Source organism: Myxacorys sp. (genome assembly GCF_059501405.1).
In genome coordinates this window covers 1-56,444 of the sequence record NZ_JCACCM010000040.1, presented here as the reverse complement: position 1 = coordinate 56,444, position 56,444 = coordinate 1, and the positions used below count along the sequence as shown (strand labels likewise).

At 48.6% G+C, this 56,444-nt stretch carries 40 protein-coding genes and 2 pseudogenes; 13 read left to right on the top strand and 29 right to left on the bottom strand.

Going from position 1 to position 56,444, the window contains the following annotated elements; all coding sequences use genetic code 11:
- The coding region (locus AC5I6P_RS03570; RefSeq protein ID WP_495692384.1) for a hypothetical protein at positions 1-496 on the bottom strand (496 nt) is incomplete at its 3' end.
- A 277-nt stretch (positions 497-773) separates the two neighbouring features.
- On the opposite strand from AC5I6P_RS03570, the gene AC5I6P_RS03565 reads away from it, so the two are divergent.
- Positions 774-1,097, top strand: coding sequence for a hypothetical protein (locus AC5I6P_RS03565; protein WP_495692383.1), 324 nt, complete (start codon positions 774-776; stop codon positions 1,095-1,097).
- 124 nt (positions 1,098-1,221) lie between these two features.
- On the opposite strand, the pseudogene AC5I6P_RS03560 reads toward AC5I6P_RS03565, so the two are convergent.
- The 14 genes and pseudogenes from AC5I6P_RS03560 to AC5I6P_RS03495 all read right to left on the bottom strand — a co-directional run.
- Positions 1,222-1,447, bottom strand: a pseudogene (locus AC5I6P_RS03560) (transposase); the annotation flags it as partial.
- Positions 1,448-1,876: 429 nt separating this feature from the next.
- The gene (locus AC5I6P_RS03555; RefSeq protein WP_495692382.1) at positions 1,877-3,883 is read right to left on the bottom strand and encodes an McrB family protein; all 2,007 of its coding nucleotides are present in this window, start codon (positions 3,881-3,883) and stop codon (positions 1,877-1,879) included.
- Positions 3,876-5,189, bottom strand: a complete 1,314-nt coding sequence (locus AC5I6P_RS03550; RefSeq protein WP_495692381.1) for an McrC family protein — start codon at positions 5,187-5,189, stop codon at positions 3,876-3,878. The genes AC5I6P_RS03555 and AC5I6P_RS03550 overlap by 8 nt, the downstream gene beginning before the upstream one ends.
- A gap of 8 nt (positions 5,190-5,197) precedes the next feature.
- Positions 5,198-7,264, bottom strand: a complete 2,067-nt coding sequence (locus tag AC5I6P_RS03545) for a 3'-5' exonuclease (RefSeq protein WP_495692380.1) — start codon at positions 7,262-7,264, stop codon at positions 5,198-5,200.
- Positions 7,264-13,062: a DEAD/DEAH box helicase gene (locus AC5I6P_RS03540; RefSeq protein WP_495692379.1), complete on the bottom strand. Its 5,799-nt coding sequence runs from the start codon at positions 13,060-13,062 to the stop codon at positions 7,264-7,266. The genes AC5I6P_RS03545 and AC5I6P_RS03540 overlap by 1 nt, the downstream gene beginning before the upstream one ends.
- Before the next feature lie 111 nt (positions 13,063-13,173).
- Positions 13,174-14,697: a phospholipase D-like domain-containing protein gene (locus AC5I6P_RS03535; RefSeq protein WP_495692378.1), complete on the bottom strand. Its 1,524-nt coding sequence runs from the start codon at positions 14,695-14,697 to the stop codon at positions 13,174-13,176.
- Complete coding sequence (locus tag AC5I6P_RS03530; RefSeq protein ID WP_495692377.1) at positions 14,694-18,146, bottom strand: AAA domain-containing protein; 3,453 nt, start codon at positions 18,144-18,146, stop codon at positions 14,694-14,696. The genes AC5I6P_RS03535 and AC5I6P_RS03530 overlap by 4 nt, the downstream gene beginning before the upstream one ends.
- Positions 18,147-18,291: 145 nt before the next feature.
- Positions 18,292-23,421 carry an Eco57I restriction-modification methylase domain-containing protein gene (locus tag AC5I6P_RS03525; protein ID WP_495692376.1) on the bottom strand — a complete coding sequence of 1,710 codons (5,130 nt, stop codon included), beginning with the start codon at positions 23,419-23,421 and terminating at the stop codon, positions 18,292-18,294.
- Positions 23,418-26,693: a DISARM system SNF2-like helicase DrmD gene (gene drmD / locus AC5I6P_RS03520; RefSeq protein ID WP_495692375.1), complete on the bottom strand. Its 3,276-nt coding sequence runs from the start codon at positions 26,691-26,693 to the stop codon at positions 23,418-23,420. Before drmD ends, AC5I6P_RS03525 begins: the two co-directional genes overlap by 4 nt.
- Before the next feature lie 186 nt (positions 26,694-26,879).
- Positions 26,880-27,404: a TniQ family protein gene (locus AC5I6P_RS03515; RefSeq protein ID WP_495692374.1), complete on the bottom strand. Its 525-nt coding sequence runs from the start codon at positions 27,402-27,404 to the stop codon at positions 26,880-26,882.
- Between the two features lie 161 nt (positions 27,405-27,565).
- Positions 27,566-28,747 carry an ATP-binding protein gene (locus AC5I6P_RS03510; protein WP_495692373.1) on the bottom strand — a complete coding sequence of 394 codons (1,182 nt, stop codon included), beginning with the start codon at positions 28,745-28,747 and terminating at the stop codon, positions 27,566-27,568.
- Positions 28,748-28,806: 59 nt separating this feature from the next.
- Positions 28,807-31,023: a transposase gene (locus AC5I6P_RS03505; protein WP_495692372.1), complete on the bottom strand. Its 2,217-nt coding sequence runs from the start codon at positions 31,021-31,023 to the stop codon at positions 28,807-28,809.
- A 172-nt stretch (positions 31,024-31,195) separates the two neighbouring features.
- On the bottom strand, positions 31,196-31,438 hold the full coding sequence (locus AC5I6P_RS03500; protein WP_495692371.1) for an HNH endonuclease: 243 nt from the start codon (positions 31,436-31,438) through the stop codon (positions 31,196-31,198).
- Positions 31,439-31,522: 84 nt separating this feature from the next.
- Entirely contained in the window at positions 31,523-31,729 is a 207-nt protein-coding gene (locus tag AC5I6P_RS03495) for a hypothetical protein (RefSeq protein WP_495692370.1), read from the bottom strand.
- Between the two features lie 81 nt (positions 31,730-31,810).
- On the opposite strand from AC5I6P_RS03495, the gene AC5I6P_RS03490 reads away from it, so the two are divergent.
- Positions 31,811-32,707, top strand: a complete 897-nt coding sequence (locus AC5I6P_RS03490) for an ABC transporter substrate-binding protein (protein ID WP_495692369.1) — start codon at positions 31,811-31,813, stop codon at positions 32,705-32,707.
- Positions 32,708-32,972: 265 nt separating this feature from the next.
- Here AC5I6P_RS03490 and AC5I6P_RS03485 read toward each other — a convergent pair whose 3' ends face one another.
- The 8 genes from AC5I6P_RS03485 to AC5I6P_RS03450 form a co-directional block, all read right to left on the bottom strand.
- Positions 32,973-33,260, bottom strand: coding sequence for a nucleotidyltransferase domain-containing protein (locus AC5I6P_RS03485; RefSeq protein ID WP_495692368.1), 288 nt, complete (start codon positions 33,258-33,260; stop codon positions 32,973-32,975).
- Entirely contained in the window at positions 33,257-34,495 is a 1,239-nt protein-coding gene (locus tag AC5I6P_RS03480) for a saccharopine dehydrogenase family protein (protein WP_495692367.1), read from the bottom strand. Before AC5I6P_RS03480 ends, AC5I6P_RS03485 begins: the two co-directional genes overlap by 4 nt.
- Before the next feature lie 23 nt (positions 34,496-34,518).
- Positions 34,519-34,977 carry a DUF4174 domain-containing protein gene (locus AC5I6P_RS03475; protein WP_495692366.1) on the bottom strand — a complete coding sequence of 153 codons (459 nt, stop codon included), beginning with the start codon at positions 34,975-34,977 and terminating at the stop codon, positions 34,519-34,521.
- Entirely contained in the window at positions 34,970-35,974 is a 1,005-nt protein-coding gene (locus tag AC5I6P_RS03470; RefSeq protein ID WP_495692365.1) for a hypothetical protein, read from the bottom strand. The genes AC5I6P_RS03475 and AC5I6P_RS03470 overlap by 8 nt, the downstream gene beginning before the upstream one ends.
- The gene (locus AC5I6P_RS03465) at positions 35,946-36,611 is read right to left on the bottom strand and encodes an alpha/beta fold hydrolase (protein WP_495692364.1); all 666 of its coding nucleotides are present in this window, start codon (positions 36,609-36,611) and stop codon (positions 35,946-35,948) included. The genes AC5I6P_RS03470 and AC5I6P_RS03465 overlap by 29 nt, the downstream gene beginning before the upstream one ends.
- A 440-nt stretch (positions 36,612-37,051) precedes the next feature.
- Positions 37,052-37,480: an HNH endonuclease gene (locus tag AC5I6P_RS03460; protein WP_495692363.1), complete on the bottom strand. Its 429-nt coding sequence runs from the start codon at positions 37,478-37,480 to the stop codon at positions 37,052-37,054.
- Positions 37,481-37,486: 6 nt separating this feature from the next.
- On the bottom strand, positions 37,487-37,888 hold the full coding sequence (locus AC5I6P_RS03455) for a hypothetical protein (RefSeq protein WP_495692362.1): 402 nt from the start codon (positions 37,886-37,888) through the stop codon (positions 37,487-37,489).
- 470 nt (positions 37,889-38,358) lie between these two features.
- Positions 38,359-39,783, bottom strand: coding sequence for a cytochrome P450 (locus tag AC5I6P_RS03450; RefSeq protein WP_495692361.1), 1,425 nt, complete (start codon positions 39,781-39,783; stop codon positions 38,359-38,361).
- Between the two features lie 304 nt (positions 39,784-40,087).
- On the opposite strand from AC5I6P_RS03450, the gene AC5I6P_RS03445 reads away from it, so the two are divergent.
- The 4 genes and pseudogenes from AC5I6P_RS03445 to AC5I6P_RS03430 all read left to right on the top strand — a co-directional run bounded on the left by AC5I6P_RS03445 (position 40,088) and on the right by AC5I6P_RS03430 (position 42,895).
- A complete protein-coding gene (locus tag AC5I6P_RS03445) occupies positions 40,088-41,023 on the top strand; it encodes an ABC transporter ATP-binding protein (RefSeq protein ID WP_495692360.1) in 936 nt (311 codons plus the stop codon).
- Entirely contained in the window at positions 41,020-41,799 is a 780-nt protein-coding gene (locus AC5I6P_RS03440; RefSeq protein WP_495692359.1) for an ABC transporter permease, read from the top strand. Before AC5I6P_RS03445 ends, AC5I6P_RS03440 begins: the two co-directional genes overlap by 4 nt.
- A 121-nt stretch (positions 41,800-41,920) precedes the next feature.
- A pseudogene (locus tag AC5I6P_RS03435) lies at positions 41,921-42,692 on the top strand (aldo/keto reductase).
- Positions 42,680-42,895, top strand: coding sequence for an aldo/keto reductase (locus AC5I6P_RS03430; protein WP_495692358.1), 216 nt, complete (start codon positions 42,680-42,682; stop codon positions 42,893-42,895). Before AC5I6P_RS03435 ends, AC5I6P_RS03430 begins: the two are co-directional and overlap by 13 nt.
- 195 nt (positions 42,896-43,090) lie before the next feature.
- Here the strand turns inward: AC5I6P_RS03430 and AC5I6P_RS03425 are convergent, their stop codons facing one another.
- Together AC5I6P_RS03425 and AC5I6P_RS03420 are read right to left on the bottom strand one after the other, a co-directional pair.
- Positions 43,091-43,375 (bottom strand): HNH endonuclease, encoded by a 285-nt coding sequence (locus AC5I6P_RS03425; RefSeq protein WP_495692357.1) that lies wholly within the window; start codon positions 43,373-43,375, stop codon positions 43,091-43,093.
- Between the two features lie 352 nt (positions 43,376-43,727).
- Positions 43,728-43,877, bottom strand: coding sequence for a hypothetical protein (locus AC5I6P_RS03420; RefSeq protein WP_495692356.1), 150 nt, complete (start codon positions 43,875-43,877; stop codon positions 43,728-43,730).
- Between the two features lie 279 nt (positions 43,878-44,156).
- Between AC5I6P_RS03420 and AC5I6P_RS03415 the strand changes: the two genes are divergently transcribed.
- The 6 genes from AC5I6P_RS03415 to AC5I6P_RS03390 all read left to right on the top strand — a co-directional run bounded on the left by AC5I6P_RS03415 (position 44,157) and on the right by AC5I6P_RS03390 (position 52,904).
- Positions 44,157-45,491 carry an SWIM zinc finger family protein gene (locus AC5I6P_RS03415; RefSeq protein WP_495692355.1) on the top strand — a complete coding sequence of 445 codons (1,335 nt, stop codon included), beginning with the start codon at positions 44,157-44,159 and terminating at the stop codon, positions 45,489-45,491.
- Complete coding sequence (locus AC5I6P_RS03410) at positions 45,475-47,070, top strand: DUF5691 domain-containing protein (protein WP_495692354.1); 1,596 nt, start codon at positions 45,475-45,477, stop codon at positions 47,068-47,070. The genes AC5I6P_RS03415 and AC5I6P_RS03410 overlap by 17 nt, the downstream gene beginning before the upstream one ends.
- Positions 47,071-47,109: 39 nt before the next feature.
- Complete coding sequence (locus AC5I6P_RS03405) at positions 47,110-48,243, top strand: ATP-binding protein (protein WP_495692353.1); 1,134 nt, start codon at positions 47,110-47,112, stop codon at positions 48,241-48,243.
- 11 nt (positions 48,244-48,254) lie between these two features.
- Positions 48,255-50,609, top strand: coding sequence for a DUF5682 family protein (locus AC5I6P_RS03400; protein WP_495692352.1), 2,355 nt, complete (start codon positions 48,255-48,257; stop codon positions 50,607-50,609).
- Positions 50,606-51,778, top strand: coding sequence for a VWA domain-containing protein (locus tag AC5I6P_RS03395; RefSeq protein ID WP_495692351.1), 1,173 nt, complete (start codon positions 50,606-50,608; stop codon positions 51,776-51,778). Before AC5I6P_RS03400 ends, AC5I6P_RS03395 begins: the two co-directional genes overlap by 4 nt.
- A 982-nt stretch (positions 51,779-52,760) precedes the next feature.
- Entirely contained in the window at positions 52,761-52,904 is a 144-nt protein-coding gene (locus tag AC5I6P_RS03390; RefSeq protein WP_495692350.1) for a hypothetical protein, read from the top strand.
- A 55-nt stretch (positions 52,905-52,959) separates the two neighbouring features.
- On the opposite strand, the gene AC5I6P_RS03385 is transcribed toward AC5I6P_RS03390, so the two are convergent.
- From AC5I6P_RS03385 to AC5I6P_RS03375, 3 genes are all read right to left on the bottom strand, one after another.
- Positions 52,960-53,730 (bottom strand): DUF3102 domain-containing protein, encoded by a 771-nt coding sequence (locus AC5I6P_RS03385; RefSeq protein WP_495692349.1) that lies wholly within the window; start codon positions 53,728-53,730, stop codon positions 52,960-52,962.
- A gap of 3 nt (positions 53,731-53,733) precedes the next feature.
- Positions 53,734-54,459, bottom strand: coding sequence for a sigma-70 family RNA polymerase sigma factor (locus AC5I6P_RS03380; protein WP_495692348.1), 726 nt, complete (start codon positions 54,457-54,459; stop codon positions 53,734-53,736).
- Positions 54,460-54,811: 352 nt separating this feature from the next.
- Positions 54,812-55,132 carry a hypothetical protein gene (locus tag AC5I6P_RS03375; RefSeq protein WP_495692347.1) on the bottom strand — a complete coding sequence of 107 codons (321 nt, stop codon included), beginning with the start codon at positions 55,130-55,132 and terminating at the stop codon, positions 54,812-54,814.
- Between the two features lie 179 nt (positions 55,133-55,311).
- On the opposite strand from AC5I6P_RS03375, the gene AC5I6P_RS03370 reads away from it, so the two are divergent.
- Positions 55,312-55,485, top strand: coding sequence for a hypothetical protein (locus AC5I6P_RS03370; protein ID WP_495692346.1), 174 nt, complete (start codon positions 55,312-55,314; stop codon positions 55,483-55,485).
- Positions 55,486-55,657: 172 nt separating this feature from the next.
- On the opposite strand, the gene AC5I6P_RS03365 is transcribed toward AC5I6P_RS03370, so the two are convergent.
- Positions 55,658-55,903: a hypothetical protein gene (locus AC5I6P_RS03365; RefSeq protein ID WP_495692345.1), complete on the bottom strand. Its 246-nt coding sequence runs from the start codon at positions 55,901-55,903 to the stop codon at positions 55,658-55,660.
- Positions 55,904-56,444 lie beyond the last annotated feature (541 nt).

Below are 56,444 nucleotides of genomic sequence, written 5' to 3'. Positions count from 1 at the left end.
CCTTTTTACTCTTTTTCTTCTTGCTATTGCTATCAATTTGGACATTCACTTGGCTCAAAGCTTCTTTTGCCTTGCTACGCAGCGTATCCAAACTGCAACCCGCGATCTCCACTAACTTAATATCACTTTTGAGGACTTCAAGGGAATAAGAGAGTTTATCCACTTCTTCTTGTCGCTTTCCTTGCAAAGCCAACCAGGAGTCATACGTGTCGTTAACGACTAATCTTGTTGAGACAAAGGCCCGCTCAGGCATTGCTTTAAATTGTGGATGCTTTTCAAACGATCGCCATAGGCTTTTCAATTCATTAGCATCCACCACTTCATTACTCTGCCAAATGTTGAAGTGGGAGTGTTGAGCTACTTTGAGATTTAACTGATTGATCAGTGGAGTGTGCTGCTGCGTCATCAGTTCCCAGTAGTATTGCCGAACTTCCTCCTTGGTTTTAGGTGTTTCCCCTAACGCATCTAAACGGAAAAGAAATGTGATTTCACTCATAATGCGTGCCTCGTTTCCCCTAAATCGGTCTGAAATCTAATGGTCAGGCTCTTTCTGGTCAAAGAGAAATTTGGCATTTCTAGTGATCCAGGACGCTAAAATCTCATTAAAGTATTTATAGTACAATAATACTAATTTGTGTATTTCTTTTAGCTTGATTTGCTAAATGCCAGCACTGCTGAATCAGCGGAAATTAACAACCTCGCTAAAAGTCACTGCTATATTTTTTGCCAACATATAATAATTTCAGTTTGTCAAAGTGACAAGCAGATTGACAATGGCTATTGCTCCCCAGACCCCGGCTCATAGACACTGGACAGCGTTAGAAGCGTACCTCCAGCCGCTAGAAGATGACAAAATGGAACTCGATGAGTTTCTGAAACACTGGGATGTGACAAGAGAAGAGATAGCCTACATCTGCGACTGTTCACTCACAACAGTCAATCACTGGTTCTCCCAGGGAGAACATCGTAGGTTTCCTTCTGAAAAGCACAAGCAGAAGCTTGCGCTAGCCCACCATATCTGGGCAACGATCGAGACAGAGCCAAAATACCTTCAGACACTTCGGGAGATGTACATCAAAAAACATCGACAAAGGTAAAAAAATATACTTGCCAAATGACAAGATTTTCTTGCCAGGCTAAATTTTTCTTCCTACTGTACAGTGCTAAATAAAAGGGGCTCTTCCCAGGTTTTGATACTGGTGGCGAAACATTGCTTAAATTGCCAACGGACACTATCAGCTTCACGAATTGAGGCATGCGGGTTGCGGTTGTGTGACTCCAGATAGCCAGCTGAAGATTCGCTTAAAGCAGATTGCTGTCACCGTCATCAGATGTTGCAGGTGGGTTTTGGCTAAACCGATATGGAGCACGCTGTAACTACATGAGTACGGATGCCTTGGGAGAGCGTTCCTTCAATCCCAACACAACGAGCACACTCCGCTTTATATCCAACAACATAACGAGTACACTCCGCTTTATATCCAATCGCGCCAAGTGAGTCAGTGTGAAGTTCGTCTGACTACTCAGCAGACATTGGCAGTAGTTCAGTTTGGTGAACGTCATTGAAGATAACTATGTTTATGCGCAATCTACGTGCGGATCACTAAACTGTACCAATGATTTCCCTGCTTGACCAGACTCTATCGCTAGTGCCTCTGCGTAAGTTCTGCGTCATTTATAGTTGTCTTTTGCGATCGCTGATTTGAGAGCAGGATTTATAGCTGTCGTCCCGCCGAGATGCCTGTCATTTGACACTCAAGAATGGCTAAACATCAAAAATCGTTAGCATCTTCTCAAGAGCCTTTAAAGCATTATTTCTTTGATTAATACGATTCAACTTATGATCAGTCATTGTTGTTAGTGACAGGCGTAGTCCTCATGTAGTAGCCAGCTGTTGAAGTGCTTGCAAAAACTCTTGCTCTGGCTCAAAGATCTGGATGGTGAACCGGTTGTCAAGGTCACACAGGTCTCTCAGAGCTTTTTGGGTATTATCATCAAATTCTGTGGGTTGAACAAAGCGATCACCCAAAACTGCTCGTAATCGTTCCGCATCATTGTAGAAGTACTCCTGCAACAGTGGGACAACACGGCGGTACCAGGCAAAATGTAATTCCGTTACATTCTTGACGTTAATAAAATAGCTGTGCCCAATCTGATAATCACGCCCTAGAAGGGCAGTAATACATTGGTTAAGACGAGCCAGTAACGCACTCAAACTAATGCCCTCAACTGTACCTAATAGAGATGGGTCAGGCAGTAATTCAACAAATGTGAAACGTCGTCTTAACGCGATATCTAACAGCGAGATCGAACGATCTGCCGTGTTCATCGTACCTAGAATGTACAGATTTTCTGGAACACTGAACTCTTCTTGGGAGTAAGGCAATCGAACTGTAATTTCACTGTCTTCACCCAGTCGTTTGTCGTCTTCGATTAAGGTGATCAGTTCCCCAAACACTTTGGCAATATTGGCACGGTTAATTTCGTCAATGATGATCAGATAACGATGTTCCGGGTCATTCTGAGCTTGACGGCAAATTCCCTTGAAAACACCATCAACAACCTGGTACTGAATCTGCCCGTCCACGATTACTGGTTTCAATCCTTCCACAAACTCCTCATAAGCGAAAGATTGGTGAAACGTGACAAACCTCAAGTAGTCCGAAATGACGCGCTTTCGGGCATCAGGTTGCCGCAAGTCATCCAATTCATCTGCCAGATTGACCTCAATGTACCCTTCCCCTTCTTCTGTCAGGCACCATTCACCCTGTTGATTCTTCTCAAACAAGTAAGGCGGCTGACGATTTTTATATTTAACTGTTTCCACATTGGGATGAGTATGAATCTGAAGCATCGCCCAAATCTGGTTATTGAGCTTTTGAGTTTTAGTTAATGTCCAGTACTCTTGAATTAACGAGTTATCAGCCAGTTCAGGAACTTTGAAATATTTCTGTGGGCGCTTTAGGTACATGGCAAGCGCGATCACATCATGCCATCTGAGAGGTTGCAGAATTTCCCGGCGTTGCTGCTCTGGTGCTAGGGGAGTGCTCAATTGCTCACCTAAGAAGAAGGAGGCAAATTTATTGACAGCATAGGTCTTGCCTGTACCGGGAGGACCATACAAAATCAAATTCCGTGTTTCCTCTGCAAGGGTTGCGAGTTGAACAATTTCCTCAGGCAATTGAACAAGGTCTGAATTTTCGGCTTCAGGCTGCGGTTTGAGCGAGCGATCTCCTGGGGGAATGGCTGAATAAAGAAAAGCCATCATCTGCAAAGTATCCATCCCCTCAAATTCTGGCTGGTTTTTTAGGAAATCTAGGAGTTGTTGGTTTTTGGTATGCAAGCCACCTGCTGGCTGCTGTCCAAAAAAATTCAGGAAATGAGCGAGATGATAGGGGTTTGAGATAGGCAAGAATTTGTCGGGGAAGTATAGATAGAGTGGTTTGGCTCGTAATCCATTCCGGTTAGGTCCAAGTTGGCTACTACCAATTGGCTCCAACTGGTCAAACTGTTCTGAGGCTGCTACCTCAATCAGTGACACAAGACCTGCTCTAATGCGGGTGAACGCTTCATTCGGGTCACTGCACTGAAATGCTTTGTTCCATTTCCATTGCTGATCGCCTTTGCTCCACCAAATTCCCCACTTGCTTGAACTTCCACCAGCCACGCTACCCAAGCGGTGTGTTTTAAATTCTACCCAATAGCAAAAACTGTCAGGCTTGCCGACCGCGTATTCTTCTAGGGTCAGGCTTGGTAGTTGCTCTCTAGGAAATCGCTGCACGAAGGCTTGGCGTAGCTGTTGGAGGTCAGATGATGCCTGTTTGGGATTCCTGCTTAACCATGAGGTTAGTTCAGCACGCCAATTTTGGGTTGGGCTATTCATACGCTCCTTCCAGTATTTCTCGTAACTCCGCCTGCAAGGCTCCTCTAGTCTCAGATTTTGATAGATCCTGTAACAGGTTTACTGTCACGGCCCAAATCTCCTGGTTACTTCCCTCCAGCTTAAAGTGTGCCCTCTGAGGTGCTGATAACTCCATGGTTTGGGGATAAAGTAGAATGACTCGTGGACAAGTGTACTGATGAGCATAGGCATACATCTGGTAGAAATCAGATTCAGCAACACCCAACTTGCGGTCTCCCTCGTTGAGGTGCTTGTATTTAATATCCATTACTATCGGGAACTGGTCGTTGACTTGAAAAACCAGGTCAGGCTTTAATCGGAACACTCGCTGTCCTTCACGGTTTGCCAGGTACTGTACTGCCCTCTGACCTTGTGGGAGCAATTCACAATGGTTGAGCAATGGCGGCAGAACCTCATGGCGATGACGTTGAATAAAACTAACAATAAATCGCTCAAATAGTTGGTTCATATCGAATACGAACGAAAATGTTGTAATGTCGCTAGCAGACAGTTGCAATCCAAGACGCTCCAAAAACAACTGGGCTAAATTGAGCAATGGTTCATATTGTTTGTTCAGACGCGATAGCTGAACCTGTTTTGCCATATCAGCTGTAACGACGGGTAGAAGCGTTACCTCATCCATCCAATATCTCAATTCCGTCAAGTTTTGACGATTACTGCTGTCACGGGTCAGTTGCCACAATCTTTCAACGACATACCGGAAAATGCGATTAAGCGGATTGTCTATCGTAAATTCGTCATAGGTGACCGTAAATAAGTGCTTTTGCTCAGGTCGCCTTAACTGTGTCGCAATCTGCCATTTGCCTTTCAGTACTGGAAGTACCGCATCAATGGGCTGATAACTACGATGGGTAGCTTTCTGCCACTCATGTTTTAGATGAGAAGCAAATAGGTAGATAAGTACTTCAAACCAGTTCTGCGAGCGCTGAAGTGCAGCGAGGTTAGCTTCTCGAATTCCTAAGTATCTTGCATAATCCAGCATCAATAGCAGGTTGCGCGCTGCTTCCTGCTGGCTCTGCTCACGGTTTTGAGATCGATAAACTTTGGGAAGAATTTGAATCGTCCGTCGTCCCAAGCGCACTACTCCGACATATTGTCTTGCCTGAAATTGAAGTTGCCCCTTCCTAACGACTGGTTTGAGAATTTCAATTCCAGTCACCCTAGACAGTTGCTCAAGGCATTTCAGCTCGTATCCATCTGAAATTTCTGTTGATTCGTGCTCAAAAAGAGTGACGAGTTCAGTTTGGGGCGTTCCTTGCCAAAGCATATAGAACCTCAGGAGACTACTGCGTTGGGGGATTCACCACCTTTGATGCCTTTCAGAAAGCGGCTAGGTTGTCCATTCCAGCATAGGTACACAACATCTCGTGCACGAGTGATACTGACATAGAGTAAATGCTGTTCTTGCTCTAGCGCCTCTTTACGAGCCTGAAGGTCATTTTCCTCCGCAATATGAGGAGAGGGAATTACATCATCAGAGAGGTGAACGACGAAAATGATCTTGAATTCAAGCCCTTTTGCTCGATGCATACTTCCGGTATTCACTGCATCAGCTACTGCATCAGGTTCTTGATCATCAAGCCGGATGCAGGCAATCTTCTGTTTTTTCAAAGATTTCTCAATTGATTTGAGGAGATTTTTAGTCCGGCTAAAAACTCCAATTTCATTTGGCAGTATTCCTTGTTGAATTAACCGAAAAATCTCTTCAGCCACAAATTCTGCCTGCTGATTTGCATTGGCAAAAGGTTTCAAAACTGGTTCCGGACCGTTCAGTAAACTGATTGTATCTGAACGCTGCTCAGTGCCACCGTCAAGATCATCTTGCTCCCCGTCCAGTAGTTGGTCAGCAAACTGGCGAATCTGTTCAGTAGTCCGATAATTGATTTTCAAGACATGAGAGCGTCCTTGAACATTGATCCCTAATGATTTGAGGCTGAGCCGCCCTTGATAGATGCGCTGTCCACCGTCCCCAACTAACATTAAACTGCCAAGGCGCTTGCCTGCTAAGGCAGCCAAAAACTTGAGCTCTTGTGGTTTGAGATCCTGAGTCTCGTCCACAATTACCGTGTCAAAGGGACTTCTGACTTGTCCAGATGTTATCAAGTCACCAGCATGTCGGTACAGCCCAGACCAATCTGTTTTGTTCTGAGATTGTAATTGGAAGAGAACCGATTCAAAAATTTGCCAAACTTGCTTGCGCCCTTTAGCACTTAGGGGTTGTCCACGCCCTACACGATTAGCCGATCGGTATGCTTCCCAAGTTGCGATTCCCTGAGTTTGGATTACAAACTTCCATTCCAGCCAAACAGCAGAGACATTAAGAGGACAAGCAGGAGAAAAGTTTTGTGCGATTAGCAATTGAATCTCTTCATCACTAGTGATGGAGAGGGACTTGTTTCCTTCTTTCAGGATACGTCCTGCTTGGCTGGCAACGGTGCCAACTGTGATGTTTGTCAACTCGTCAGAACTACACAGCAACTTCAGGTTACGGTTGATATTGTCGCAAAGGGTTTTGACGAAGCTCGTCACAAGTACTTTTTTGCCCTGCTGCGCCAGATGTTTGGCTCGATGCATCGCAACTACGGTTTTCCCTGTACCTGCGGAACCTGTCACCTTAACGGGACCCTTGTAGGAACTGGTAACCAATTTGCGTTGTGACGGATGTAGAAAGCCAATCCAGGTTGCCAGGGGAGCTGCCAAAATTTTGGCAATATCATCACTGCTCTTGACGACAATAAAACGCCGTTGAGTGTCTTCATTTTCAAAGATTGGTTTCTCAGGAGATGGTGGCAGTGGAGGAGTGACAAGTTCACCACCTGCTAATCGTAAGAACCGTTCTGCGACCTCTTCTGGTAGTTTTTCGAGGATACTCAATAAGTCATCCTCAGTGACCAGCTTACGAATAACTGCTACCCAGGTTGGGGGTAAGCCTAAGCTCAAAAGGTAGTCGTCATTATGGGTATCAAACAGACCGAATTGGTTTTGAGGTTTCTCAGCAAATTGCTGCTCGATCGTTTCCGTAAACTCAATAATTTGGAGGGCACCTGTTTTAGCATTTTGCTCAACTCGGCGCACTTGTGCCCAAGCATAGGCATTGTCATGCTGCCCGGCATAGAGCAGCGCCCAAGTATCACTTTCTTTGTAGATGATAGCGCGTAGGCCTTGAGTAATACGGGCAGACCAGAGGTTGTCATCCTTTACTTTCGTGACCCTTTCCAGGCTAATGCTGGGGTGAGCCGGATTGCTATAGAACTTGTCGATAAAATCGGTTACTCGCTTGGTGTCATTTGCATTTAGCTTTGACAGGGAACTCATCAAGGATTTTCCGAGTAAAACGATCATCAGATTCCCTCCTGTAATGCGCTTAGAATCTGATCGACAACATCTGGATGATTCGGATCTACAGCAATCGAAGAACGGTTTTGCTTTTGCAGCGCTTGCTGGAGTTGGAAAGCATCACTTCGGGTTTGATCAATAATCAAGAGAATACGATTCTCTTGCGGAGACGCTTCGCGATCGCCTCGGAACACTTGAGCAATACAGGTTCCTATCACCTGCCCCTCGTCGTCAATATCAAGACCTTCATCAATCTCAATCCCTTCTGCAGCAGCCAGTGTTTTTAGAATCGATAACCAGATTGGTTCAAACAAACTCCAGTCGACTTCAACAGGTGATTCATCAAACTTGTTAGTTTGAGCAAGGGTAGTTGGTGTTTCAAGCCAGGTTGGGTTGTCTCGAATATCTTTCGCTTTCGCTTTACCGACCAGTATCTTGCCAATACGGTAGAAGTACTTTGCCATCGCCTGAGGATCATCCAGATTCCCAACTGGAATCTCAATCACCTCGTAATCAGAATTACGCAGTTCTTCCCGAATCGCGCGATCGCGCTGCGCTGTGTCTGGGTTGCCGTGTAAGTGCTTGCTCATCCCGTCCAAATAAACGCAAATACCTTCCAGATCTTCATTTGGATCTTCAAAGAAGAAATCAGGTTTAGTCGTGCCTAATGGCTTACCCAAATCAATCGGTTTTTGGGGTGTTGGTTCTGAAAACCCAGCTCGTTTGAGCATTTCATAGAGCCGAGATTCAGCCTGATTAACGGGCTGTGCTCCTGCCTTGGACCCTGCTTTCGGGAGTTTGGCAGGAACCGCATGACTTTGGGACAGAATGTCGCCCCAATTCTGCAACTTCTCCAACGCTGTATGGCGATTGAGATAGCGGTGATAGTAGGCATTGCGGAAGGTGAATAAGCAGTCGATACACGCGGTATTGCACTGTGAAGGACAATGCCAAACGACTTCTAGAGCGGCTGAGATCACCGTTGTCCAACGGACTAATAACTGTTCCAGTAAGCCAGAACCACCTGGCATAGGATCGTAGAGCAGAACATCTGCTCTCTCGGTGCCAGGCTGGGCGATCGTCAGAATCTGGAGGTCTTCTAACTCCATATCCAACACATTGGCGGCACCGTGCCGAATAGCTTCCATGGCGCTGTAAGCAACTTGGCGATTCTCGCAATCCTGAATCGACAGGGCATCGGCAACAATATTGGCGTAGAAGCCCACAGGTTCGACGGGTTTACCGCAGCGCTGAATATGGTCTGTCACAAATAGGTCTCGATCGCGTTGGGAGGTGAAAGGCGATCGGCTTTGCCCACAGACCGAGCAAACGGTGTAGCCAAGGATACCGCCTCGAACGAGACTGGTAGTCCCAATATTGACCATTCTTAGATGGACGTTACGGCGCAGTGCAACAGTGTGACTGCCCCAGGTGTATGCCAGTCCTCCATCGTGACGGTCTTGTTCGTAGCCTAACAACGTCACGGGCATCTGAAAACGGTTGTCTTCCTCATCAGAAATGTTGGATTGGTGGGGTAAGTCTACATCACAAATTGCTAAGGCTTTCAGGCTTGAAGCCAATAGCCCCGTACTGGTGCCCGCAGTTCCCATTTCTCGAATGGCTTCATTAGCAATATCCACCTGAAAGCGGAGGGGTTCTTCCGGTTCTAGATGGAAGAATCGAGGGACAAAGCGGTGCCCGTTGGCGTAGATCAGGTTACCGGGAACGTACTCGCGTAGTGCCATGCCAGCTGGACGTGGTAAGTCAAAATCGGGCAACCAACCTGCACTTCGAGGGGTTTGAGCTGTGCCTTTGATCGAGCCAACGTCTAATCCGTAACCTGGAAGAAAACCCTCAGCCGCTAAGGCACTGTAGGTATTTGTGTCATCAAACCCTTCTGTATCCTGCCTTCTCTTGTGCTGAATCCCTTTGAGTCGCTTGATCAGGCGATCGCACCGTTGAAAGAGGGCATCTTCATCCGGGTCAAGTGTTCCTTTCTGAACCCGCAACTCATTCAGCCGACGCATTTGGTCTAGTGCCCATTGCAGTCTGCGCCAGAGCCGCTGGATCACCATAGCCAGTTGGTCGCCCATTTGTTCGATATGAGAGCGCAATTCCTTCTCACTCACAGCAATTCGGTCTTCTTTGGGCCAGCTTTCTGCAAATGTGGTTTTTACATGACCTAGAATTATGGCTTCATGCTTCTGAATTAAGTTGGTTAGGCTACTGACATCCAACGGGGCAGTTCGTAGAACGCCTGAGTCGCTGAACAGATAGTGTTTGACTTGGCTGGAGAAGCAGCTTTCCAGAACTTTGGAAATTTCCTGCTGTTCGCCAAGGGTTAAAGAACTGGTAGGACGAGCAAGCTGATAGAGAACTGTAAGAATGGCTGCATGGACGTGCTTACCAACCATTAAGGTGTTGCGCAGATTTAATCGAGGAGGGGAGATCTGCCCCTGTAAAAGCCGCATGGGGTCATTGAAGTAGGCGCGATCGTGGCTGGCGGGTCGGGCGTAGGCAAAGTTGACAGCCATGCGATGTCGCCGCCCAGCACGTCCTGCCCGTTGCCAGTAGTTAGCAGGAAGGGGTGGAATGTTCCGCATCAGCACAGCATCGAGAGAGCCAATGTCAACGCCCATCTCTAAAGTCGGAGTACAGACGAGGGTATTGAGCAGTTTGCTGTTGCCTTTGAAGAGCCGTTCAATCACTTCGCGATCATTCGTCGGCACCTGAGCCGAATGTTCTCTAGGACGCAACATCTCGAATTGCTCATCCAGCACCCGCAGGTCGTAATCATCGGCACTCTCCGGTTCATATTGAATAGTGCCTTGGCACCGCCAGGTCATACAGGCGGCGTGAGGTGTGAGGCGAGGATGGGGACGACGACAAATAGTGCAGCGGTGCACGCCTTGATGGGGAGCAATCTTCAGCTTGTCAGAGTCAATTTGATAAGCTCCATCACAGCCTGTAAGCGGCTTATTGGCACTATTCTGCAGAGTAACGGGGAGGAGAATCTTGAGGTCTTCCGTCAGACACTGCCACAGTTCGTCGAAGAATTCATCCATTTGCTCTTTGGGTATACCCCATCGTCGAGCCGCCTGACGAGCGGTGGTGTCTCCCTTATCGCTTAACCATTGCTGTATCCAACTGGTTGAGTTGCCGCCTTCTCTTGTTTTCTTGAGCCCTTTCGGCACCCCCTTCAAGATTGGCAGATAGCCACGTTGCACTTCGCGATCGCCTTCCCGCCAAATTTTGGAAAAAATCCTGCCTTGGGAGTCCAGCACAATGTTGTTGCGACGGGCAATATCCATGAGGGAAGCAACCCCATTCACCAACTCCTCAGCAGAGATCCCCAGCATTGGTGCCCAGTGCTGAATAAAGGGTAGGTCAGACGCAAGACCAGCATAGTTTAGTTGGATGCGTCCCCAGGGTTCCAGACCAATCCGCTGTTTTACGCCTGTTGTGATTTCGCGCAAAATCTGGATTCGCAGGAAATAGCGGCGTTCGTCTCCATGCTTTACCCCTTCTGCTTCCTTCGGGAAAGCGCGCCAGACCTCAGGAATCAGAGCACGGCTGAGTTCCTCGTCGGCATCCAGGAGATCATCCATGTGGGCAGCCAAGTCCCCGATCGAGATGGAGCCTTGCTTAATGCGGTCGTCCATCAATGCGCGGAGGCGGTAACGACGAGCATGATCTTGCATCCAGCCTGCCTGGAACGCAGCATCCTGGCGATTGTCAGCAAAGACCAAAAGCCGTCTGCGCTCGGCATAATGAAGCATGTTCTGTGCCAGCACATGCACGTCAGAAACCGTGGTGGCTCGAATTGGACGAGCAGGGTCACGGAAACGACCGAAGCTATATCGTCCTAATGATTGGCAGGCAATGCAGGAACTGAGAGCGCCAGGGTGATCTGCCTTCTGCCGAATAGCAAGTAGCGTGATGGGTTCTCCGTCTCGCCCACAGTGGGCACAGCGTTGTGTGGGAGTGGCATGGAGAGTGCCACAAGCACGGCAGAAGTAAATCGGAACAGTGGAGCGGGGATGAGTGCGGGGGGTCGCCGTTAGGGGCTGGGATTGTGAGCTATCGTCATCGTCATCGTCATCGTCATCGGTAATGAGGCGATCGCACAGCAGTAATCGTTTGCCCCGCAACTCTTCCGAAAGCGGTCGCCAGATGGTTTGCTTGCCCTGTGCCTGTCCTCCTTCAGGAGTTTTGCTTGTAAAGGTGAAGTCTTCGACAAAGTGTTCAAAGTAGTGCTGCCCGCAGGTTGTGCAGGTCAGGACAGGTAATCGGAACAAGTCGTCACTGGCTGCATCACTGCTGGCATCTTCAGCCGAGAGCCATAACCGGGGCCGAGGTTTGCCGTCAGGGAAGGTGACAACGGCTCCGCCTACTCCTCGCACAAAGGCATGAATGATTGGGCGCAGGAGGGGCCTTCCCTCTTTGCGGGAAGCAGCCCCTAAAGCCAGCCAGATCAGTAGTTCTTCTTCAGAGATGGGGCGACCAATCTGTTGTTTAAGTTGATGGATCAGATCGCTGAGATGACGGGGAGCATGGAGGGCGATCGCTAACTGAAAGATCAGTTCGTTGGCGGCGAGAGAATCGTAGAGGCTATCCTGCCAGCGATCAGGTTCAAGAGATTGACCCATCAATTGCTCGAATACCGTACAAACGGCAACCCCAGTTTCATCTTCAACGGCATTGAGAACCGCTTGTAGGTTGCTTGCTGTGTTTCCATTAAGGGCTGGTGGTAATTGGCGATCGCGGGGGGGGGCCCAGACTTCCTCCTCATACTTCTCTCCAACCAGTTCTACATTCGTCTTATCCACTCCAAAGAAGCGGGCAGCAAAGTCTCGTCCTGCTTCTCGCCCTTTATCAGGGTCGGCGATCGTGGCGGAGGTGGCAATGCATACTGTTTCGTCTGGCTTTTTGCCGCAGAAAGTGCGTAATCTGCGGATCAGGCAAGCTGTTTCTGCCCCGGTTGCTCCTGTGAAGGTATGGGCTTCGTCAAAAACCAAGAAGTTCAACTGCGCCTGGTTGAACATTTCCACGTCTTCTTGACGGGTCAGCAGCAGTTCCAGTTGTTTGACATTAGTGAGAAGAATTCGGGGTGGATGCTTCTGCATTTCCTCCCGAGAAACCCGTTCTTCGTGCGGATGGACGGCTTCAGGTCGTTTTTCCTGCTGCAGCTTCTCAACCGCTTTGAGGTAATCTGCCTTAGACGCTCCAGCTTTAAGCCGTTTACCGACAACCTGTCCAGTTTTTCTGGGAGTTTTGCCGACATACATGCCAAAGGAAATCCCTGTGCCTGCCAGCAATTCTCGGAGTCGCCCCAGTTGGTCTTCTGCCAGAGCATTCATCGGGTAAACGATGACGGCAACAATACCTTCAGGTGCGCCTTGGTCACGCAGCTTGAAGCATTGGCTGATGATGGGATAGAGAAAACATTCGGTTTTACCGGAGCCTGTACCTGTAGAGACTAGGGTGGTCTTGCCTGAATGGATGTGGCGGATGGCATCTTCCTGGTGCCCATACACGGTTGGGTGCTCTTTGGGAATTACTGCCTTCATCCCAGGATGAAAAATTCCCTCGGTAATGAGATCGTCTACTCTTGCGCCCTGTTTGAAGATGCGGCTGAGACTGATGTAGGGACCTTTGAGCAGAGGAGTGGCGCGGGTTTTCTCCAAGTTGAGGAGTGTCCGCATCTGCTCATAAAGGTTGCCATCCGCGAAGGGGTAGGCAGTGAGCTGGTATTTGAGGAAGTCGTCAACGACTTTCTCGGTGTAGACGATCGGGTTGAGCATGAGCAGGGGAAAGTTTAGGGCAAGATATACCTGTTACAGTTTTAACCGACAAATTTTTCATCTGTTTTGTCTAGCTAGGTTGGGGAACTTGTCAACCAAGCGAAAAACTAACTAGGTGTCATCAAAGCTTTCCATATAGCTATCGAAGAGTTCATCGATTTTGCGGGCATCATAGGCGATTGCTCCACGCTCGTCTCTAAAAGTGCGATTTGGGTCACCTTTGAAGGACAACCAGTTAAAGCTACCATTGGCTGCAAAATGGCTATCCGATATGAGAACTTTTGCGTGGGTATTACCTAATCGCTTAAACGTGAAATTCTTATATTTCTGAGCCAGCTTCTGAAGGTTTTTCTCTGCTTGAACATCCCATTCCCTTTTTTCAAGCTGGGTTTCACCTAGGCCATATCCAATATAAGTTCTGACGTTTCTTTGAAGGAGCTTCTCAAATTGCTGAAGGAATGACCTATTTACAACGGTAGCTCTAATCCAGGGAGAGACAATTAACAAACGCTCTTGACTTTCTTCAAGTGCTCGCTTCAGTAGGGGAGGATAATCATAAACCTCCAACCAATCCATCGGCACCTTTGCCAGCTTCTGTTCTAGTTCCTCAATTTTCTTCAATGCCTGATCAAGTTGTTCCTGCAGTTTGCTCTTTTGAGCATCAACTTCAGCAATCTCAAGTTGTTCTTGAAATGTGACTGCCTGAATACGTGCGGAAGAAACTTCCCTTTTCAGAGATTCGATCGCTTCCAGTGGTACTTCTTTTACATACTCTCTACCGAGCCATTCTTCGGCAAACTTCCTCGGCTCACTACCCTTAAGGGCTTCTAAGATACGAAGTTTTTTGACACCATTAACACGTGCAAATGCAGCTTCATAACCGCTGTCCAGACGACCATCCACAACAAATGCAACTTGTGGGTCATCTCCTGTTCTAGATTTATAGACAAGAGCTTGAGCTAAGAGGAAAAAACTGTCTCGCCTTTCGATCGCTTTAAGTGCTAATAAATCCCGTTCTTGCTCACGTTTAACTTTGCTTGCAATTTCAATTTTTCGAATTACCTCGTCTACATCGGTAATTTTAAGATCACCGAGTTCTGGCGGCTTGTATTTTGATGGTGGGATTTCTAAAATCCCTCGATCACGCAGGTCTCGTTTACGTAACAAACGAGATTCAAAACGCCCATACCATTTGACGTGCAGTAAAAGTCCGTCAAAGTTGACAGTGAATGTTCTTTCTTCAGGAACAATGTTTTTTGCTTCGCGTAGCGTGCTTTGGCCTCTTTTACTGAGAGTCCATTCCTGTAGTTGGCCTCCTTCAGGAACAATTAAGTCAATGTCCTCACTCATACGGAGGTTAATCATTGCGTCCCTAGTAATTAGAGGTTCCAGTCCAAGAAATTGTCCTATCTCAAGCTCAGATGCTAAACCTGAATTGATTGCCTTAAGAACAAATTCCTCAATCGGTGGTATCTTTTTCTTAACTTGTGTAATTGCTTGAACAGTAACTCGATAGATAGGTAAACCAACCTCACGGCAGCTTACCAGGTCGAAGCCCTCACGATTGTTGTACTGACGAGCTGTTTCATATAACTTCTCATCCAATTCGCTTAAGGAAAAATCCTCTAAAGTCATACTTCAGTCTCCTTAAGGCAGCAGCCATTTGAATGATGCTCAATATGATCGAGAACTCTGGCTAGGGGATTGCTAGGTGCTGTTAAGCAAAAATGATGATCTCCTACTATGACTAAGCCAATTTTGCCTCTCGATAAAGCGACATTAAGGCGTTCCTTTTTATTTAGAAAGCCTAATTCTCCTTTGGGATTAGAACGAGTTATGGAGTAGATGGCAATGTCAGCTTCTCGTCCCTGAAAGGCATCCACTGTATTGCATTCAATGTCTAATGACTGTAAATTTTCTAGTTCTGAATCAAGTCTTCGGTTAAGGAGCTTACGTTGAGCTGTATAACCTGTCAGAATAGCAACTTTACATTTTTCTACATTGTCTGATACTTCAATTGCAATCTGGTTTAGTTTCTTGAGAAATTGAAGGATGATTGAGACTTCACAAGCATTGTTATAGCTGGGACGAGTGTTTTGCTCAGTGCGGTTCGGCAAGGATGCTGTTGTCAACCAAGTGACGGACTTCGGCAAGATGCGACTCAGATTTTGGCTAATAGCTGGACCGCTGCTCTGAAGCCTGCCGTCGTAGAAGCACTGGCTAATCAGGTTGCCAATTGGCTCGACCATCCGATGTTGTATAGCCAAACTCTTACGTGAGGTTTCTGGTAGCGTACGCAAGAGCAAATCAAATAACGTTTCTTGCACATCATCTGGCTTTAAGTCATACTTGCTGAGAAATTGAGCACTGCTACTGGCTTCGTCTTGAAAGGGTGGAAGCTGATTAGAGTCGCCCACTAGTATCCATCTACGAGAACGAGAGATTGGAACCAGTACCTCGGTAGCTGTCGCTTTGGAAGCCTCATCAACAATGCATAGATCAAACTCAATATCCTGAACATCTTTAGGCATCCCGATACATGTTCCAGCAACAACTTGAACCCTCTTTAGGAGGGATGCGTTGAATTCACTGCTGCGACCAAACTGATCAAACCATTCAGCTTGAAGTTCCAGTAATTGTTGTAGTTTTTTAGCTTCTGGATTTCGTAGATCAATGAGTTGTTCTAGTCGAGTGTCTAACTCCTTGACAGTTAGTTTTAGAAATTTCTTGATATTTTTCCCACTTAAATTTTGTAACCGTTCTGCAACCAGTTCTTTTTCATCACGAACTTGTTTCAATTTTCTTTTGAAATCAGCAATTTCCTCATCGAGTTGACGAATTTGCTCTTCTAGCTCTTCTGGAAGCTCATATTTCGCTCGTTTCTGAGGATGTTCAGAACTGAAGGGAAAGAGGTTGTCTCGCTCTTGTTGACGGTGATTGAGTTCTTCCCTCAATAAATCCAATTTAAGTGTTATGCTTTTCAACTCCTGAAGCTGGGTAGCGAGTTGAACATCTTCAGCGGAGATACTATGTTGTGCAGCCCATGCTTCTAAAAAGGTTTGACTATTGGAGATCGCTTCCTGCCGCCACTGGTGCATTTGCTCCTCTACAAGTAGGGGCTTGACTACATCAGCAACTTTCTCGTGGCTGCCAATTCTTACAAGTTTTAGATGAGGATTTTGAGACCGGATTCTCTCTAAAGCATTGTCTAATGCAACGTGGGTTTGGGAGCTAAGGAGAATTCGAGCGTGAGGATTTTCTTCGAGGGTTTGCAGAATCACTTCTGTGATAAACCTTGTTTTACCAGTGCCTGGAGGTCCTTCAACGATCAGGAAATCTTCAGTTCCAAGAGCGGCTTGAACTGCCTCTGCTTGTGAAGGGTTGAGTTTTTGAAAGAAATGGGTAATTTCCTTTGATTTGGGAGGCTGAGTCTCGCTTGGGTTGATGAGCAGCGATCGCAAATTTGTTCTAACAGCACGATCGAAGCGAATGGCATCTAAAGCTGACTTTTGGCGATATAAAGCAATCTCTGCTGCGCGGGTATCGAAACGGAGTTCACCCTCGTCTGGAATTTGCTCAGGATTGCCATATTGAATGTAGAGAACTAGCTGTTCATCTGTGACCTCTTCAACATCTCCTCTAAGAATGCTAGAACCGTTCTCGCGAGTGATATGACGAGGCTGCCCAGTAATGTCTTCATCGGGCAGGGATGCTAATCGAAAATAGGCTCGGCTGCCGTCATACTCGACAGAGGTGTAGCGTAATGGAGTTTCTCGCTCTTTTTCCCAATCTGCTTTTGCCCTTAAAATATCGCTCCAAACTCTGAACAACCGCTGTTTTGCGGCTTCAGCCTTAACCTGTTTTTGGGTTGCCTCATAGTCTGCAACAGCAAACTTTAGATCTTGAATTACTTCAATGGCATCCGGCAGGTTGAGGGGCTTACTGAATTCAAACTGATAGTCTGGATTCCATGAACTTTCTCGTTTCCCTTCCAGTGCAGAATTCGGTAATGACTTCGCATTAATGATCAGCAGATGGGATTGATCCGTTGCAGCATGGTAAGAATATGCGGCTCCGAAGATGGAATAGTGCCCCTCTGAAAACTCTTCTTCTGGATTCGTTGCTTTTCTATTTTGGAAGGGAGTGATTCCACAAATTGTATTGAGGTCTTCTTGCAGAATCTTCTCAATCTCCGCCTGTGAAAGGTTCAGCTCATTCTGAAAATTGGTAATTGCTCTTTGAGAAAGCTTGAGATAACAGACACGCTTCTTGCTGGAATAAGCTTGCTGTCTCTGGTCTTGAACTGCCTGAAGCTGTGCCAGTAAGACTTCAGCGTTGCGTGGACGTTCCGCCGGATCCGTAGCGACTGCGGCTTCAATAATCTCTGAAATTTTCGGTGGAATATCTAATTGATCGAGTGCTTTGGGGATGCTGCTGTAGTCAGCCAAATCCACATTGGTCAGGCATCTTAAAACAATGACTCCGAAACCAAAAACATCACGAGTATAGGTATATGACCCATCATCGTATTCTGGTGGCGTGTAGGGACGGGAAGTAAATTCTGCCAGAGTAATGCTGGGCTGAAAGTAACTTTTAATTTTTGAGATACCGAAGTCAGCGAGTTTAATTTGATTGTTGCTGTCTACCAGGATGTTGCTGGGTTTAAGGTCTCGATGTATGTATCCTCGCTCGTGGGAAAATTCGAGGGCTTCTAGAATGGGTTTGCCAATGATTTCCCAAAAGTCGTCCCAGCCTTGAGGTGGGGATTCCTGAAGTAGCGCGGTCAGATTGCGCTCTACCCAGGGCATAACAAGGAAATAGTGCCCTATCCCTGGATCAATTCCTGAATCTAAAAGCTCCACAATTTTGGGATGAGTCAGTTCTTTCAATGCTTGCGTCTCGCGCTTGAATGACTCAGCTAAAATTTCTTCCTCAATGCAGCCGTGACGAAAGACCTTTACAGCAACCTTGCTACCGCCAGCTTGTAGGTCTACAGCCTGATACACATCAGCCATGCCACCGGAGTAGGGCGAACCCAATAAGGCATAGCGACTATTGATTATCAGAACGGATTGACCATTCATTCTTGTCTCTCTGGTTTACGAGGTTTAGGCTGATCGGCTTGCCGAGGGAGCAGGTAGCAATCGGATTATGGACCAACAGCGAGTCGGGGAATCATCAAGGTTATTATTCCCACAAGTTTTGGTAGATATACCTAAGAGGTTCTGGTTAGCTTCGACGTCTTCTTTTTGGCGTGTCTACGACATTTCCAAATAAATCGACTTGTAAGGGGTTCCCAAACAAATCAGTGGGCTGCTGAAAGTTTGGATCAGCAGGGGGTACAGGCTCTATAGCGGTTTCAATAGATTCTGTAGAGTGCGAGACGGAAGGTGCTGTCTGTTGGGGATATTTCAATAACTGCCGCAAATTTTCGGCGTGTCGTTCGCACTCTGCCCAGGATTCTTCTGGAGTGCCGTCCAGTTGCCAAGGGAGGAACCTGTCCCCCAATCTTGCAGCTACAGGTTGATGTTCTTTTGCTCTGTCGTCGTGTCCTAACTCGTAGTCTGCTAACCGCAAGGTTTCGGGAAGCATCCAACCTTCACCGTCATTGAGGTTGAGGAAGGCTTCGAGTCCGATTTTTTTGAGTTCGTGAAAAGCGATGAGGGAGAGAATAGTATGACGTAGTTCGGGATCTTTCTCTTTATCTACACGCCAGAAACCTTTAGGATCAAGGTTTTCATTAGAATCAACTTTACCTGCTGGATAATCACAATTAGCAAGAATACATTCCATATGCTCTATTTCTAATCCATACATATAAGCAACTACTGCATCAACATTACATTTCAAACGAAGACGCTCGTGATATGTAAAGGCTGTGGATGAAGAGTATGGAATTACTGAAACTTCAGAATCTAACTCCTCTCTAAGCTGAAGAGCATACGATGAAAAAATAGGTGAGAGAAAAGATAGACGGGCAGCGGAACGAATTAAAAACCTGATATTTGGAAGGGATAGGTTAGGTAGTTGTAGAATGGGACATTCGCTTAACAAATAAGCACTAATATTAACGCCACCAAATCTGCTACGTAGGAGGAAATCGAAGGACAAGGTACTAAAAACTGATTGTAGTAATAGTAAACGGCTGATTGTGTTAGGACTAGTTTGAAGTGTATACACAGATTCTCCACAAGGAAATCCAGGTATTAGAGCACACTTCATCGAACGTGCATTAGTCGCGGAACTAACTTTCACGATTCCTAGTTTTGGTCCTAGTTTTGCTTTTCCGGAGTTATAGAAAGTTTCTCTGCTCATCAGATATTGAGGTTTAAATCTTTTCTGAGCCATTTCAATCTCTTGCCATACAGCTCTTCTTCCTCTTCCTGAGATCCACCCTTGATTACAATAGTCAAAGTTCTGAATCATACGTCCCTCGTATAAGGGAAAAGCTATTTCACCGTCAGCACTTTCCCAATAAAAGCCTTCATTGTTGGGACTAAACTGCTTTGCCTCCCATTTCTCCAATAATGGGAATAACTTAGCATCATCTGTCATATGGAACTCACGTCCATATTCAATTGACCAACCTTTGTTCCTGGACTCATAGAACGTTGGATTACGGCTATGCGCAGTCTTGATAACTTCCAACTGATTGATAGAAGTTACTTCAAGTATAGATAGGCTCTGTGGACTAAACTGCTTAACCCACTTCACAGGATAAGGAAGAATGAATTGTTCTGCATTTTCCCAATCTTCTATTGCGTATCTTGAAAATGCCGTTTTGATTTCTGAAGTTTTTCCACTCTTCTGAATAATCAGAATACAGAATTTAAATCGATAGTAGATTGACGTGAATATCTTGTTCCAATTAATGATGCCAAACAGCCACTCCCACTTACATTTCGAGATAAACTGGTTGCGCAAGTCAAGAGTTCCTTTATCTGTGTAAACTCCTGACGGCATAATCATACCTAGATAACCTTTAGGCTGAAGAATTGCAAGAGATAATTCAAGAAACATCTTGTAAGTATTGATGTCAGCAGACCCTTGATAACGGAATGGATGATCTGGATCGGCATAACCCGATCGCTTTTGCTGTTGAGCCAGCCAGTCCTGATGAAGAATGGCATTTTCCTTACCGCGAGACAAGCTGAAATGAAACTCGCCTGCTTCTTTGACACCAAAGGGATACCCTGCATACTTTGTCCAGTTTGAAAGAGCTTTGAGTTTGGCGCAATAGGCTAACCACTCCTGCTCAACCTGGGGAGACTTCTTAAAATACTCCAACTGTTTCTCTAACGCCTCCTGCTTTCCATAGGTGCGATAGAGCGGATCAATATTCGAGAAAAATTCTTTTGAATTGGGCTTCTGAATTTCCCACGGTGGATTTCCGACAATGCCGCTAAATCCAGCATTTTCGCCCACAAATACATCAGGAAATTCTAACTCCCAATGAAAGAAGCGATATTCTTGCGCCAGTTGATTCACGATCGCAGCGGTTTCTGGCGGTTGGTTAAAAAATTTCCCAGGCGTTGGGGCGTGTTCGGTCGCATCGCCTGACCAAAACCAGATCGCACACCAGCTATCAAATGCCTGTCGCAACTGGCGCAGTTCTTGACTCTGTTCAATCTTTTCTCGATAGCGACGCTCTTGCTCTTGGGTATCGGCAATGGCTAGTTGATGTAACTCCTCAAAGATATTGACCGCATCTTGGTGAATTTCTTCTGGGGGTTTAGGCAGATCAAAGTCAGGAGCAGATAACTGCTGTTGCTGTCTCCACTCTGGATCAAATGCCTTAATTAAATTAACTAACTCTGCTTTGACAGTTTCTTTCGTATCTTTAATTGCTTGTGTCCAGCTATCTCCCGATTGAAGACGTTGCCCTTTGCTTTTGCCTCGTGTTGCCACATGCTCCCGAAAATGATGCACAAAGTGATCGTGGTTCGCATCACCCCCTTCCCGTTCCCATGCCATCGCTGGATAGTCTTGAAAGCGATCGAACCAGCACCCAACCAGGGCATTCCCACACTTGATCTTGTGATCCAAAAAACCGAAGGGTAGATACTTATCCATCGTCTCCACCCACAGCGCCAACCGCGCCAACTCCACCGCCAGTGGATTAATATCCACTCCATAAAGACAGCGTTCAACAATAAAACGCTTAAGCCGAGGTTTCGATCGCTCCTCTGCCTTCTCCACCGTAACAGGCAGTTCCTTTACACATTCTGCAAACCATTCAGGCTGAGCATCCAGCGGAATCGACACCACAATTTCCTCACCCCGCTCCACCAACCATCCGTGATAGAACAAGCTCCGCCACAACGCCTCCAGCAAAAACCGCAGCGCAGCTAATAAGAACGAAGCCGAACCACAAGCCGGATCACAAATTTTCAGATTGAGGATTTCGATCGGAGTCTTGGGTGTCCAGGCAGAAGCAGGTGCTTTCTCATCCGGTTGCCCCGCCTCATCTAATGGTGGATTGTACGCCAGCGGTAACAACGTCCGCTGCACCGTTGGAATAGCTAACTGTGGGCGCGTATAAAACGTCCCCGATCCTTTGCGGGTGCCACCCCAGCGCACCAAAAACCATTCCCCTGGTAACACCACACGGGCAATTAATGCACCGGCAGCTTTCCCAACTGCCCGTTCGTAAGCCACCTGGGCATCTGCTTTCTTGCTGCGAGGCTTAGGCACTAAATTCCCTGCCTTGACTGCCCGGACTGCCCACTGTTGAGCGCGATCGCGTAGTTGTTGCAGTTGATCGACATCCTCTGCGATCGCAACATCCAGTTCTGCCTCTGGCTCAGTATCCGCTTCAGCGTCTAGCTCCTCACTTTCTTCTGGCTCCGCTTCGTCACCCTCAGCATCCTCGCCTTCCTCGCCTTCACCCTCCACCTCTGCTTTTGCTTTTTGCTTCAGCTTCTCGACCAGTGCCGACAGAGTTTTATCATCCATCCCCTCCAAACGAGCCAGAGGTAGAACTGGCTGATCACCAAGATTGAGAAAAACCATCGGTTCATCGGCTGTCGCCTGTCGCAGCTCAAAATCCAGCAAGCCTTCATACAAGATGCCGATATACTCTGATGACAAATCCGAAAAATCGACGGGAGCCTCCACCCAGGTACTCCGCCGCCCCTGTCGTACCTTGACCTTACTGCGACACAGCAACTCTAGAATGCGATAGACTACCGCATCTGACGGGGTATGACTCGGATTTTCAAACGCCGAGAGTGCCCGCAAAATTGGATCATTGGCAGCAGAATTACCTGGTTCAAACAACCCACCGCCATACTGGGGCACAGGCAGAGCTTCGTGAGCGCATCCCTCATATACCAACTTAAACAGTGCCAGCAACCGTGACCAGGAACTTACACCCTGCCGTAACCGCTCTGCTGCCCGTCCTCCAGCACGGCGATCGAGCTGTTCTCGTAAACCCTGTAATCCGTAAGCACTGTGATAAATCGGGTTGTCGCGCGGCAGCAGATCTCGCGCCTCTGCAAACAAAATCACCACACAGCGCATCACAATTCGAGTTGCTGCAATATAAACGTGGCGAGGCTCAATCCCATCCGACTTTGCCATCAGGGGGGCTAACGCCTCCGCCGATTCTCGAATCAGCAACTCAACCGCCTGCCGAACTCGCTCCCCCAAAACCTCCGACAGTTCTGCCTGTCCCTGCCGGGAAGCGGCGATCGCTACCAGTAACGGACTGGGTACATCGGTGCGATCGGTCTGAAGGGCTTGCTGCCCTAGCAACAACCGTAGTGCCGTTACCTGTGAACCGGGTTGTCCTTCCTCAAACCAGAAAGTAACATCCCACTCACACCAGGCATCGTAGTCTGCCCCCGCATGAATCAACCGCCACTGATAGCCATTGGTCAGCAGCGCAATTTTCTGATTGGCTTTTCGTAGCCATTCCACCACGCGAGAGACAGACCGCTTGCCGCGCCCAATCCCCAGCCGTGTCACCTTGCCCCCCGATTCCTGCCCATCGGCAACAAAGACGGGCAGCACCTCCCCATGTACCCCCTGCCACACCCGCCGAGGACGAATCATCTCACGGGTAATCGCTGGATATGACCAGGTGCGATCGACCTGACTTCCCTTCTGCCAATCGCCTGCCAGCCCCAGCACCTCTTCCAGCACTGTATCTAGAAAGGTACTCAGATGATCGTCTTCCCCATTCTGGAGGCGGGTCACATCTCGACGCAGCCGATCCTCAATAAATCGAGGCAACGGCGACAAAGACTCTGCAACAAAGAACTCGCTGAGCTTGGAAGATGCAATGAGTAAGCCACCATGCTTCAGCGATGCCCACCAATCTTGCAAAGAGACGTTTGACTGAAGTGCGATCGTCATGGCTTCACCTCCGGCAAGCGAATCTCAACGGTAACTGGGAAGACCTGAGCCTTTCCCCGGAGGCTATACCGTTTCGGTAAAGTGCCCTCCAGCACCCGCGCCTGTTCCCGTTTAAGCTGATCGAGCAAGTCTTGATAATGGCTCTTACGGCGACGCAGTTCATCGTCTAGATCCCGCAATCGCTCTTCCTGCGCTCTCCGCTCATCTGGAATCAGGGAAAGCTGCTGCATATCCCCCACTAACGCATCCCGCTCCTTCTCAATCTTCTGGATGGTGGTCTCCCGCATCGCTCGTTCCACCTCTTGAAGCCGATGACGGAAGCGTTCCTTCTCTTCCTTTTGTGCCTCCTCACCGATCGCTTTCAGTCGTGCCGTCAACTGGGCAGTCAAATCATCCGCCATTTTGGACAAAACCGCGCGTACCTCTTGCGAAACCTCATCCCACAAATCTTGAGCCTGAGCGATCGCCGCTTCACTCACCATTTGGACAGTCGGTCGATCTTCCGCTACCGGAACATGGGGTAAGCGATCACCCAACTCTTCATTCTTAATGGGAAAGCGAATTGTCTGCACCCAATGATGAAAGGGTTCTCGCAATTCGTTAACGCCCAATTCTTCCACCGTCAGTAGCAGCAACGCATCGGCACCAGCGGGTACAGTTCCATATCGCACCGTCCAACGGCTACAAGGGTAGTCATCCAATCCACCTCCCGGAAACCGAGCACGGGCAAACAGATTTAACGCCTGATGGAAGAGGGGATGCCCCAGGTGCAGCAAGGTCGTATCCTTAGCAGGGCGGTACACCGGGCGACCGTTGCGGGTTTGAATAAAGTGTTGTGGGTCAAATACGATCGCGGGCAAAGCTCCCCGCTGTCCAGAATCCGTTTCTAGCCGGAGATAGTCATCAATCACAGGCTCCCAGCGTTGAGGCACTGGCATTCGTAGTCGCAGTCGTCCTTCTGAGTCAGGCACTTCAAACCGGGGTAGTCCAATCCCTGCTCCCAAAGCAATTTCTAACGTACTTTTGAGCGTTTTAGGCGTCAGGTCTAGCTCCTGTTCTAACTGTCGTAAGGTTTCTGCGGCTTCACTGCCTGCTTCCAAGTCAGGCGATCGCGGAATCTGGCTGCGACCTCGACGGTAATTCACCGCAGCATCTAGACCTTTGACAACGCTACTCGTGTCTTCCAAATCAATAAAACGCCGCTGAAATGCCGCATCAAATACTTCACCCATCGACCCCAGTTCTTCTCGAATCGTATTCACTTTGTCCACGACATGACCAAGAAACTGAAGATCCGCATCATCTTCGCTGGTGAAGTGCAGCACAATCACATCCTGCGCCTGTCCGTGGCGATCGAGCCGCCCATTCCGCTGATCCAATCTCGACGGATTCCAGGGGATGTCGTAATGAAGGACGATGTAAGCTGTTTCTTGCAGGTTCAACCCCTCAGAAGCCGCATCCGTTGCAATCATCACTCGGACTGGATCGGTTGGGTCGTTAAACGCCTGCTTGATCTCATCGCGCTGTCGGTCGTCCATCCCCCCGTACAGCACCCGCACAATTTCCGGCTCTTTTTTGAAATGGATCTTGAGTCGTTGTTCCAGGTAATCCAGCGTCGTTTTGTATTCAGTAAAGACGACGATGCGATCGCTGCCTCGCCACTGATTCCCCAACCGTAAATATTGCTCGATCGTATCGATTAATCGCTCCCATCGCTCATCCTCCGCTGGTTGAGGCAATTCCCCATTCGCACTCGGAACCAACCCCAACTGTTGCAGAGCGGCATCGACCGCCCCAATCTCGTCTTGTAAGTGTGGAATCAAGGGCTTGAACCAAGCACCCGTTGTTTTAGACGCATACTGGAGCCGACCTTCGGTTTCCTGGTCATCGTCGAGGTCTTCAGAAAGCGATCGCCGCGCCGCCTGAACGGCTGCTAATTCCGCTGATTCATCCTGAGTTGTCCCTTCCCGAAAGCGATACCAGGAACTCGCAAACGCATACGGGCAAGACAGCAACCGCTTGTTCAATACCTCCACTGCGAATGCTCCAGCAAGCTGTTCAGTCCGGCTAGCATGGGCAATCAACTGCTTGACCCCACTCCGAAACTCACCGAAGGCAATCGAGAGCTTACGTTCAGTCGAGCTAAAGTACAAAGGCACCGGACGGGGACGACGCTCACAGAATCGGGGGATTTGCCCTGCCTGCTCATCTACAGCATTAATCTCTCGCTTCAATCGGCGCACTACAACCTGCTCAATCCGCTGCTTCATCACATCAGTGAACTCGCTAGATTGTGTAAAGCGAACGGGGTCAAGCTGCTCCAACAACCCAGAAAAACAGCGAGTATGACCGTTGTGTGGAGTAGCCGTGAGAAATAGCTTGTGTTCAAACCAGGGAGCGATCGCCCGCAACATCTTGGAAAGGTCACTATCCTCCCCGAAATTGGACGGCATTAGATTATGCGCCTCATCCACAATCAGCAGATCCCATGGCAACTGTGCTGATCCATCTGGCTGAGCACAGGCAGCCCGAAACTGCTCTAGCACATCTGGTTGCCGCAGGTAATGGTAAGAGGTGATGATCCGAGGGTAAGTCCGCCACGGATTGGCATCAAGTCCTAACCGCTTTTGCAGAGCATGGGTCTCTGCCCGATCTACCACATCAAAGCCCAATGAGAACTTGACCTTCATCTCCTGCTGCCACTGCTTCCGTAAAGCCGCAGGACAAAGGATTAATACCCGCCGAATTCGCCGCCGTAAGAGCAATTCAGTTAGGATTAGCCCTGCCTCGACCGTCTTACCCAACCCTACATCATCCGCCAAGAGCAGGGAGATTCGAGGCATCCGTAACGCTTTCAGCAAGGGAACCAACTGAAAATCTTCGACCTGAACTGCCCCGAAGAAAGGAGAAGCGACTGGGGGAGTCCAATCGGTAACTGAGCGATCGGGTGGCAAAAATGGAGACAGTGCTGTCCATCGGGTCGATCGCTGCATGGCATCAAAATCAGCCGCAAGCATGGGTGGCTCAGTCGCAACCTGAGGCAGTGCAGTTGGCTCCAGCACTGAGGGACTGATCTCACGTTCCCAAATGATCATCTCCTCTGGAATACCATCAGGATCGGTATACTCCAGCGTCACCAAATGCAACCGCCCTGCCAAACTGCCATCAAATGGCTCAACCGAAGAAATTAATGCCCGACGGTTCCGAACCGTGGCAAGCATCCCGACTCTTGGATTAGCAGTAGCAGAACTGGTAGTTGGGCGGTCGGACATAAATAAAACCAAGCCATGAACTCAACAGCTTTCCTTTTCAAGGTTGCCTTATCCTACTCCGAACTGCCAAAAGACAAACAGGATTCCTGCTCCTAGAGCCTTGAAGGCTACCTATCCATTTACAAACAGTCTCTAATGGATAGGTAGCTTTTCTGTCAAAAACTGCCCCGACATTGATGTAAGTTATTAAGACTTCTTCGCTTTTCCTTGATATACAACCATCTCAGCAAATGATGCACAACAGCTTGATTTTGTGCAGCTTTCGCTATCCCAGTCTGCCGGAGTGTCAAAAGGCGTCTTACACTTTGGGCATTTTTTCAATAAGTACAGTCCATGGAGATCACAAGCTGTGACCTCTTTATATTGCCACTTAATCAAATGACAGGGAGTTTTTGCGTAACATGCTGCACATAGACAGATTGATTTAGGAGGCTTCATCGCTTGAGTAGGAGGAGGGAGCATCTCAGCTAGTCGATCAGCATTGACCTCAACAATTTCTGCTAAGACTTCTAACTCCTGCCTAGTAGGAAACAACGGACTTAAATACAGTTTTTTCCAACGCGAAACTCCAGCTTTGATACCAGTTACTCGTCCGATCTGATAAGTTGTCCAAACATTGGCTCTTTCAAAACGACCTAGAAAGTGGCTAATACTTTCTCCTGGAAAGGGTTCGACTCGTTCCAGTTCAATTTGGTGAGCTTCAAATTGCATATATCTCTACCTTGATTACTAGAAATTATGCCTCTCCGGTTCCACGAGGTAAGGCGAATTTATACGCTCTGATTCATTTTGTTTGAACCTTCATTACTTAATACTATGAAGCTCTGAATACATTCACGGTTCTGGAAGAAATGGAATTACCTGGTGTATTACTATGCGCTTCTCCCTCGTATATACTCTCCTCTCATGCTTTGGAGGAAGGGTTTATCTATTTTTGTTTCTCTCAAAATCTTTTTGGCATCAAAATTCAACACTCTACTGTCAGTCTTCAATGCTTGAAGTACTAAATCATAAATTTCGCTAAGCTTTTTCTCGAGCAGTTTAACAGCAGCATCCCTCAAAATATCATCTAACAGTCTAAGCTCTCCTGAAGTCATTTCTTCCAAGTTAGAAGCCAGTTCCTTGTTAATTCCTTCTCTGCCAGTCTTTAAAAGAGGAATAATTCTCTTTTTACCACCTGATTTTGAATAGTTCTTGGAGTCAAGAGGATCATTCATTTTGATAATCTTTTCCGCCCAGATTTTAACGACTTCTCTAAATCTATCGCCGACTAATTCTTCAAAAACAAAAGTATTTGTAAAGCGGTCTCCCACTTGCTCATCCTTCTCTAGTAAAGTATCTAAGCGGTTGCTTGTTCCAATCAAAATAGGAACAACCCTTAAATCTTTATCGTCATAGAAGCTCCTCACGGTCTTGAGTGCATCAAAGTGTAAACAATGAGCTTCATCGACGAGCAAGATCTGAACTTTGTACTGCTTGAAAAACTTTTTAACGCGCTGTTTTAATTGATGAATACTTCCACTTGTAGGTTTTCCAAGTGCAATCAGAATTAACTGAAGAAACTTTCCAGGAGCGCACCTATTTTCGTCTATCTGAACATACACAAAGGGACGTTCAGAGGGTTGATTTGGGTGTTGGATTGGTTTAAACTCCTCTAAACAAGCGTGACAAGCACAAGTTTTGCCAAGACCTGTTTCTCCAATGGCTTTACCAAGTTTCTTCAGCTTTAACCTTCCTCGTATCCAATCAATAAATCTTGAGACCTGATCGAGTCTCAAAACACTCGGTTCAGGTTCGGCAATACATGCAATTGCTGCAAACATTTCTTTTGCAATCGCGCTCAAATCATCCAACTGCTCCTGCGGATTTGAAAGGGCAGCAATTACCGATAGTAATAGATCTTGTGACAGCACTTTAGGCTTAGAAAGAGCATCAAGTGCTGATAGTAATTTTTCCTGTGGCACTGATTCTTTTGGCTGGGAGAGCGTTGCGATCGCATCCAATAGTTGATTCTGCATTAGCATCTCTTGCTGTAGCGCTTTCTCTTTTGGCATGAATAACCGCTAAAAGTTCAAGCCGTATCCATCAAGACATTTTAGTTCATTTGTTCTATCTAGTCATCTACTTCGATCGCGTAATCCTCATCCTCGTCATCGCTGTTAATAACTGACTCAAATTGAGGTATCAGTATCTCAACTGGACGAGATTGCTCCTCCACTGGTGGTTTCGACACACGCTTATGCTGATCTTCCTCGTAACGCTTTGGGGGCGGATTGACCTTCACTTCCTCAGCATTACGACGATCTTTCTTCGTTATATTCTTCTTGCTTGCAAAGCGTTTTCTACGACGAATGATTTCTTCCCGGATCGCTACGTTATTGATACTTTTACTCTCTTTTCTAAGTTTTTTGGCAGAATGTGTGACTTCTTCAAGCGAAAACTGATCTGCTTCCAGTCCCACGGCATACCCACGAGCAATAAACTTTTCCCGACCATCTCGGCGGCTATACACCAACAACATGGTGATGTCTCTGGGATCAAATTTTAGAAACACAGTATCTCCAGTGTGCCGCCCTAAGTTTTCTCCCTTGTAGAGGAGGTTCTCAAACTTTACATAGCCGCCATCGTAAACAACTCGCTCATCTGTCTGCATGAGACAAACATCGAGTTCTCGCGGTTTGATTACGGTAGGTGGCGTTTTCAACCCAGCTTCCCACCGTGCTATACGGCTTTGTTCTTTCACGAAAGGGTTAGCACGAGTACGCGGATCAGGATTCTGATTGTAGTTGTCAGCCAAGTAACCCGCCAGCATCATGTCTAATTCTCGCAGCGTCATTTTGACGACTTTCGCAACATCTTTAGGGCGCTTTTGTACGTTGGGACCGGTGTAACCCGGAGCCTCACTCAAAAGCTCACTTAGGGTGCGGAAAGGACGCTCTACGATTCCACCCTGAGATGGCTGTTCTCGGCGTTTTGCCTTAAAACCGAGTTGATCCCCCACATATTCCAGGAAATTGAAGTCGGCAGCACCATCGGTGTAGATATATCGAGGAGAACCATGCGTAATCCATTGGCATCCTATCTCGTACTCTGGACCGTATTGCTTAGGTAGCATGGCGTGTCGCAGCGCTAATGCGACCACCAAAGAACTAGGTGCTTTTAGTCCCAGTCGATACCCCACAATGCAACGTGCGTAGCAGTCAATCACTGTAGTGAGGACAGGACGACCAATCTCCACCCCATCTTCGTCAACCAGCAAAACATCTGCTTTCGTATGGTCGATCTGCCAAACCTGGTTGCTGCGCGTCACTGAGATACTCTCACCATCACGGGTGCGGAGAATTAAAGTATCACCGTGCCATCCAGGACTACGGCTAGTCTTGGCTTTGTGGTTCTTTTCTTCTATAGGTTTTAACCAGATTTCCACAGTCCTGGTGCTAGGAGGTTGTCCGTATTCTCGCCAGAACTCGAACGCCACGATCGCTTGCTTTTGCTCTTCAAGACGTTTGATGCGATCATGAACTGCTCCTGTATCCAACTTTCGTTTTCGTAGCTCAGAAATCTTAGTTTTTAGGGCTGAAATTTCTTGCTGAATCTCACGCTTTTCCTGATTGCAACTTTTCTGGCGTTGTTCGATCACCCTTGACAGTTCCAGATCCAGTTTCTCTCCAGAAAATCCAGCCGCTTCCAACCTAGCAGCTTCAGACGGCAACTCTAGCTTCATGTACTCATAAATCTGGTCTTCAACACGACTCGCAGCCTGCGTACGAGTCATTGAACGGTCACCCTTGTTTCCATCTTCGTAGATTTTGCGGCTCAGGTCATACCAGTATTCGCTGCGACGAGGTTTACCATCGTCCTTGCGTGCTGCTCTCTGGAGGGAAGCAGTTCCCAGAGCAATCCAGTCTTTAAAGATGCGTCTCACTTGGCGTGTGGAAAGGTTTAGCTTTTCTGCTCCTTCTTTGAGACGTTCGCTGAACAGGGTACGGTTATGGCGTGCTTCTAACAAATTGCGAATGACTTCGCGTTTGAGCTTCTGCTCGTCTGTTAGTTGGAGCTTGACCTTCTCTCCGTTCTGAAGGGTGATTTCGTCTTCCAACGCATAGCGCCGATCCAAAAACTCGGCTGCTACATCATTTACAGGCGCACCATAGCAAGCGATCGATTGTTCAGAGGGTTGAAATATGGTCTTCGACTTATCTGACGCCAATTCTTCTATCTCACTAGCAACGGAAGGTTCCTCAGTACCAAGATCCTCTTCCTCATAGATTAAAGAGAAATCTCCATCATCCTGCTGATCAGAATACTCGTTGGCTTCAGGCGGGTTCATGACTCCTTCCGTCCTCAATTAGCTAGTAAGTTTGTATTAATCATAATAGAGCTTGAAAAAATCTGAGTAAATTTTTTGGGAACAATTTTATTGGATTGTAGGCGGATGCCATCCGCTGATTACCCAACGGGAACGAGCAGATGTAATTACTGGGTTGTTCATCATCTGCAATCTAGCGATCGAATGAGCCATGATCGCTGTTTGCCCTTCCACTCGTGTCGTATCCAGGCTCTAGGTAAAATGCTCTGACCGTTGCTGCATTCGCAGGTTGATATAGTGGCAGGATTTCACTCGTCAGTGAGTCTTCTTCCGTTAAGTCGGATTTGTTTTCATTGCAAGATCGACAAGCCAAACAGACATTTTCAAATGAAGGGGTTCTGCCTTTGGATTGGGGATGAGTATCGTCAAAGCTCATCGAAAGACCACTGTTGACTTCGCTGGCCAAGCAATAGCAACACCATTGGCGCAAAGCGAAGCTGATCCGTTCCGGATCACTTGCTCAAATCGGAGTCTTTAGTGATTCACAAATAGGCTGATGCAGGCAATCAAGCATTGGGGGCACGATATCCACACCAATGCAGCATTGTAGCCTCAGTGAAAAACAAAAATAGGGCAACAGCAACTTACTAATCTGAATCAACCTGAAAATGCTGGGGACATCAACTTGCTGCTGGAGGGCCGGAGGGCGAGTTACTGGCTTGGTCATAGGTTCTACGAGGTGAGGGGTTTGGAAGACGGTAAGCTTTAGAAATACAATTTCGATCTTATAAATTTAAGTTGGCGGCTAATGGCTAAGTTACGCTTGGGATTGGAATGGTTTTTGAATCCAGACCATGTGCCTCTGCTGGTGGGGTTGAAGCAGGGATGGTTTGCAGCTCTAGATATCGAGTTGGAATTAGTTGAACCATCCGAACACATTGATGCGATCTCCCAGATCCAGGACGGAACGCTCGATATTGCCATTACGGAACCAGTGCATCTGGTTGAAGATTGCAGTAACGGTCATCCGGTCATTGGTTGGGCACGGTTTTTACACACCAATGGTGGGGTCATGTACTTTGCAGGGCAAGGGATTGAGCACCCCAAAGATATGTCGGGCAAGCGATTGCAATACCCCGGCGCACCCTCAGCTTTAGGAAAGGCGATCGCTAAAACGATGATCGAGGCGGATGGCGGTCAGTTCACCGATGATGCGATCACCTCCGTAGACAATGGTTTCTTCCACACAGACGCACTCATTAACAACAAAGCAGACTGTGCAACGCTAGCGTTCTACAACTTTGAAGTTATTGAAGCTCGGCTTCGGGGCTATGATGCTCAGTTTTTTGCCCTTAAGGATTGGGGCATTCCAGATTTCTGTCAACTCATTTTCATCACGACTCCAGAGTTATTGCAACAGCGACGGCAAGAACTCCAGGCTTTCCTAAAAGTCTTCCGACGAGGCATTGACTTCATCCATCAGCAGCCCGAAGCGGCACAGGCAATTTATAACCAGCACACAGGAGCCTACGCTGACGATGCGATCGGGCAAGCCATCTATCAGGCAACCGTTCCCTGTTTCACTTATGACTTGACGATGACTACTGACTACTACGACCAACTACAGACCTGGATGCACCATACCGGGCAGATTGCCAATTGCTTACCCGTCACCACCTACTGGACTAACTCACTCGCCCTATAGAAGGGCAATTTTCAGAGACATCTGCTTTTATGCTGCTGACTTGCGATTGCGAATTCAAGGAAGCCTAAAACCCTTTTGCATCAATGGCTTCAGTGACCAAAATTCTGCGCAACTCATTTGCAAGCGTCTAAAAAGGGCAATTTTCGCCTGAGGAATTATTTTACTCCCTAGAGAATAATCTGCACAACTCATTTGCTCTTAGGGTTGATGGGGGTGTGCAAGTTCTAAAAAATTTGAAGCTGTTGCTGGGTAACGGTTTCAGCCTTTAGGAGAAAGCGCAAGTCGTTTGGAAATTGCGCAATATAATGTGCTCAGTCACAACTGGAGTGATCAGGTTTGTACGATGGCTGTTGTCCAGTTCAGAGGCGAGGCGATTCAGAGCAATGAGATCCGGAGGGTTCTCTGGCTGGTAGTAAAACCCTAGATCTACATCTGACTTGGGGGTATGGTTGCCTCTTGCCCTTGAGCCTCCCAAAGCGATCGCCACAATCCCTTCAACCGACTGCAAGCAATCGACAATGTGATGAGTGAACTGGGGCAATTGCTCATTCATGACGACGAGTTTACCTCTAGCGTCATCCCAGCCCGACGCAATCGTTCTGCCAAAACATCTCCCAACCCGGTTGCTGGTGTAAGAATGCCTCCCCGTGTTTGACCACCAGGCAACGCATTTGTTTGCAGAGCCAGACTCAAGGCAGCTTCACACACAAATTTGACCGTTGCTCGGTTGCCCGGATCGCCCTGATCTCGAACGAGTCCTCGAACGTGACGCCCGTCTACTGCAGTGCCAACCAATTCACAGGCAAACCAACCTTCGTTCATCGTTTGCTCAGACGGTCCTTCGCCCGGTTTCGGTAGGAGGGGTTGTAGCAGCGATCGCGTTTGGGGCTGTTGTAAAATCCTCATAAATAGTCCCAGTCCAGTCGTGACGCCAGTTGCCTTCAACCATGCCAGTGGCTCATCAAACTTAAGATACTCCTGATAGGTGAAGTCGGGTCCATAGGGTTCCTGACAGGCTTGGTACAAGGCACTACTGCGACGGACGATGCGAGTGTTGACAACTCCCATGAAAAAGGGTGCAACCCAGGTATTGAGGTTCGCATCAAAGGATGGCGTTTGTGGATCACGGTTGCGATCAACTTCGGCTTGAGAGTGAGAGGCAGAGGGATTGAGGAAAAAGGGATGATTCATTTGGGCTGCCCCCGGCGAGTCGTAGAGATTGATTGCTGATGCCAGAGTGCCACCGTTGAAACCGCCAAACGCTTGAAAATAAGCCTTGACCGCCTGGCAGGGCATACCCAATTCTCGTTGTAGGTGACGAACGACCAGGTAAGTGCCCAGATCGGAAGGCACCGAGTCAAAGCCACAACAGGGAATAATCCGTGTGCCATCAGTAGCAGCCCGAGTCTGGTAGCGATCGATCAGGGTTTTGACCCAGGGTGTTTCGCCAGTGATATCAACGTAATGGGTGCTAAACCGAACGCAGGCATCAACCAAGGCATTGGCATAAAGGGCAAAGGGCCCAGCCGTGTTGAGAAGCACTCGCGTTTGAGCGACGATCGCATCGATCGCCTGCTGATCCTGGCTATCGGCAACCAAGACCTCTACCCCGACACCAACCTCAGATCGAATGGCTTCTAATTTCTGACGATTGCGCCCAGCGATCGCCCACCGCACCCCCTCAGGCGATGCATGGTCAGCAAAGTACTGTACCGTCTGCTTTCCGACAAAGCCGCTAGCACCGTAGAGGACAACATCATAAAGACGTTCAGAAGAACGATCAGACATGGCAACATTACTCCTGACAACGACTATTGTCGAGAACGCATCTCCCGCTGACGCATTGGCATCGCATCGATTGTGCGGAACAGCACCACTAAATTAATTGGAGTCTGGCTCCGTTGCTTCTCCGTACCATCCTTACCCACGAGAATCACTGTAAACTCTTCAGGAGTAATCCCAAACTGTTGTCTCAGTCTCTCCGCCGAGGCTGAACTGAGCGATCGCCCATCGACCTGGCTCTCTCCAGTTCCCAAAATTTGCGCCAGTTTCAGGTCGCGATCGTCTGTCTCTGCTGCGTCTGCCTGCCATGCCTGCATCTGTTGACGATACTGAGATGAATCGGTTGAGGGAGTAAAGATCAGCAGGATGCGGTGTTGCCATTGATAGTCGCTCAGTTTAAATTCGATTCCCTGAGAACGATCGGGGCTTGCTGCAACACTGGCTACCTCTGGTGGCTGGGAATGAGGAGGATTTGGCGAATCACTCATAGCGATGAAAGGCTGGGGAGAGGGACAGCCCTGTAGGAGGGACAAAAGAACAATAAGTACAGTTAAAGACTGCATTGGGGCACGGAAATAACTTTCTTACTGTAACCAGATCGCTGCAAGAGTATCTGATTCCCAAGGGAGAATTTGAGAGTACGCAGGTCAGGCAGACAGGGGAAAACCTGCTGCCAATAACCAACCGAAGAATAAAGCAGAGCCGATCGCGTAGACCCATGCTTGGTTTAACAGACCTGCCACCAAAGACAATATTCCCATCAGTGGCGGCAAGAGCGGCAAGAGCAGAAACATAAAGCCCAATTGAGGTAAGAAGTTGAGCGTCAACACGAAGCCACCAATCAAAGCGGCGCTCTGTCCCACTAGAGAAGGCGTTTGCCGACCCCAATATTCTCTTGCACGATTCCTGCTGCCAGAAACCAAGGGAAACAGGCGGTGCCTTCGGCTCAGCAAAGCTGTGCGCCACTGGCAACCACACTTTTAGCCGAATTGGGATTAGCCACCACTGAAGCCAGACCACCTGCGCCATTGCACCAAAGGCAACCCAAAGAATGACAAACAGCACAACTCCCAACCCAATGGCTCGCAGGGTAGGGCGAGGTAGACGCGCCAGCACTCCCAGCCAGGTTAACCCGGCAACCAAAAACCAGACTCCAACCGCTCCACCGACTTGGACGCCACCTAAATTCTGGAGTTCAAACCGCTGGCTCAGAAGAACCAACCCTGCGGTTGCTGCCAGTGGTGCAGCGATTAAGCCTGCCCATCGTCGGATAGGAGCTATTTTTGTGGCGATCAATGGAAGGTGGGTCAGGAGGGGTGAGATTACTGCCAATCCGATTAACCAACCTAACAGGTGTAGTCCATACCAAGCCATGCGGCGGTCGCGATACTGGCTATCATTGGTCCTGCCAAACGTTGCATCCAGCCAACGTAGTGCTGCCTCATCACTACCATCACTAAACAAAATGGTGATGTCGTTCGACATCTGGAACGACCACCAGTTCTCGCCCCTGCCCTGTTACCAGGTTCGTGTTTTCTCCCCCCGCCTGTGCCAGCAATCGTTCGGCATTACTCACAAAGCGTCCCTCTCCACTCCCTGCCTGTAGTTGCAAATTTCGGGGAGTTTGAGGAGTCACGTTCGCCCCCGTTGGAGAAACAGCAACCGTTGCGGCGAAGCGATCGCGCTCACGAATCCCAGCATTCATCACAATCCCGCTACCCATCGAGTGTCCCAGGAGTGCCAGACGACTTGGGTCAACCCGGGGTTGTTCCAGGAGAGCTTGCAAAGCTACATCCAGATTCTGCTGTAGCTCATACCGCTGTAAGCGAGTCCCATTCGTGCCATGCCCGTCAAAATCCCAGAGCATGACCGCATAACCCGCATGAGCCAGGACATGTCCATAGCCCAACATCAACTGTTTAGAGCCTGCAAACCCATGTGCCACAAGAACTCCTGGGACTTCACTCGCCCCTTGAGGAGCCAGGTAGAGCAGAGGCATACCCTCTTTTTGGAACGATCGCACCTCTAGTCCCGATCGAGTGGCAGCAATTCCTACCCAGGACGAAACAACCAGCAGAATCGCGAGTAGCAGGAGTCCCAAGCGTTTATAGTTTAATTTCACAGGCTTCAGCCAACGTCCAAACACCATCTACTGGTGTAACGCAAAACAATTTTAAGGATTGGTAACTCTACTCAACATCCGAAGTTGGAGATTCATTGTCAGAAGTAAAATCAATTTTTTCTTGGCGATCGCCCCAATAACGCGATCAGACCAGCTTTCGTTGAGCGGTGGAGTGAACTGAAGTAGTGAGTTTCACGGCTTCAGTTCACTCGCGACAGATTGCCAATCTGGAACTGATTGTAACGGCTTCAGGCAAGGGTCAACGCTTCCGATCCATTTTCATTCGCTTATTCGGGTATTGCTTGTGAACCCAGGCGAGGAATTCCTGAGGAATTTCTGTAGCTGCGAATCTTGCTTTAGCTTCTCCAGAATATTCAAGTGCAGTGCCAGATGGGAGTTATCGTAGAGCGTATGGATTTGTCGGTGGCAGGAAAGAACTTTCACTGAATTGTAGGAGGATGCCAATCACTGATCACCCAACGTGAACGAGCAGCTACGATGATTGGATTGTTCATCCGTAATGCAGCGACCGTGGCTCGTCCGACTGGCGTTTGCCCCTCCACTCGTGTTGCATCCAGGTTCCAAGCAAAATGTTCCGACCACTGCTGTACCCTCGGATTAAACAAGGGAACGATTTTCCCGGTGAGAGGATCTGGAGCTTCGGTCAAGTCTGACTTGTACTCATTGCAAGAGCGACAAGCCAGGCAAACATTTTCAAAGGAAGTGTTTCCGCCTTTGGACTGGGGATGGATATGGTCAAAGCTCGTCGGCAGACCACTATTGGCTTCGCTAGTCAAGCAGTAGCAGCAGCGATAATGATCGCACTCTCGAATTTGGGTTTTTAAGGATTCAGAAATATAGGCAGACACAAGCGATCAGGAATGGGGAACACGATGACCACGCCAATGGAGAAGAGCAGCAGCATGGGCTTTCCGTAACATGAAGAGATCAGCCTGCGATCGCAGTTCTACCAACTCCACCTGCTCTGCTGAGGTAAGAGTGTGCTCCTTGTTACGCTCCAACAACTCGAAATGCCGTGCCATCTCCTCCTCAGTCTTATGACCTGTAGCAACCTTCCATAGAGCTTCGTCTTCCAATCGGTTAAGAGCGGCTAAATCTGCCTTAAACTCATCGGGTGCATTCTCCCAATCTGGAGGACTACCGACCTTCAGCGCATGGAGCATGACCTCTTCGAGCGATCGCCCTGTTGCGATCGCCGTATTGACCAATCGCTGGTAGATAGGGTCTGGAAGTTGGAGTGTGACAGTTGCAGTCATACGAGGACAACAAGTTTATCTTCTTATATTCTACCGGGAGTATGTTGAGGAGGATAGGCACCGTGCAGCTACACTGATACCATAAGGGTCGCTTCTAAGAACACAGCAACCTACTCAATAATCTCTGAGCAAAGTGTTCCTGTAGTTGGTAGGCGATCGCAAAGCCGAAGGCAAAACTTGTAGAGCGAAGGAATTAAGTGAATAGTGGGGGACGGTTACACGTAACTTGATCTTGACGACCGCCCTCTCGGTACGACATCACTACCCCATTCGGTTTACCTCCATCGCGCATTTAGCACGATAATGTTTGGCGGAGAGTGACGCCGTTTAAACGGAGATTTGGAATTGACCACGATCGCTGATCTAATTTTTCTCTGAAAAACCCATTCAGCCCATCACTTTTTGCGACACAACCCCAAAAGGTTAGGTGATCAGGTTCTAGGAGGTAGAGGTGTGCCATAGATGAATACTCAGTTTATTGGATAGGCACTCAAAGCAGGAATCACTGACTTAGAACCTGCTGGACGAAGACCTGTCACTCTTATGCGGAGACGATCGGAAGGGGCAACGGTGATGCCGCGGCGCGTTGGGCGAATCGGTCTGGAATCCGCTAATGTCATTTCTAAACTGGATATGAACCCATATAGCACCAGCTTCATCTCAAATAGTGCAAAGGCAGCACCAATACAGCGTCGATCTCCCCCACCAAAGGGCAAATACTCGTAGGGTGAATACTGCCGCTCTAAGAACCGTTCAGGTCTAAATTGCTTCGGTTCTGGATAAACGGACTCACGATGATGAGCCAGATAAATGGATGGCATAAGCACGGTCCCCGGTTCTAACCCATAGCCTGCAACGTTCATTGGCTGCTTGACAATGCGCGGAAATGCACTGAGTGCGATGGGATAAAGGCGCAGCGTTTCCTGACATACGGCTTGCAGATAAGGCAGCCGGGCGATCGCGATCGGGTCAGCATCGCTGCCAAGGGCATTGATTTCTGCAAGTAGTTTGGTTTGCACGTGCGGCAAGGAGACAATCCAGTACAGTGCCCAGGCTAAGGCAGAGGCAGTTGTTTCGTGTCCTGCAAATAGCAGTGTAACTAGCTCATCCCGTAACTCTCCATCACTCATCGGTTGCCCTTTGGCATCACGGGCGGCCATCAGCAGTGCCAAGATATCCGTTCGCCCAGTGTCAGATTGGTTTCGGCGATCGGCAATCTCGGCGTAGAGCAAGTCATCCACCTGCTGCCGCAGGCGCAAAAAGCGTCCCCAGGGACTCCAGGCTCCCCAGTCCTTCTGCAAGAACGGGTAGAACAGAAACATCGCGCCCAATGGAGAGCCAAAGCCATCCAGCATCTGGCTCAGGGTCTGGCGTAACTGCTCATAACGCTGTCCTCCCTCCAACCCAAAGACTGCCTGCAAAATCACCTGGAGAGAAATGGACTGCATTGCCGGACGCACCGCAAAGGTTGCGCCAACCTTCCATGCACTGATAACCTCGGCCGTGATGGACTGAATTACCTGAGCATAAGACCGCATCCGATCGCCGTGGAAAGGTGGCATCAAAAGCTGCCGCTGCCGTTGATGAACTGCGCCTTCCAGCAGCACAATGCCATGTTCCCCAAGCAGTTCTTTCAGGATTTGGTTGCCTCGTCCTGCGCTTAGCTGCTCTGGCTTCGCGGTAAAAATCGCTTCCAACGCCTCGGGGCTGCTGCAATAAACCAGGGCAGGTGTCGCATCGGGCTGCGACACACGGTAATCGTCTCCATAGGCTTGACTGCGTGCCTCGATCGTTTCGAGCGGTTGAAAGAGGAAGCGCAATCCCCACAGACGGCGCTCCCAGATGGAGCTTTTGGGAGGACCGTTGAGCGATCGAGGTGCAATGTTAGTCATCATCCATCTCAATGGGTTAAAGCAAAGTGTGATTTAGAGGCAACAGCCACATTGTTTAAATTGTAGAGTTAGAGCCTTAACGTTCGTGCTGGAGAATAACGTGTGAGAGCGATCGCTCCTCCTTTCATCGTTCTGACCAATTTATGAACACCATGCCATTAAATGATTGCTCTTGTAGTATAATGTAGTATATTTGTCGGATACGGCAAGCTTAGAAGCAAAGGCCATAGACAAGAGGCGATGCGAAGCAGTTCTTCTACGGGTTATTGCCATCCTGCTCTTCCCTCCCGCTCACCTACACTCATTTATGCTGACGCTTAATCCAACAACCGATACAACTGCACTGGTCGCCCATGCTTTATCGAAGCAATATGGTGAAACACCTGTGGTTCAAGATGTTAGTTTCACCCTGAATTTTAGAGAAATTTTAGGGTTACTGGGTCCCAACGGGGCCGGAAAAACAACCATTGTGGGCATGCTTTACGGAGGAGTCGCCCCCAGCCGGGGGTTTGTGCAACTCGGCTCCACCCAGGTTCAGAGTGATGGGCGCACGGCGCGTGCCAAAATGGGCATTGTCACGCAGGAAGACAACCTCGATCCAGATTTTTCCGTTTTTGAAAATTTGCTCCATTTTGCTCATCACTACCGCGTCGTGGGCAAAGCTGCGAGAAAGCGAGTGGGTGAACTGTTGGCGCAGGTCCGTCTAGAAGAACACGCCCAGAAGCGCATTGATGAGCTTTCTGGAGGCTTGAAGCGTCGTCTGGTGCTTGCCCGTGCCCTGATCAACCATCCCCATGTCGTCTTTCTAGATGAACCGACGACTGGACTCGATCCCGATGCGCGGCAAGAATTCTGGAAGCTCGTCATTGACCTCAAACAACAGGGGTGTGGGGTGCTGTTGACGACTCACTACATGGACGAGGCACAACGGTTATGCGATCGCCTCCTGCTGCTTCAGCAAGGTCAGGTGATTGACCAAGGCACTCCAATCGAGCTAATCGATCGCACCATCGGCAAAGAAGTCGTTGAAATTGAAGGCGTGGATGAAGCAACACTTCAGGCGCTGGCAACCCAGTTCAATACCTGGTGTCGTCCGTTTGGTAGTGGTTACCTTTTGGCATTACCGCTTGTCCCCACCCCACTGTGGGATCATCTGGTTGCGGCCCAACCGCAACGCCTGACCCGTCGCTATGCCAATCTGGAAGATGTGTTCCTTCGTTTAACAGGAAAAGTTTTGGAATGAAACGCCTCTCTGCGACTCCCTGGGGAGTTTACTCCGTCTGGCATCGACACGCGAAAGTCTATCAGCGTACCTGGCTAGTCAACTTTTTGCCCCCGGTCACTGAACCCATCATGTACCTGATTGCCTTCGGCTTTGGGCTTTCTCCCCTAGTGGGAGACATCACCTATGCCGGGCAGCCCGTCTCTTATCTCCGGTTCATCGCTCCCGCCATGATCGCGATCGGAGTTTTGTTTCAATCCTTTTTTGAAGGCGGCTACGCTAGTTTCATCCGGCTTAATTTCCAAAAAACTTGGCAAGCGTTATTGACCGCTCCTTTAAGCTTCACAGAGGTATTTTTGGGAGACTGGTTGTGGGCAGCTACCAAAGGCATGATTGCAGGAAGTTTAACGGGACTGGTTGCTGTGATCTGGGGACTTTATTCTCCGCTCAACCTGCTACTCTCCTTACCGCTCATGCTTCTAGGTAGTCTCTTGTTCGGGGCAATGGGTCTACTCACTGCCGGAAGCGTCCGCCAGATCGATCAAATCAACATTCCTATCTTCCTGCTCATCATTCCCATGTTTACGTTGTGTGGCACTTACTTTCCCCGTGAAACACTTCCTCCCTTTCTACATGCGATCGCAACCGTTCTACCCCTTTCTTCAATGATCGATCTGCTGCGGTGGAATTTGGGGCTGCAACCTTATTGGTGGCTACAGCTTCTCTGGCTCATCACCTTGATGCTCATTTTTGTGAGTCTGGCAATCCGCAAAATTTATCCTCAACTGGTTAAGTAAACGTAATTACCTAATTCCAAACTGATTTACAGCAATGCTGCACCAAGGATAGGAGCCGGACTGAAGCAGGTTTTGTAACCTGTTGTATGAATGAAACGTAGCATCCTCGCTAGCACCTCCCATGAAATACATTCGCCTCGGTAACACTGGACTTAAAGTTTCGCGTATTTGCTTAGGGACGATGACCTACGGCAGTCCTCAATGGCGGGAATGGGTTTTGCCAGAAGACGAAAGCCGACCGTTTATCCAACGATCGCTGGAAGCAGGCATCAATTTCTTTGACACAGCGGATATGTATTCACTAGGTGAGAGTGAAGCCGTTTTGGGGCGGGCATTAAAGGAGCTTGCGAAACGGGAACAGGTGGTGATTGCCACGAAAATGTTTAACCCAATGAGCGATGATCCAAACGATCGTGGTCTGTCGCGAAAGCACATCTTTGATAGTATCGATGCTTCTTTGCGGCGGTTACAAACAGATTGACCTTTATCAGATTCATCGCTGGGATGATGAAACCCCCATTGAAGAAACGCTGGAAGCTCTACATGATCTGGTGAAAGTAGGCAAAGTCCGATACATTGGAGCGTCCAGTATGTATGCGTGGCAGTTTGCCAAAGCGTTGTATCTAGCAGATTTGCATGGCTGGAGCCGCTTTGTTTCGATGCAGAACCACTACAACCTAGTGTACCGGGAGGAAGAACGAGAGATGCTGCCGTTGTGTCGGGAAGAAGGGATTGGGGTGATTCCTTGGAGCCCACTAGCGCGAGGATTTTTGGCAGGAAATCGGCAAAAGGAACGAAAGGTGAAACAACCCGTGCGAAGACAGATGATTTTGCTCATCAGCTTTACTACCAAGATTCCGATTTTCAGGTGGTCGATCGCGTGGTTGAATTAGCCCAACAGCGCGGCGTGGCTCCGGCTCAAATTGCCCTAGCATGGTTGCTACATCAACCTGGAGTTACGGCTCCCATTATCGGAGCGAGCAAGATGAATCACCTGGAAGATGCTTTGTCAGCCCTGAAGATTGAGTTGACTGAAGCAGAGTGCCAACGGTTAGAGGAGCCATACCAGCCCCATCCAGTGCTGGGGCATCGGTAACTCTAGACTTGCTTCTACTGTAGGAAAAATCGTAAAAGGTTGCAGCCTGTTCCTGTTTGGCGCTCGCTCCAACCACTCACTCAAATCAGCGTTTCTAAAACAGTTGGGCGAACTGAAGCAGCGAAACTCATGACCTCAGTTCACCCGCGACAGATTGCCAATCTGGAACTGAATCTTAACTGCTTCAGCCAAGGTTCAGCGCTTTCGATCCATCTTCACTCTCTTATTTGGGTCTTGCTTGTGAACCCAAGCGAGGAATTTTTGTAGCTTTGGGTCTTGCTTTAGCTTTTCTAGAGTATTCAGGTGCAGTGCCAGATGGAAGTTGTCGTAGAGCGTATGGATTTGTCGGTGACAGGCAGAGCAAATTTGGATCGTGGGGCTAGGGTCGAGACCCTTGCGTTTCGTCTTTTGACGGGGAATCAGGTGGTGTTCGGTGAGAGCAGGCATCTCTCGATAGCAAAGTTCGCAGGGTTGCGGCATCGGTTAGAAATCAGCGGATGGTGAGGAACGGTGACACGTAACTTGATCCTAGCGATCGCCCTTCCGGTACGACATCACCATCCTATTCGGTTTACCCCCACTGCGATAGATTGAAGAAGGTAAGACAATCAGCGTGCAGCTTCGCTGATCCCAAAGGGATCGCTCCCCCTAACCAAGCAATTGGCTCCCGATATAATCTCTAACTAGAGAATTGCTTTGTAAATGATAGGCAATCCTAATGTTGAGGTCAGAGCCCTCTAACGAAATGACACGTAATCTTTCGGTCAATTTATAAAGGCTTGTAGGGGCCTGCAAATATTTAAGCGATGTGAAGCGCTCGCTGCTTCCGAGTTCACCACCCTTCTTCCATAGATACAATATCCCACAAGCGTTCTAGCAAATGGATCGTGTTGCCATTGAGCACGTTTACCTCTCCGGGAAGCTGCGAAGCAACCCCTACTGGAGCGGTATCGAGGTGTGCTTGCGGCCAGATTGTTTTCATTTCAATTGCAGCTTGATAATGAGAAATGACAGAGGAATGCGTCTCATCTGCAATCAGGTGTGCCCGTTCCCTCAACCAATAGATATGCCTAATTTCAACTGCTAGATGCGTCCTATTCAAAATCTACCTAATGATGTAACCAGAAATTCCAACAATTTACTCTTGCAATTATATATAGTACATTTGAACCAAATGCTTCGTAAGAATACGGATGACGCACCTCAGCCGAAAACGTTATGAAGGCGTTGGGACATTGCATGAGTTTGACGTGGAGTTTCTATGCCTGCCCAATGGACAGCAGATCAGGTATTAGCGCTGGCACCCGATGCAGCCTCTGCAAAAAATGGGCGTGGGTTGGCAATCTGTCAGAAGTGGATTTCTTTAGGCCAGCAGCAGTCCGTGATTTGGGGTGAGTGTCAGGGAAGTGGCAAAAATCCTTATCGGACGCAGATTGATCTGAGGGAACCTGCATTTCGTTGTACCTGCCCCAGCCGCAAATTTCCCTGCAAGCATGGGTTGGGACTGTTCCTGTTGCTAGCAGAGCAACCGGGGGAGATGGTTGAGACAGATCCCCCTGCTTGGGTTGCAGAATGGTTAGTCAGCAGGTCACAGCGGACGGAAAAACAAGCAGAGAAGCAGGCAAAACGACAGGAACAGACAGCCGATCGGATCGCACAAGCAAAGCGTGCAGCAGAACGGCAGCGTAAGGTGAGCGCAGGCATTCAAGAATTGCGCTTATGGCTAGAAGATCGGGTGCGGCAGGGATTGGCAACGCTGCCGCAGGAGTCCTATCAGATGTGGGATACGATCGCTGCTCGAATGGTCGATGCTCAGGCTCCCGGTCTGGCACAACAGTTACAAGAACTGGCTGGAATCATCCACACTGGTGCAGATTGGAGCGATCGGGTGCTGGAGCAATTAGGGCGGCTATATTTGCTCATCGAAGGCTTCGAGCAGATTGAAACCTTGCCAACCGCTGTGCAAGCTGATGTGCGGACTCAACTTGGCTGGTCACTGAATCAAGAGGAGGTCTTGACTGGGCAGGCTTACACAGACCTGTGGCTGGTGCTTGGGCAACGCACCGAGGAAGAGGAACGGTTGTGGGCACGGCGAACCTGGCTCTATGGAATTGCCACTCACACCTTTGCCCTCTTGCTGGATTTTGCCCACGGTCATCAACCGTTTGAGCAAAGCCTTTTATCGGGAGCGTGTCTGGAAGCGGAGTTGGTATTTTATCCCAGTGCTTATCCTTTGCGTGCCCTGATCAAAACGCGTCAGGAAGCGGCTGCCCTCCCAAAACCCCCACCCGGTATTGAGGCGATTACAGAAGCTATCGCTACCTACAGCAAGGCATTAGCGAGTTGCCCTTGGTTAGAACGGTTCCCCCTATTGCTGCAAGATGTGGTTCCACGGCAGGAGGAGAAAGGCTGGCTGCTTCAGGATCAACAGGGTGTAGTGTTGCCCCTCTCACGTCGAATGGAAGCAACTCAAGGATGGCAACTCCTAGCCCTGAGTGGAGGATATCCCCTTTCAGTGTTTGGTGAGTGGGATGGCACGTTCTTGAATGTATTGAGCGTTTGGGTAGAGGATTCCTACTATGGCTTTGGCAACTGATTCTCCTTGGCAAGCGATCGCCGCCGCTGCTTTGCTCGGCACAGAACGACAACCGTTTCAACTACCAAACATCTCTGGTAATTTAGGAAACTGCCTGTCTCAATTAAGCGATCGCCCCAACGAATCGGCACTCCTCTCTGCGGTTGGGATGGTGTCCCTACATCAGCGCGTTGGATGGCTTCCCGAAGCGCGATCGGTAACTCAAGTAGAATCCTGTTCATCGGAAGATCTTCCCCGATGCAGTCCTCGTGCTGCACGTTATTTACAGCAAATCCTTGAGGGGCAGTTTCCGCACCTGTTGAGCGAGTGGTTAGAGAAAGCCGCGATCTCTGGACAGCGTGTGCCTGAGATACTGCTCCCATCTCTGCTAGACAAAGGAAGACAGCAACGAGAATTGCGACCATCGGTTCTACCTGTTTTAGGACAACGGGGACGTTGGCTAGCAGCACAGAATCCTGATTGGAACTATGCGGTGGCTTTAACCACAGAAGCAGACTGGGAAACAGGAACGCCATCAGCACGATTGCTCTATTTGCAAGATCTGAGATCACACAATCCTGACCACGCTAGAGAATTGCTGCAATCAACCTGGAAGCAAGAAACAGCCAGCGATCGTGCCAAATTTCTGGAAGCCTGCCGTATTAGACTCAGCCCGGTAGATGAGCCATTTTTAGAAGCGACATTGGGCGATCGGAGTAAGGAAGCCCGGCGAGTTGCAGTGGATTTACTCGCGAGTCTGCCCACCTCACGCCTGTGCCAACACGTAACGGAACACACTTGTCGCTATCTCTCACTTGAGCGCGAGGGACCATCCTTGCACGTGCAGCTACCCAAGCACCTAGATGAAACGCTGATTCAACTTGGGTTTGAACTAAAACCATTGTCCTCCGTAAATAATAAGGTGGGTGAAAAAGCCTGGTGGCTTTTGCAAATGCTGGGTGCAACTTCACCTAGCACCTGGACCGAGCAATCGCAGATGTCACCACGGCAAATCGTCAAGCTAGCCCAATCCCATGAATGGCAGAATGTTTTGCTCGATGGATTTGCATTAGCAGCCAAGCGTCAGGGAAACCATGAATGGTTGGAGGAAGTTATCAGAGTTTGGTTTGCCGGACAAGCATCAATTAATAGAAATGTGGTGCTCGTTGACCTTGGTACTGAAGCTTTAGTTAATGCGTTGTCTGGAGATCGCCATGATGCTCTCTTAATTGATCTGTTCCAGGTTTCTCATAGAAAAATCAATGATTCATTAACGATTTGGTTGCTTCGTTCCAGTTCACAACTATGGAGCTTTGACTTAGCTCGTCTCGTTTTGGATGGATTGGAGAAACATTTGAATAACACCAAAACTTTTTCAAATTCTGATTGGGAACTTAGATCTGCTCTCAAAGAATTTGCTCGTTTTATTCCAGTTAGCCTCACTTCAGAAGTCATGCGGTTACGTGAAAGGCTAGCGAATGATTCTCCCTGGGTGAATAGTATGAACGACCTCATAGCATTACTAGAATTTCGCAAAGACATGACACAGGCATTTGGAGTAGAAGACGGGAATCAGGAAATAGTTAACAAGCTTGGATAATTCTTCTGCATTAATTTCATCAACACTAGAGCATCAACTATGGCAGCCACAAAATCTAAAACTCAACACTCTAACTCCCAATCCCCAACCTCCAATTCCTCTCTCCTCCGCGAACATGCCGAACAGCAGTTTGCTCATGAGCTAGACGAACTGGCAAAAGCCGATACTCGTCAGCGACCGCCAAATTGGAAGCTTTCTCCTTGGGCAGTATCAACCTACTTATTAGGAGGCAAACTAGACAATGGTTTTGAAGTAACTCCCAAGTACATCGGCAACCGCCGTTTGATGGAAGTGGCGATCGCAACTCTTGCCACCGATCGCGCCTTACTGCTGTATGGCGTTCCAGGTACAGCAAAGTCCTGGGTGTCTGAGCATTTAGCAGCAGCAGTTTCCGGTGATTCTACTATGCTGATTCAGGGAACGGCTGGCACGAGCGAGGAAGCCATTCGTTACGGCTGGAACTATGCTCGGCTGCTGGCAGACGGTCCTTCAATGGAGGCATTAGTTGACAGTCCCATGATGCGGGCAATGGCAGACGGCAAAATCGCCCGTGTGGAAGAACTCACTCGCATTCCTTCTGATGTGCAAGATACATTGATTACTGTTTTGTCAGAAAAGACACTGCCCGTTCCTGAACTGAATACAGAAGTGCAGGCGACTAAAGGGTTTAACGTGATTGCCACAGCTAATAATCGCGATCGCGGTGTCAACGAACTCTCTAGCGCCCTCAAACGTCGGTTTAATACGGTGATTCTACCCGTTCCCAACACGATCGAAGAAGAAGTCAGCATCGTGCAACAACGAGTGACAAGCCTGGGACGAGCATTAGAACTGCCTGCCGAGGTTCCGGCTCTAGAGGAAATTCAGCGAGTGGTGACGATCTTTCGAGAATTACGAAGTGGAGTAACCATTGATGGCAAAACAAAACTCAAATCTCCAACAGGAACGCTCAGCCCAGCAGAAGCGATTTCAGTCGTGAACAGTGGAATGTCCCTCTCTGCTCACTTTGGTGATGGCTCTCTAACGGCTAGTGATCTGATTTCTGGTTTAGTTGGAGCTGTTGTGAAAGACCCTGTACAGGATCAGGTTGTCTGGAAGGAGTATCTGGAAACCGTTGTCAAAGAACGGGACGGTTGGAAAGATTTGTATCGCGCTAGCCGTGCGATGCTCTAGGGGCAATCCTCATGTCAATTCACATTTTTGGAATTCGTCATCATGGACCTGGCTCTGCTCGCAGTCTTTGTCAGGCGTTGACGCAACTTCAGCCAGACATTGTGCTGGTGGAAGGACCGCCCGATGCAGAGGCAGTTTTGCCTCTGCTGATTGATCCTCAGATGCGTCCACCTGTCGCATTGCTGGTTTATTCACCCGAAAACCCTCAGCAGGCAGCTTATTACCCTTTTGCAGTGTTTTCTCCAGAGTGGAAAGCCATTCACTATGGGCTGACTCAGCAGATTCCTGTCCGGTTCATGGACTTACCCCAAACTCATCGACTTGCGATGGGAATGGAAGATAAGGAGCAGGGATTAGCGAATAAAGAACAGCCGGAGGATGGGGAGAAAGACGAAACAGAATCATCAGCACTCCCCCAACCCCCAATTCCTAATCTCTACGATGATCCCTTGAGCCTTCTTGCGCAAGCAGCAGGATACAGCGACGGCGAACGTTGGTGGGAACATCTGGTCGAACAACGGCAAGATAGCACGGAGTTGTTTGCTGCCATTCTAGAAGCGATGACCGTGCTGCGATGCTCCCTGGGAACGGCTACGCCAACAGAGGTGGGGCAACTTGCCTCTCACTTTGATTCGTTGGAACGGTATCGAGAAGCCTATATGTGGAAGACCATCCGCGAAGCAGAAAAGCAAGGTTTTCAACGAATTGCTGTTGTCTGTGGCGCATGGCACGCGCCTGCTTTAGCAACGATGCCACCTGCCAAAGAAGATGTTGCCTTGCTAAAGGGACTCCCAAAACTTAAGGTTGAAGCGACTTGGGTTCCTTGGACGTATGGACGATTGACGATTAGCAGTGGCTACGGAGCAGGAATTGAATCTCCTGGTTGGTATCAGCATTTGTGGGAACAGGGAAAACGGAGCGTTGGCGGAGCCCCTCTTCTAGAGAATCCCACCCAATCATCACTTGGCACCACCAGTAGTTCGATTCGTTGGATGACGAAGGTTGCTCGATCGCTGCGAAAACAAGATCTGGATGCCTCTTCCGCCAGCGTCATTGAAGCGGTTCGATTAGCTGAAACATTAGCAGCATTGCGCGATCGTCCCCTTCCGGGTCTCCTTGAATTAAATGAAGCCACCCAAACGGTTCTTTGTTTTGGTGATGCACTGCCAATGCAGTTGATTCATCAGCAGCTCATTGTGGGTGAACGGTTGGGTAAGGTTCCTGCCGAAACCCCAATGATTCCTCTGCAACAGGATTTACAGCGACAGCAGAAGCGACTGCGGCTTAAACCAGAAGCAACAGAAACCAATCTGGATCTGGATCTTCGTAAACCTCTAGATTTAGAGCGATCGCACCTGTTACATCGACTCAACCTATTGGAGATCCCTTGGGGACGGCAACAATCTACAGGTAACACGAAAGGCACCTTCCGCGAATCCTGGCAGCTCCAGTGGCAGCCAGAGTTTGCCATTCACTTGATTGAAGCAGGAATCTGGGGCAATACGATTGAAACGGCTGCCACGACATGGACGTGCGATCGTGCCAATCAAGCCAACCTGCCCAACCTCACTAAGCTGATTGATCAAACCCTGCTGGCAAATCTCTCCCAGGCGATCGTTCACCTGATGAAATGTCTAGAATCAGAAGCTGCTCTGGCAAGCGATATGGCACATCTGACGAATGCTTTGCCGCCTCTAGTCAATGTGATGCGCTACGGTACAGTGCGCCAGTTTGAAACAACAACGGTGGGGCATGTCGTTAACGGGCTGATTACTCGCGTTTGCATTGGTCTACCCGTTGCTGCGGCTTCTCTGGATGATGATGCAGCAACTCAAATGCATCAGCAGGTGAACGACGTGAATGGAGCGATCGCGATTCTTCAACAACCTGATGCTTTAGAAATGTGGCAACAGGTTCTCCTTCAACTGGTAGACCAGCAGGGGTTACATGGGCTGGTGGCAGGGCGCTGCTGTCGCCTACTCTTTGAAGCCGGAGTCTTTCAGCCAGAAAATACGGCGCGACGACTGGGATTGGCACTCTCAACTGCCAGCGAACCTGCTCAAGCCGCCGCCTGGATTGAAGGATTTTTAGCAGGCAGTGGGTTATTGCTGCTCCATAATCCAACGCTTTGGCAAGTTTTAGACGACTGGGTAACTCAGCTATCGAGTGAGACGTTTACTGCAATTTTGCCGCTGTTGCGCCGCACCTTTTCTACCTTTGCTGCCCCTGAACGCCGCCAAATGGGAGAGCGAGTTCGGCAGGGAAATAGTCATCCCCCTGTATTCATCAAAGCGGGTTCGTTTGATAGCGATCGCGCCGATACCGTTCTCCCGCTTGTTGCCCAATTACTTGGTATTGCACCATGACGGACTCTCCTTCAACAGAACGATTGAGACGCTGGCGGCTCATCCTCGGTGGTGGGGCAGCGGATGGCATTTGCGGTTCACCGAACGGCAATGGCATGGAAGGTGACGGCTTTAGTCTAGGAGGGGCAGATCAAGCGATTGATCAGACGTTGAGTGCGCTTTACGAGAGCGATCGTCAAGGTGGACTGGGTGCTTCCTCACCGAAAGTCGCGCGTTGGTTGGGTGACATTCGCACCTACTTTCCCACTTCGGTTGTAAAAGTGATGCAGCAAGATGCCTTGAATCGGCTTAATCTGCACCAAATGTTACTGGAACCAGAACTGCTAGAGGCAGTAGAACCTGATGTGCATCTGGTCTCTAACCTGCTGTCACTAAGTGGGGTAATGCCCGGTAAGACAAAAGAAACTGCTCGAATTGTGGTCAGACGAGTCGTTGAAGATCTGATCCGCAAACTTGAAAATCCAACTCGGCAGGCAGTTTTGGGTAGCCTCAATCGTTCCGTTCGCAACCGTCGTCCCCGCCATCATGAAATTGATTGGCATCGGACAATTCGCGCCAACCTGAAACACTATCAGCCTCAATACCGCACCATCATTCCTGAAATTCGGATCGGCTTTGGACGCAAACGTTCTGCCCTGCGAAACATCATTCTCTGCGTGGATCAGAGTGGTTCAATGGCAACCTCCGTCGTTTATGCCGGAATTTTTAGTGCCGTCTTGGCATCGCTCCCGGCAGTGCAAACCCATATGGTTGTGTTTGATACAGTAGTGGTTGACCTGACTGACTTGCTGCAAGACCCGGTTGAGGTTTTATTTGGAACTCAGCTAGGAGGCGGCACTGACATTAATCAGGCACTCGCTTACTGCCAAGGGCTGATTCGTCAACCACAGGATACGATTCTGGTGTTGATTAGCGACCTGTATGAGGGTGGTAACCAGGATGAAATGCGAAAGCGCATCAGTAGCCTCGTTGCTTCAGGAATTCAATTCATCACCCTGCTGGCACTTAATGATGATGGTGCACCCTGCTATGACCATAGCAACACTCAATTCATGGCATCTCTGGGTATCCCTGCGTTTGCCTGTACGCCCGATCGCTTCCCAGATCTGATGGCAGCCGCCATTAACCGTCAAGATCTCAACCAGTGGGCAGCACAGCAGATTACCTAGCTTGACTGTAATGCTGCAAATCTTCCCACACTGCTATAAGAATCCAACTGCTTAGTTGGATGACCATAACTCATCTGATGTCAGTAGCTAGAAATTATCACTTTGTTAGGACTAGAAAGGGGTGTCTATCAATGGTTTGAGCGACCGAAATCCCGCCACAAATGTGAAAGCATCTAGAAGCTCAAGACACAGTAAGCAAGAATTTGTTTTGACTGCAGAACGATTTCGCGCCACGAATTTGATAATGCGACTCAATAAGTGCCGAGATAAAAAACGATAAAACCTTTGTGGGACAAGAATTTTACGCTTTATAGCGTTGCGCCACGAATTTGAAAGCCGCGCCATTTCTTATAAAACGTACAGCCGTCACGCTATTTTGCCGTACCATCGCTTGCTCTAAATTGGGCGAACTGAAGCAGCGAAACTCACAACTCCAGTTCACCCGCAACAGATTGCCAATCTGGAACTGATTTCAACTGAATTCACTGGACGAAAAAGTGAATGGCTCCTTTGGGTACAATCGTCACTTTCCGTCGAATCGGCTCTACTGGGGCCTGCTGCTCAAATAGCAATTACTCTCCCTAATAAAGCACTCTGCTCCTGATGTAATCTCTACTCATAGGATTGCTCCATGAGCGGTAGGCAATCGCAGCGTGAAGGTGAAACTGCTCCAACGGAATGACACGTAATCCTCCGGTAAATTTAGTAAAGCTTGAAACTAATGATTCGTGTAGGTTTCGGCTTCCAAGCTAACGAAATGACATGTAATTCTTTGGCGATCGCAGAAAATGATGAAATCGTTTTAGGGTAAAGATTTCAAGCAACGACTTACGAGATGACATTTATTTCTTCGGTAGCCCCACGAAATGACACGTAATTCTTCGGTTGAGTTTTCTTTAAAAATTGATGGTCAAAAAATCTAAAAGGCTCGCGGGACAAGGCTTTGAGCCGAAGAGCGATTGTGACATTCATTCCTTCGGTTGTGACACTTATTTCTTCGCTCTACAGTGAAGCAGTCAACACCAGCTTCGAGATCCACGATCGCAAGATTGCTAGTCTCGAACAAGAGGTGCTGCATCTGAGAGCTTTGTCGTGTCCGTTGCCACCGCTCAAAACTGGTAAATAAAAAAGCACCTGGTGACACAGGTGCTGCTCAACTCTATTTGTACAGCCATAATGCCCTAAGCCAGCAGATCCAGACCTTCTTGGTATAAATCTTGGGGTAATTCGCCTTCATCCAAAGCGCGGCGAATCCATGCTTCTAGCAATTTAATGCGCTCCTCTTTCACATCGACCTTGAATTCCAGACTGACCAGAAGTTCAGTTTTTTGGTCAACTTTTGGCTCTGGTTTGACCTTCTCTGAAGGTTGTTCACCGACCCAGCCAGGGAGGAAGGGTTGAGTTTTGCCGTCTGGGGTTTCGCAGTAGACAAATTCTCCTTCTGACCGCTCAACTTTTACCGACTGCCCATAGTAGGGGCTTTCTTTTTCGGTGACGGTGTATTGCTCCCCTGGCGCTAGCTTAGAGGCCGCGTTGTGGCTTTTGGCAGAATACAGCGCGATTTTGACCTGCTTGTGGGTCACAGGTTCACCGGCTTCTGCTTGCTCTAGAAACTCTTCTTTCACCTCATCCGGTGTGGATGAAGAGGCTAATAGATACAGTGCAGACGGTGCGATCGTGTCCAAATTGGCAAATTTTGCCATTTTGTCAGCCACCAACATGTACTGCCTGGCCAGCCGCTCACTCCAATCAAACTCAGTTCTGAGCCAATCGCCAAACAAGCCATGCCCTAAGCGAGACTTGACCTCTAGCAACTTCTGCCCAATCTCGATCGTATCTTGAGCCGAACGCCGAATGAGCGATTTAATCTCGCCCGTGCGTTGCTGTACGACCACACGGGCTTCTACCTCCAACGTTTCGTAACTAAAATCGCGCATCACTTCTACTGTCATCCCTCAACCCTCGCTCAACGTCTTTAATTGCTTTGCCCCTTGCTCTAGCCAGAGATTGACCTGCTCAACTGTGACTCTGTGCTTTTTGGCGATCGCCCCTTCAGTCATCCCAGATATGTGCTTCTCAATCAGCACACTTTGAATTGGTTCTCTCAGGCGAGCGACCGAGGTTTTGAACCAGGAATAGTCAGTTTTGACAATGCCGCCGATGGCATCTTCCCCATTGAGCGATTCATCGAGATTGCTCACCGGTGGCAGATTATAGGCATCCCACGCGACGCGCCACTTGGATTCGGTGATATTGATTCCTCTGATCACCTGGGCTTCGTCAATCTCCATGCCTTGGGCCTTGAGTTTGCGCTGTAGCCGCCTCACTCGTGACACCAGCTCAATCCCTCGACGCGGCTTCTTAATGACGCTGTAGCCATGATCGCGGTTGTGGTGCTGAATCTCACCCTTGATGTAGGGCACAGCAAAAGAGCTAAAGGCGTTGCCTGTGCTGGGATCAAACTTTTCCACAGCGCGAATCAGCCCGATCGCAGCGATTTGCTCCAAATCCTCATACGGTTCTGGGCACTCCGAGGCAGCACGGTGAGCAATTTCACGGGCTAGTCCAATATTTTGCTCCACAATCTGATTTCTCAGTCGAATTGCGGCATCAGTTTTTGTCCCAGCTTGTCGTGCTTCAAAATACTTCCAAAACAACGCCTCTAGCGATGGCTTAGTCATGGTTAAAATACTCAATCTTTCGCAGCTATGCGTATAGTTTGGCTATAAAAGATTACAAATATTAAGGTGTTAATACTTAGGTTTTTACGGTCTGATAAATGAGGTGTACGTAAAGAACAAAAGAATACTTAAAAAAGTCTTAAACCTCGGCAAAAATAGGGCGAGTCGTCACTTATACCTGAGATTATGCGTCGAGAAAACTTTCAAATTGGGGACGTTGTTGTTCCAAAAGATTGGGCTTGGCTGTGGGCACGGAGGCAAGACTTATACCTGCTCACCGTCGTTGAAATCTACCCCTGCACCGTTCAACGATACTCCCGACTGTGGATCATCAAGCTTCGAGTGGACATCTTCAATGTGTGGGGGCGATTTGTGGATCACTTTCTGTGTTCGCAATTCGCGAATGACTACAAGCTACGTACCACGCCCCTTCAAAGTCAGATGGGATCAGCAGCTTCCGTAGTTTTAGCTCCTGTAGAGATCGTTGCTCAATGCCATCTAACACCTTGACGATGTTGCCATAGAGAATGGCGATCGTGTTGATGCGATCAAGTACTTTTTCTAACCGCTCTTCCGTGCATTCATTCTCGTGATGGTATGCATGGATCACGTTGCGGACAGCAATATCTATTTCTTCTAGCTCAAAAATAATTCGGCTGGTGTTGTGAGTCATGGCAGCGCTACAGACTGCCCTAGCATTCACGCTTTTGAATTGTGTTGCTTTGATGAAGGGATGGCGGAAGATTGTAAGGGCAATAAAAAGAGCGATTCACACAAATTAAGACTTCCGGTAGTTCATCCCCCTAAAGGTAGAGTTAGGGAAGAATTGTTCTAGTTTCTGAACGTTGCCCTATGAGAACGATAACGGCTCCCTCTACTCCTTTAGACGGAATCTCAGATCAAGAACTGTGGGAATTCGCGCAAGTTGTGGCGATCGTGGATGAATCTTTAGCAGCTCGCGTCAGCTTTCTAACAGTGGTTGAGCGGCATCCATTCTTGCGGGGGAGGGCGCGCAACCAGGACTGAACGAGATCAACTCTGCTCGGTCTTCCATTCATGAAGCCGTTGCGCTCTCCACGAAGGAGCATTTGGTCAGAGCCGGAGCCATTACCCCTAGCGGCGTCGATTTAGATGTACTGAGGGCCTATTGTCAGCGCCATATCGATGCTAAACACGGACGGAAGCAGCGGTATATTTTTTAACGACATTTGGGTTTCCGTCCGATCGGCGGCAGTGACGGCACCCGCAGAATAGTGGTCGTCGTTTCTTGAGGCGGCGGGGCGGCTGGCAGTTTGCAGAGGCTGATCGGCTTTGCGGTGGGCTTTGCCTTGGCAATGGCTTGGGGCGGGATATCTCGAATTAGCGCGGACGGCGTAGGCAGCGAGGGAGCCGTGCAAGTGGCAACCGTTAGTGCAGTTAAGCCTTGAATCATTGGACAAATCATCTAAGTTCTGGGGGCAACGATGCGGCTAGAGTGCCCTCCTTATTGCAGAAAGTGAGATCAAAAATGAGATCTCATTTTTCCGTGCGTCAAAACTTCTTTACCGCAAAGGTTTACAGTTTCACTTACTACCCTAGAGTAGTAGGGGTCGCAGGTTCAAATCCTGTCGCTCCGATAGATGAAAAGCCAGTCAGTGACTGGCTTTTGTCGTTTCTAGGTAAGGCTTCTAAAGATTCCCAATTCTCAATAAGGGGTTCATAGAATATCACTTTGGCTAGGGGAAACTCAGAAATTGGTATCAAATTGGTATTGGATACCAATCGCTTCACGTCCTGAAAAAAGGACAGATGCCAATGCCAAAAACAGAGAACTTCAAGGGTAATTTACGCCTACGTTGGTCATATCGCGGCACGCGCCATTGTTTGATCCTTGGCTTAGCGGATAGCGCCCGAAATCGTGTAATCGCACAGATGAAGGCGGATGAGATTGAGACATCCACTAGACTTAATCGGCAATAGCTTAATCTAGAAGACATATAGTTATT

Bases quoted from the DNA above. Each gene is read 5' to 3' on its own strand.
- AC5I6P_RS03565 (WP_495692383.1), top strand. From the start codon at position 774: ATGGCTATTGCTCCCCAGACCCCGGCTCATAGACACTGGACAGCGTTA.
- AC5I6P_RS03555 (WP_495692382.1), bottom strand. From the start codon at position 3,883: ATGAATAGCCCAACCCAAAATTGGCGTGCTGAACTAACCTCATGGTTA.
- AC5I6P_RS03550 (WP_495692381.1), bottom strand. From the start codon at position 5,189: ATGCTTTGGCAAGGAACGCCCCAAACTGAACTCGTCACTCTTTTTGAG.
- AC5I6P_RS03545 (WP_495692380.1), bottom strand. From the start codon at position 7,264: ATGATCGTTTTACTCGGAAAATCCTTGATGAGTTCCCTGTCAAAGCTA.
- AC5I6P_RS03540 (WP_495692379.1), bottom strand. From the start codon at position 13,062: ATGCTCAACCCGATCGTCTACACCGAGAAAGTCGTTGACGACTTCCTC.
- AC5I6P_RS03535 (WP_495692378.1), bottom strand. From the start codon at position 14,697: ATGACTTTAGAGGATTTTTCCTTAAGCGAATTGGATGAGAAGTTATAT.
- AC5I6P_RS03530 (WP_495692377.1), bottom strand. From the start codon at position 18,146: ATGAATGGTCAATCCGTTCTGATAATCAATAGTCGCTATGCCTTATTG.
- AC5I6P_RS03525 (WP_495692376.1), bottom strand. From the start codon at position 23,421: ATGACGATCGCACTTCAGTCAAACGTCTCTTTGCAAGATTGGTGGGCA.
- drmD (WP_495692375.1), bottom strand. From the start codon at position 26,693: ATGTCCGACCGCCCAACTACCAGTTCTGCTACTGCTAATCCAAGAGTC.
- AC5I6P_RS03515 (WP_495692374.1), bottom strand. From the start codon at position 27,404: ATGCAATTTGAAGCTCACCAAATTGAACTGGAACGAGTCGAACCCTTT.
- AC5I6P_RS03510 (WP_495692373.1), bottom strand. From the start codon at position 28,747: ATGCCAAAAGAGAAAGCGCTACAGCAAGAGATGCTAATGCAGAATCAA.
- AC5I6P_RS03505 (WP_495692372.1), bottom strand. From the start codon at position 31,023: ATGAACCCGCCTGAAGCCAACGAGTATTCTGATCAGCAGGATGATGGA.
- AC5I6P_RS03500 (WP_495692371.1), bottom strand. From the start codon at position 31,438: ATGAGCTTTGACGATACTCATCCCCAATCCAAAGGCAGAACCCCTTCA.
- AC5I6P_RS03495 (WP_495692370.1), bottom strand. From the start codon at position 31,729: ATGACCAAGCCAGTAACTCGCCCTCCGGCCCTCCAGCAGCAAGTTGAT.
- AC5I6P_RS03490 (WP_495692369.1), top strand. From the start codon at position 31,811: ATGGCTAAGTTACGCTTGGGATTGGAATGGTTTTTGAATCCAGACCAT.
- AC5I6P_RS03485 (WP_495692368.1), bottom strand. From the start codon at position 33,260: ATGAATGAGCAATTGCCCCAGTTCACTCATCACATTGTCGATTGCTTG.
- AC5I6P_RS03480 (WP_495692367.1), bottom strand. From the start codon at position 34,495: ATGTCTGATCGTTCTTCTGAACGTCTTTATGATGTTGTCCTCTACGGT.
- AC5I6P_RS03475 (WP_495692366.1), bottom strand. From the start codon at position 34,977: ATGAGTGATTCGCCAAATCCTCCTCATTCCCAGCCACCAGAGGTAGCC.
- AC5I6P_RS03470 (WP_495692365.1), bottom strand. From the start codon at position 35,974: ATGTCGAACGACATCACCATTTTGTTTAGTGATGGTAGTGATGAGGCA.
- AC5I6P_RS03455 (WP_495692362.1), bottom strand. From the start codon at position 37,888: ATGACTGCAACTGTCACACTCCAACTTCCAGACCCTATCTACCAGCGA.
- AC5I6P_RS03450 (WP_495692361.1), bottom strand. From the start codon at position 39,783: ATGATGACTAACATTGCACCTCGATCGCTCAACGGTCCTCCCAAAAGC.
- AC5I6P_RS03445 (WP_495692360.1), top strand. From the start codon at position 40,088: ATGCTGACGCTTAATCCAACAACCGATACAACTGCACTGGTCGCCCAT.
- AC5I6P_RS03440 (WP_495692359.1), top strand. From the start codon at position 41,020: ATGAAACGCCTCTCTGCGACTCCCTGGGGAGTTTACTCCGTCTGGCAT.
- AC5I6P_RS03425 (WP_495692357.1), bottom strand. From the start codon at position 43,375: ATGCCGCAACCCTGCGAACTTTGCTATCGAGAGATGCCTGCTCTCACC.
- AC5I6P_RS03420 (WP_495692356.1), bottom strand. From the start codon at position 43,877: ATGAAAACAATCTGGCCGCAAGCACACCTCGATACCGCTCCAGTAGGG.
- AC5I6P_RS03415 (WP_495692355.1), top strand. From the start codon at position 44,157: ATGCCTGCCCAATGGACAGCAGATCAGGTATTAGCGCTGGCACCCGAT.
- AC5I6P_RS03410 (WP_495692354.1), top strand. From the start codon at position 45,475: ATGGCTTTGGCAACTGATTCTCCTTGGCAAGCGATCGCCGCCGCTGCT.
- AC5I6P_RS03405 (WP_495692353.1), top strand. From the start codon at position 47,110: ATGGCAGCCACAAAATCTAAAACTCAACACTCTAACTCCCAATCCCCA.
- AC5I6P_RS03400 (WP_495692352.1), top strand. From the start codon at position 48,255: ATGTCAATTCACATTTTTGGAATTCGTCATCATGGACCTGGCTCTGCT.
- AC5I6P_RS03395 (WP_495692351.1), top strand. From the start codon at position 50,606: ATGACGGACTCTCCTTCAACAGAACGATTGAGACGCTGGCGGCTCATC.
- AC5I6P_RS03385 (WP_495692349.1), bottom strand. From the start codon at position 53,730: ATGACAGTAGAAGTGATGCGCGATTTTAGTTACGAAACGTTGGAGGTA.
- AC5I6P_RS03380 (WP_495692348.1), bottom strand. From the start codon at position 54,459: ATGACTAAGCCATCGCTAGAGGCGTTGTTTTGGAAGTATTTTGAAGCA.
- AC5I6P_RS03375 (WP_495692347.1), bottom strand. From the start codon at position 55,132: ATGACTCACAACACCAGCCGAATTATTTTTGAGCTAGAAGAAATAGAT.
- AC5I6P_RS03370 (WP_495692346.1), top strand. From the start codon at position 55,312: ATGAGAACGATAACGGCTCCCTCTACTCCTTTAGACGGAATCTCAGAT.
- AC5I6P_RS03365 (WP_495692345.1), bottom strand. From the start codon at position 55,903: ATGATTTGTCCAATGATTCAAGGCTTAACTGCACTAACGGTTGCCACT.